The 57,111-nt window shown below is 34.3% G+C and carries 62 protein-coding genes (1 of these 62 only partly in view); 32 read left to right on the top strand and 30 right to left on the bottom strand.

Annotated features, from left to right (window positions below):
- Together MV052_RS02185 and MV052_RS02180 are read right to left on the bottom strand one after the other, a co-directional pair.
- Positions 1-516 carry the 5' portion of a polysaccharide biosynthesis/export family protein gene (locus MV052_RS02185; protein ID WP_297440541.1) on the bottom strand. Its footprint begins 228 nt before the window's first position, so the window shows 516 of its 744 coding nt (coding positions 1-516); its start codon is at positions 514-516; its stop codon lies off the left edge, out of view.
- A gap of 29 nt (positions 517-545) precedes the next feature.
- Positions 546-1,526 (bottom strand): MraY family glycosyltransferase, encoded by a 981-nt coding sequence (locus MV052_RS02180; protein WP_297440539.1) that lies wholly within the window; start codon positions 1,524-1,526, stop codon positions 546-548.
- A 216-nt stretch (positions 1,527-1,742) separates the two neighbouring features.
- On the opposite strand from MV052_RS02180, the gene dapA reads away from it, so the two are divergent.
- The 6 genes from dapA (at position 1,743) to MV052_RS02150 (ending at position 6,477) form a co-directional block, all read left to right on the top strand.
- Positions 1,743-2,636: a 4-hydroxy-tetrahydrodipicolinate synthase gene (gene dapA / locus MV052_RS02175; RefSeq protein ID WP_297440537.1), complete on the top strand. Its 894-nt coding sequence runs from the start codon at positions 1,743-1,745 to the stop codon at positions 2,634-2,636.
- A 1-nt stretch (position 2,637) separates the two neighbouring features.
- Positions 2,638-3,420 (top strand): enoyl-ACP reductase, encoded by a 783-nt coding sequence (locus tag MV052_RS02170; protein ID WP_297440535.1) that lies wholly within the window; start codon positions 2,638-2,640, stop codon positions 3,418-3,420.
- A 63-nt stretch (positions 3,421-3,483) separates the two neighbouring features.
- Positions 3,484-4,038 carry a CDP-diacylglycerol--glycerol-3-phosphate 3-phosphatidyltransferase gene (gene pgsA, locus MV052_RS02165; RefSeq protein WP_297440533.1) on the top strand — a complete coding sequence of 185 codons (555 nt, stop codon included), beginning with the start codon at positions 3,484-3,486 and terminating at the stop codon, positions 4,036-4,038.
- Entirely contained in the window at positions 4,035-5,087 is a 1,053-nt protein-coding gene (gene rseP / locus MV052_RS02160; RefSeq protein WP_297440531.1) for an RIP metalloprotease RseP, read from the top strand. The genes pgsA and rseP overlap by 4 nt, the downstream gene beginning before the upstream one ends.
- A 2-nt stretch (positions 5,088-5,089) precedes the next feature.
- A complete protein-coding gene (locus tag MV052_RS02155; protein ID WP_297440528.1) occupies positions 5,090-5,764 on the top strand; it encodes a YggS family pyridoxal phosphate-dependent enzyme in 675 nt (224 codons plus the stop codon).
- A 320-nt stretch (positions 5,765-6,084) separates the two neighbouring features.
- On the top strand, positions 6,085-6,477 hold the full coding sequence (locus MV052_RS02150; RefSeq protein ID WP_297440526.1) for a DUF6858 family protein: 393 nt from the start codon (positions 6,085-6,087) through the stop codon (positions 6,475-6,477).
- Between the two features lie 147 nt (positions 6,478-6,624).
- On the opposite strand, the gene MV052_RS02145 is transcribed toward MV052_RS02150, so the two are convergent.
- Positions 6,625-7,299, bottom strand: coding sequence for a tRNA-uridine aminocarboxypropyltransferase (locus tag MV052_RS02145; protein ID WP_297440524.1), 675 nt, complete (start codon positions 7,297-7,299; stop codon positions 6,625-6,627).
- 26 nt (positions 7,300-7,325) lie between these two features.
- On the opposite strand from MV052_RS02145, the gene MV052_RS02140 reads away from it, so the two are divergent.
- Positions 7,326-8,564 carry an NAD(P)/FAD-dependent oxidoreductase gene (locus tag MV052_RS02140; protein WP_297440523.1) on the top strand — a complete coding sequence of 413 codons (1,239 nt, stop codon included), beginning with the start codon at positions 7,326-7,328 and terminating at the stop codon, positions 8,562-8,564.
- Here MV052_RS02140 and MV052_RS02135 read toward each other — a convergent pair.
- Positions 8,559-9,074, bottom strand: coding sequence for a thiamine phosphate synthase (locus MV052_RS02135; protein ID WP_297440521.1), 516 nt, complete (start codon positions 9,072-9,074; stop codon positions 8,559-8,561). The genes MV052_RS02140 and MV052_RS02135 overlap by 6 nt on opposite strands.
- Positions 9,074-9,571 carry a hypothetical protein gene (locus MV052_RS02130; protein ID WP_297440519.1) on the bottom strand — a complete coding sequence of 166 codons (498 nt, stop codon included), beginning with the start codon at positions 9,569-9,571 and terminating at the stop codon, positions 9,074-9,076. The genes MV052_RS02135 and MV052_RS02130 overlap by 1 nt, the downstream gene beginning before the upstream one ends.
- A 251-nt stretch (positions 9,572-9,822) precedes the next feature.
- On the opposite strand from MV052_RS02130, the gene MV052_RS02125 reads away from it, so the two are divergent.
- The 3 genes from MV052_RS02125 (at position 9,823) to MV052_RS02115 (ending at position 12,840) form a co-directional block, all read left to right on the top strand.
- Positions 9,823-10,722 (top strand): flagellar hook-length control protein FliK, encoded by a 900-nt coding sequence (locus tag MV052_RS02125; protein ID WP_297440518.1) that lies wholly within the window; start codon positions 9,823-9,825, stop codon positions 10,720-10,722.
- Positions 10,719-10,976 carry an EscU/YscU/HrcU family type III secretion system export apparatus switch protein gene (locus MV052_RS02120; RefSeq protein WP_297440516.1) on the top strand — a complete coding sequence of 86 codons (258 nt, stop codon included), beginning with the start codon at positions 10,719-10,721 and terminating at the stop codon, positions 10,974-10,976. The genes MV052_RS02125 and MV052_RS02120 overlap by 4 nt, the downstream gene beginning before the upstream one ends.
- Before the next feature lie 67 nt (positions 10,977-11,043).
- Entirely contained in the window at positions 11,044-12,840 is a 1,797-nt protein-coding gene (locus MV052_RS02115) for a sensor domain-containing phosphodiesterase (protein ID WP_297440514.1), read from the top strand.
- Between the two features lie 6 nt (positions 12,841-12,846).
- Here the strand turns inward: MV052_RS02115 and MV052_RS02110 are convergent, their stop codons facing one another.
- From MV052_RS02110 to MV052_RS02100, 3 genes are read right to left on the bottom strand one after another with little or no spacing between them, the layout of a single operon-like run.
- Positions 12,847-13,866, bottom strand: coding sequence for an aldo/keto reductase (locus MV052_RS02110; protein WP_297440512.1), 1,020 nt, complete (start codon positions 13,864-13,866; stop codon positions 12,847-12,849).
- A 19-nt stretch (positions 13,867-13,885) separates the two neighbouring features.
- Positions 13,886-16,609: a DNA polymerase I gene (gene polA / locus MV052_RS02105; RefSeq protein WP_297440510.1), complete on the bottom strand. Its 2,724-nt coding sequence runs from the start codon at positions 16,607-16,609 to the stop codon at positions 13,886-13,888.
- On the bottom strand, positions 16,609-17,427 hold the full coding sequence (locus MV052_RS02100; protein ID WP_297440508.1) for an HDOD domain-containing protein: 819 nt from the start codon (positions 17,425-17,427) through the stop codon (positions 16,609-16,611). The genes polA and MV052_RS02100 overlap by 1 nt, the downstream gene beginning before the upstream one ends.
- A gap of 236 nt (positions 17,428-17,663) precedes the next feature.
- Here MV052_RS02100 and MV052_RS02095 point away from each other — a divergent pair, with 236 nt between their 5' ends.
- Both MV052_RS02095 and MV052_RS02090 read left to right on the top strand, forming a co-directional pair.
- Positions 17,664-18,182, top strand: coding sequence for a hypothetical protein (locus MV052_RS02095; RefSeq protein ID WP_297440506.1), 519 nt, complete (start codon positions 17,664-17,666; stop codon positions 18,180-18,182).
- A 66-nt stretch (positions 18,183-18,248) separates the two neighbouring features.
- Positions 18,249-18,482 (top strand): hypothetical protein, encoded by a 234-nt coding sequence (locus MV052_RS02090; RefSeq protein WP_297440504.1) that lies wholly within the window; start codon positions 18,249-18,251, stop codon positions 18,480-18,482.
- Between the two features lie 186 nt (positions 18,483-18,668).
- Here MV052_RS02090 and MV052_RS02085 read toward each other — a convergent pair whose 3' ends face one another.
- On the bottom strand, positions 18,669-19,742 hold the full coding sequence (locus MV052_RS02085) for a glycosyltransferase family 9 protein (RefSeq protein ID WP_297440503.1): 1,074 nt from the start codon (positions 19,740-19,742) through the stop codon (positions 18,669-18,671).
- A gap of 89 nt (positions 19,743-19,831) precedes the next feature.
- Here MV052_RS02085 and MV052_RS02080 point away from each other — a divergent pair, with 89 nt between their 5' ends.
- Positions 19,832-21,541 carry an ABC transporter ATP-binding protein gene (locus MV052_RS02080; RefSeq protein ID WP_297440502.1) on the top strand — a complete coding sequence of 570 codons (1,710 nt, stop codon included), beginning with the start codon at positions 19,832-19,834 and terminating at the stop codon, positions 21,539-21,541.
- Position 21,542: 1 nt separating this feature from the next.
- On the opposite strand, the gene MV052_RS02075 is transcribed toward MV052_RS02080, so the two are convergent.
- Genes MV052_RS02075 through MV052_RS02050 form a run of 6 tightly spaced genes read right to left on the bottom strand, consistent with a single transcriptional unit; the run spans position 21,543 to position 25,649 of the window.
- On the bottom strand, positions 21,543-22,256 hold the full coding sequence (locus MV052_RS02075; RefSeq protein WP_297440501.1) for a sulfite exporter TauE/SafE family protein: 714 nt from the start codon (positions 22,254-22,256) through the stop codon (positions 21,543-21,545).
- A 3-nt stretch (positions 22,257-22,259) separates the two neighbouring features.
- The gene (locus MV052_RS02070; RefSeq protein ID WP_297440500.1) at positions 22,260-22,763 is read right to left on the bottom strand and encodes a hypothetical protein; all 504 of its coding nucleotides are present in this window, start codon (positions 22,761-22,763) and stop codon (positions 22,260-22,262) included.
- The gene (locus MV052_RS02065; RefSeq protein WP_297440499.1) at positions 22,760-23,233 is read right to left on the bottom strand and encodes an HD domain-containing protein; all 474 of its coding nucleotides are present in this window, start codon (positions 23,231-23,233) and stop codon (positions 22,760-22,762) included. The genes MV052_RS02070 and MV052_RS02065 overlap by 4 nt, the downstream gene beginning before the upstream one ends.
- Positions 23,230-24,057 carry a tyrosine-type recombinase/integrase gene (locus MV052_RS02060; RefSeq protein WP_297440497.1) on the bottom strand — a complete coding sequence of 276 codons (828 nt, stop codon included), beginning with the start codon at positions 24,055-24,057 and terminating at the stop codon, positions 23,230-23,232. The genes MV052_RS02065 and MV052_RS02060 overlap by 4 nt, the downstream gene beginning before the upstream one ends.
- Positions 24,058-25,050 carry a hypothetical protein gene (locus MV052_RS02055; RefSeq protein WP_297440495.1) on the bottom strand — a complete coding sequence of 331 codons (993 nt, stop codon included), beginning with the start codon at positions 25,048-25,050 and terminating at the stop codon, positions 24,058-24,060.
- Between the two features lie 2 nt (positions 25,051-25,052).
- Positions 25,053-25,649: a hypothetical protein gene (locus tag MV052_RS02050; RefSeq protein WP_297440494.1), complete on the bottom strand. Its 597-nt coding sequence runs from the start codon at positions 25,647-25,649 to the stop codon at positions 25,053-25,055.
- Between the two features lie 130 nt (positions 25,650-25,779).
- Between MV052_RS02050 and gatC the strand changes: the two genes are divergently transcribed.
- Genes gatC through MV052_RS02035 form a run of 3 tightly spaced genes read left to right on the top strand, consistent with a single transcriptional unit; the run spans position 25,780 to position 27,509 of the window.
- Complete coding sequence (gene gatC / locus MV052_RS02045; RefSeq protein WP_297440493.1) at positions 25,780-26,070, top strand: Asp-tRNA(Asn)/Glu-tRNA(Gln) amidotransferase subunit GatC; 291 nt, start codon at positions 25,780-25,782, stop codon at positions 26,068-26,070.
- Positions 26,071-26,073: 3 nt separating this feature from the next.
- Entirely contained in the window at positions 26,074-26,415 is a 342-nt protein-coding gene (locus tag MV052_RS02040; RefSeq protein WP_297440491.1) for a Spx/MgsR family RNA polymerase-binding regulatory protein, read from the top strand.
- Positions 26,412-27,509 (top strand): type IV pilus twitching motility protein PilT, encoded by a 1,098-nt coding sequence (locus MV052_RS02035; RefSeq protein WP_297440489.1) that lies wholly within the window; start codon positions 26,412-26,414, stop codon positions 27,507-27,509. Before MV052_RS02040 ends, MV052_RS02035 begins: the two co-directional genes overlap by 4 nt.
- Here the strand turns inward: MV052_RS02035 and MV052_RS02030 are convergent.
- Genes MV052_RS02030 through MV052_RS02010 form a run of 5 tightly spaced genes read right to left on the bottom strand, consistent with a single transcriptional unit; the run spans position 27,506 to position 33,458 of the window.
- Positions 27,506-28,513: an SAM-dependent methyltransferase gene (locus tag MV052_RS02030; protein ID WP_297440488.1), complete on the bottom strand. Its 1,008-nt coding sequence runs from the start codon at positions 28,511-28,513 to the stop codon at positions 27,506-27,508. The genes MV052_RS02035 and MV052_RS02030 overlap by 4 nt on opposite strands.
- A 14-nt stretch (positions 28,514-28,527) precedes the next feature.
- A complete protein-coding gene (locus tag MV052_RS02025; RefSeq protein WP_297440487.1) occupies positions 28,528-29,763 on the bottom strand; it encodes a TolC family protein in 1,236 nt (411 codons plus the stop codon).
- A complete protein-coding gene (locus MV052_RS02020) occupies positions 29,720-30,901 on the bottom strand; it encodes an aminotransferase class III-fold pyridoxal phosphate-dependent enzyme (RefSeq protein ID WP_297440486.1) in 1,182 nt (393 codons plus the stop codon). Before MV052_RS02020 ends, MV052_RS02025 begins: the two co-directional genes overlap by 44 nt.
- A gap of 15 nt (positions 30,902-30,916) precedes the next feature.
- Entirely contained in the window at positions 30,917-32,659 is a 1,743-nt protein-coding gene (locus MV052_RS02015; RefSeq protein WP_297440485.1) for a molybdopterin-dependent oxidoreductase, read from the bottom strand.
- Positions 32,649-33,458 (bottom strand): HlyD family secretion protein, encoded by an 810-nt coding sequence (locus tag MV052_RS02010; protein WP_297440484.1) that lies wholly within the window; start codon positions 33,456-33,458, stop codon positions 32,649-32,651. Before MV052_RS02010 ends, MV052_RS02015 begins: the two co-directional genes overlap by 11 nt.
- A gap of 169 nt (positions 33,459-33,627) precedes the next feature.
- Here MV052_RS02010 and MV052_RS02005 point away from each other — a divergent pair, with 169 nt between their 5' ends.
- The gene (locus MV052_RS02005; protein ID WP_297440483.1) at positions 33,628-34,578 is read left to right on the top strand and encodes a chemotaxis protein; all 951 of its coding nucleotides are present in this window, start codon (positions 33,628-33,630) and stop codon (positions 34,576-34,578) included.
- A gap of 70 nt (positions 34,579-34,648) precedes the next feature.
- Here MV052_RS02005 and MV052_RS02000 read toward each other — a convergent pair whose 3' ends face one another.
- From MV052_RS02000 to MV052_RS01990, 3 genes are read right to left on the bottom strand one after another with little or no spacing between them, the layout of a single operon-like run.
- Complete coding sequence (locus tag MV052_RS02000) at positions 34,649-35,977, bottom strand: sodium ion-translocating decarboxylase subunit beta (protein WP_297440482.1); 1,329 nt, start codon at positions 35,975-35,977, stop codon at positions 34,649-34,651.
- A 4-nt stretch (positions 35,978-35,981) separates the two neighbouring features.
- The gene (locus MV052_RS01995; protein WP_297440480.1) at positions 35,982-37,784 is read right to left on the bottom strand and encodes a biotin/lipoyl-containing protein; all 1,803 of its coding nucleotides are present in this window, start codon (positions 37,782-37,784) and stop codon (positions 35,982-35,984) included.
- An 8-nt stretch (positions 37,785-37,792) separates the two neighbouring features.
- Positions 37,793-38,029, bottom strand: coding sequence for an OadG family transporter subunit (locus tag MV052_RS01990; protein ID WP_297440478.1), 237 nt, complete (start codon positions 38,027-38,029; stop codon positions 37,793-37,795).
- Positions 38,030-38,209: 180 nt separating this feature from the next.
- Between MV052_RS01990 and MV052_RS01985 the strand changes: the two genes are divergently transcribed.
- On the top strand, positions 38,210-38,515 hold the full coding sequence (locus tag MV052_RS01985; RefSeq protein ID WP_297440476.1) for a hypothetical protein: 306 nt from the start codon (positions 38,210-38,212) through the stop codon (positions 38,513-38,515).
- Positions 38,493-38,684, top strand: coding sequence for a hypothetical protein (locus tag MV052_RS01980; protein ID WP_297440474.1), 192 nt, complete (start codon positions 38,493-38,495; stop codon positions 38,682-38,684). The genes MV052_RS01985 and MV052_RS01980 overlap by 23 nt, the downstream gene beginning before the upstream one ends.
- Before the next feature lie 6 nt (positions 38,685-38,690).
- Here the strand turns inward: MV052_RS01980 and MV052_RS01975 are convergent, their stop codons facing one another.
- Together MV052_RS01975 and htpG are read right to left on the bottom strand one after the other, a co-directional pair.
- Positions 38,691-39,143: a hypothetical protein gene (locus MV052_RS01975; RefSeq protein ID WP_297440472.1), complete on the bottom strand. Its 453-nt coding sequence runs from the start codon at positions 39,141-39,143 to the stop codon at positions 38,691-38,693.
- Between the two features lie 158 nt (positions 39,144-39,301).
- A complete protein-coding gene (gene htpG / locus MV052_RS01970; RefSeq protein WP_297440470.1) occupies positions 39,302-41,194 on the bottom strand; it encodes a molecular chaperone HtpG in 1,893 nt (630 codons plus the stop codon).
- A gap of 130 nt (positions 41,195-41,324) precedes the next feature.
- Between htpG and MV052_RS01965 the strand changes: the two genes are divergently transcribed.
- On the top strand, positions 41,325-41,681 hold the full coding sequence (locus MV052_RS01965; protein WP_297440468.1) for a hypothetical protein: 357 nt from the start codon (positions 41,325-41,327) through the stop codon (positions 41,679-41,681).
- Here the strand turns inward: MV052_RS01965 and MV052_RS01960 are convergent.
- Positions 41,632-42,078 (bottom strand): hypothetical protein, encoded by a 447-nt coding sequence (locus MV052_RS01960; protein ID WP_297440466.1) that lies wholly within the window; start codon positions 42,076-42,078, stop codon positions 41,632-41,634. The two genes, MV052_RS01965 and MV052_RS01960, sit on opposite strands and share 50 nt — an antisense overlap.
- Before the next feature lie 182 nt (positions 42,079-42,260).
- On the opposite strand from MV052_RS01960, the gene abc-f reads away from it, so the two are divergent.
- Genes abc-f through MV052_RS01945 form a run of 3 tightly spaced genes read left to right on the top strand, consistent with a single transcriptional unit; the run spans position 42,261 to position 45,060 of the window.
- Positions 42,261-44,207 carry a ribosomal protection-like ABC-F family protein gene (abc-f, locus tag MV052_RS01955; RefSeq protein WP_297440464.1) on the top strand — a complete coding sequence of 649 codons (1,947 nt, stop codon included), beginning with the start codon at positions 42,261-42,263 and terminating at the stop codon, positions 44,205-44,207.
- Positions 44,200-44,697: a preQ(1) synthase gene (queF, locus tag MV052_RS01950; RefSeq protein WP_297440462.1), complete on the top strand. Its 498-nt coding sequence runs from the start codon at positions 44,200-44,202 to the stop codon at positions 44,695-44,697. The genes abc-f and queF overlap by 8 nt, the downstream gene beginning before the upstream one ends.
- A 3-nt stretch (positions 44,698-44,700) precedes the next feature.
- Positions 44,701-45,060: a hypothetical protein gene (locus MV052_RS01945; protein ID WP_297440460.1), complete on the top strand. Its 360-nt coding sequence runs from the start codon at positions 44,701-44,703 to the stop codon at positions 45,058-45,060.
- Positions 45,061-45,062: 2 nt separating this feature from the next.
- Here the strand turns inward: MV052_RS01945 and MV052_RS01940 are convergent, their stop codons facing one another.
- Positions 45,063-46,412, bottom strand: a complete 1,350-nt coding sequence (locus tag MV052_RS01940) for a class II 3-deoxy-7-phosphoheptulonate synthase (RefSeq protein ID WP_297440458.1) — start codon at positions 46,410-46,412, stop codon at positions 45,063-45,065.
- Positions 46,413-46,536: 124 nt separating this feature from the next.
- On the opposite strand from MV052_RS01940, the gene MV052_RS01935 reads away from it, so the two are divergent.
- Genes MV052_RS01935 through lysS form a run of 4 tightly spaced genes read left to right on the top strand, consistent with a single transcriptional unit; the run spans position 46,537 to position 50,112 of the window.
- Positions 46,537-47,454, top strand: a complete 918-nt coding sequence (locus MV052_RS01935) for a GGDEF domain-containing protein (protein ID WP_297440457.1) — start codon at positions 46,537-46,539, stop codon at positions 47,452-47,454.
- Positions 47,444-48,085, top strand: a complete 642-nt coding sequence (locus MV052_RS01930) for a CvpA family protein (RefSeq protein WP_297440455.1) — start codon at positions 47,444-47,446, stop codon at positions 48,083-48,085. Before MV052_RS01935 ends, MV052_RS01930 begins: the two co-directional genes overlap by 11 nt.
- A gap of 1 nt (position 48,086) precedes the next feature.
- The gene (locus MV052_RS01925; protein ID WP_297440453.1) at positions 48,087-48,566 is read left to right on the top strand and encodes a Fur family transcriptional regulator; all 480 of its coding nucleotides are present in this window, start codon (positions 48,087-48,089) and stop codon (positions 48,564-48,566) included.
- Positions 48,567-48,591: 25 nt separating this feature from the next.
- Positions 48,592-50,112 (top strand): lysine--tRNA ligase, encoded by a 1,521-nt coding sequence (lysS, locus tag MV052_RS01920; protein ID WP_297440451.1) that lies wholly within the window; start codon positions 48,592-48,594, stop codon positions 50,110-50,112.
- Between the two features lie 12 nt (positions 50,113-50,124).
- Here lysS and MV052_RS01915 read toward each other — a convergent pair whose 3' ends face one another.
- A complete protein-coding gene (locus tag MV052_RS01915; RefSeq protein WP_297440449.1) occupies positions 50,125-50,781 on the bottom strand; it encodes a ferritin family protein in 657 nt (218 codons plus the stop codon).
- Positions 50,782-50,934: 153 nt separating this feature from the next.
- On the opposite strand from MV052_RS01915, the gene MV052_RS01910 reads away from it, so the two are divergent.
- From MV052_RS01910 to MV052_RS01890, 5 genes are read left to right on the top strand one after another with little or no spacing between them, the layout of a single operon-like run.
- The gene (locus MV052_RS01910; RefSeq protein WP_297440447.1) at positions 50,935-52,182 is read left to right on the top strand and encodes a serine hydroxymethyltransferase; all 1,248 of its coding nucleotides are present in this window, start codon (positions 50,935-50,937) and stop codon (positions 52,180-52,182) included.
- Positions 52,183-52,191: 9 nt separating this feature from the next.
- Entirely contained in the window at positions 52,192-52,734 is a 543-nt protein-coding gene (locus MV052_RS01905; RefSeq protein ID WP_297440445.1) for a DUF1882 domain-containing protein, read from the top strand.
- 25 nt (positions 52,735-52,759) lie between these two features.
- A complete protein-coding gene (locus MV052_RS01900) occupies positions 52,760-53,419 on the top strand; it encodes an SPOR domain-containing protein (RefSeq protein WP_297440444.1) in 660 nt (219 codons plus the stop codon).
- Between the two features lie 14 nt (positions 53,420-53,433).
- Positions 53,434-54,843, top strand: a complete 1,410-nt coding sequence (locus MV052_RS01895) for a chorismate-binding protein (protein WP_297440442.1) — start codon at positions 53,434-53,436, stop codon at positions 54,841-54,843.
- Positions 54,843-55,634 carry a shikimate dehydrogenase gene (locus tag MV052_RS01890; RefSeq protein ID WP_297440440.1) on the top strand — a complete coding sequence of 264 codons (792 nt, stop codon included), beginning with the start codon at positions 54,843-54,845 and terminating at the stop codon, positions 55,632-55,634. The genes MV052_RS01895 and MV052_RS01890 overlap by 1 nt, the downstream gene beginning before the upstream one ends.
- A 5-nt stretch (positions 55,635-55,639) precedes the next feature.
- Here MV052_RS01890 and MV052_RS01885 read toward each other — a convergent pair whose 3' ends face one another.
- Positions 55,640-56,533, bottom strand: a complete 894-nt coding sequence (locus MV052_RS01885) for a phospholipase A (RefSeq protein ID WP_297440438.1) — start codon at positions 56,531-56,533, stop codon at positions 55,640-55,642.
- Entirely contained in the window at positions 56,534-57,103 is a 570-nt protein-coding gene (gene recR, locus MV052_RS01880; protein ID WP_297440436.1) for a recombination mediator RecR, read from the bottom strand.
- Between the last annotated feature and the right edge of the window lie 8 nt (positions 57,104-57,111).

The raw sequence follows: 57,111 nt of genomic DNA, 5'->3' as shown, positions 1-57,111 counted from the left end.
GCGTTTACCTATTCTAGAAATTCCACCACGTTTTGCAATTACTTCAAACAAACTCATTGTTTCATTTGTGATTTCAACAACTCCGGGATTTTTAACTTCACCCAAAACAACAACTCTTTTGTTTATAACATTTAAATTAATTTTTGGATTTATAATATATTCTGAATAGAGTTTTTCTACGCGTTTTGCTAAATCTTCTTCATAATAACCAGATACTTTAATAGAGCCTATGATTGGAAATTTAGCGTATCCTTTTGAATCCACCAATATACCATATACATCTTTATTTAAATCCCCTATTGACCTCGTACTTAATTCCGGATGATCGTAAAATAATATTGACAGACGATCATTAACACGAACTTTGTATCGATAAGGTTCTGACGTATTATTATCTTTATATTGCACATGCTGTTCGTCATAATTTTTTGCAAAAAGAACATAATCAGCCTTACTACAACCTACTAATGTAAATATGACTGACAATATCACTGCTAAACTATACATATTTTTCATATGAGTCCCTAATTTTAAATTCACTTCGTTTAGGCATCTCTTCTATCCATCCTTTTCTTCCTTTTTTGTGTTTTTGGTCTATATCTATATCTTTGATCAAAAAGATTAAAAAAGATATAGACTATCATGACAAATAAAACTACAGATAAAAACTGATCTGTAGATTTTATTTGGAAGCCAATGATTGACAAAGCAAGTTGTATGTACAACAACATCATCACTGAAAATCTTACGTGTAACTTTGTTTTGTATAAAAAATGGTGAATATGGTTTTTATCTGCAATAAATGGAGATTGACCTCTTTGTAATCTTCTACGTACTACGATGAAAGTATCTATAAGAGGAAGCCCTATGATAAACAACACAGCAGCAGGTGAAATATATGCTAAAGATTTAATAGCTAGTACTGAGATAACAAAGCCTAAGGTCAATGAACCACTATCTCCCATAAAGATCTTAGCTGGATGCCAGTTGAAGATCATAAATGCTCCGACTGCAACTATAAAACTAGCAGAGAGTGAAACTAAAAAATAGTCACCATGTGTTAAGCCTATTGCAAAGAACATCGTAAGCATGATGAGGGAGAGTCCACCGGCTAAGCCATCAAGTCCATCCATGAGATTTAAAGCATTTGTAAATCCTACAATTGCAAAGACACTAAACAGAGCTGCGATAAACCAAGGAAGATGTAATTCATAACCAAAATACGTGCCGAGTGAGTCTATACGTATATCGTAAAAGACTACTATAGATGCCGCCAAAATAATAAAGATAAATTTAACACGAGCCTTTATGTCATATTTGTCATCATACAAGCCTATAAGCATAACTATAAGAATAGAAAAATACATGAAAAAATAATCTATAAAATAATCAAAATTAAATATAAATTGACCCAAAATTACTGCACTAACGAAACCAAGTCCCGCACTTTTTGGTATAGTGCTTTTATGTGCACTTCTTTCATTTGGCACATCTTGTAAGCCAAGCTTAGCTGCATACTTAATCAAAAGACTTATCAACACTAGGGACAATATAAATATTATTATTAAAGCAAATTTCATGTGAGAATTATACAACATATTATAATTATTTACTACACAAATTTTAAAATTTATATTTTATTGTTATTTAATGTTTTTGTTATTTTTTAATTTTTACTCATATTAGCCTAAATTTAAAACTTTTAGATATAATTACACTTATTAATCTAAAGGTAATATTTAATGAATTTAGTCACAGGTTCTTCAACCGCAATTATCACTCCGTTTAAAAATGGAAAACTTGATGAGCAAACGTATGCTGCGTTAATTCAACGCCAGATAAACAACGGGATCGATGCCGTGTGTCCTGTGGGTACAACAGGAGAGAGTGCTACTCTATCTTATGATGAAGATAAAAGATGTATGGAGATAGCAGTAGAAGTTTGTAAAGGTACGAGTACAAAAGTTCTTGCCGGTGCAGGAAGCAACTCTACTTCAGAAGCTATCTTAGCTGCAAAAAATGCTCAAGAGTGTGGTGTAGATGCTATCTTCTCTGTAGCGCCATACTATGTAAAACCATCTCAAGAAGGACTCTATCAACACTATAAAGCAATCGCTTCATCAGTGCCTGAGCTTCCTTTTATGCTTTACAATGTTCCAGGTCGTACTGTAGTAGACATTAGTGCAGATACTGTCATCAGACTTTTTGATGACATTCCTAACATATATGGTATCAAAGAAGCAACTGGTTCACTTGAACGTACAGTAGAACTTCTTTCTCGTCGTCCTGAGTTGAAAGTATTTTCTGGTGATGATGCTATAGATTATCCTATCCTTGCAAATGGTGGCGCTGGTATCACTTCTGTCACCTCAAACTTGATGCCTGACTTAAAATCAGAATTAGTCAGACTTGCACACGCTGGTGATTTTGCCAAAGCAAAAGCTCTCAATGACAAACTTTACCCTTTAAACAAGGTGCTTTTTTGTGAAGCGAACCCTATTCCCATCAAAGCAGCTATGTATATAGCAGGGCTTATAGACACGCTAGAGTATCGTCTTCCTTTAACCCCTCCGAGTGTTGAGAGTATGAAAAAGATAGAAGAAGTTATGAAAAATTATGAAATAAAAGGACTTTAATATGAGCGAAAAAACAATGACAGGTAAGACTTTATTTGTAAGTGGTGGTACACGTGGTATCGGAAAAGCTATAGTGTATGCATTTGCCAAAAAAGGTTGTGATGTTGCATTTACTTATGCTTCTAGTGCAGATACTGCAAATGAGATCATCGCTGATGTTGAATCTCAGTTTGGCATTAAAGCAAAAGCTTACAAACTCAATATCTTAGAACCTTTAACATATAAAGATGTATACAAAGAGTTCGATGAAGATTTTGATAGACTTGATTTTTTTATCTCAAATGCCATTATCTCTGGTCGTGCTGTTGTTGGTGGATTTGCTCCATTTATGAGACTCAAACCAAAAGGACTTTGTAACATCTATACTGCGACTGTTGAAGCGTTTGTCGTTGGTGCGCAAGAAGCAGCCAAACGTATGGAAAAAGTTGGTGGTGGTTCTATCATCTCTATGAGCTCAACTGGTAATCTTGTCTACACTCCAAACTATGCTGGTCATGGAACAAACAAAGCTGCAGTTGAGACTATGGTCAAATACGCTGCTGCTGAACTTGGTGAGAAAAACATCAGAGTAAACGCAGTAAGTGGTGGTCCAATCGACACAGACGCACTCAAAGCTTTCCCGAACTATGAAGAGGTAAAAGCAGAAGTTGTAAAACGCTCTCCACTCAACCGTATGGGTGATGCTACAGACTTAACTGGTGCTTGTCTTTTCCTTTGTAGTAATGAGGCTTCATGGTTAACTGGTCAAGCTATCGTTATCGATGGTGGAACATCTTTTCAGTAAATAATCCAAAGGCTAATGCGAATTAGCCTTTTTTCTACACTCTAATCTTAATCAGGAAATTCTTTGCTCAATTTACCAAATTTTTTAGCATCCATCCGTATACTTCTAGCACCATTAATGTTCTGGATTATACTCAATCCTCAAGTTTTTACCGACAACGGTTTTGACATCACTTGGAACTATTACTTTGCTTCTTTGCTTTTTGTTCTTGCATCAATTACCGACTTTTTTGATGGCTACATTGCAAGACAATGGAATCAGATGACAATGCTCGGTGCCATCCTTGACCCTCTAGCAGACAAGATGCTTACTTTAGCTGCATTTTTAGGTCTTATGATGATAGGTGAAGCTTCTGCTTGGGCTATTTACATCATCATCGTTCGTGAGCTTTTTATCACTGGTATCCGTACTGTTGCTGTGAGTGAGGGTATCAGCGTCAAAGCTTCATGGGCTGGGAAAGTAAAAACAGTAGCTCAAATGATAGCTATCGGCTTTTTACTCATGCACTGGCCATTTGGTACTGCCCTGCTCTGGTTTGCAGTATTTTTAACTGTTTACTCTGGGCTTGAGTATCTTTGGGGATTTAAAAATGCACTTACAAAGGAGCAACAATCATGAGCTGGTTAGTTTCACTTTTAGTTCTTTCAGGACTTATATTTTTTCATGAGCTTGGTCACTTTAGCGCCGCACGTTTTTTTGGCGTTTATGTCGAAGTCTTCAGCATAGGTTTTGGAAAAAGACTTTTTACTTTTCATGCATTTGGTACACAGTGGAGTATCTCGGCTATTCCCCTTGGCGGCTATGTCAAAATGAAAGGTCAAGATGATGCAGACCCCACAAAAAAAAGTTATGATGCAGATAGCTATAATGCTAAAACTCCTTTACAAAAAATCATCATCCTTTTAGCTGGACCATTTGCAAACTTTTTACTTGCATTTTTGCTCTACTTTACCATCGCACTTGGCAACCCACAAGTACTTTCCCCTGTTGTAGGAACAGTCTTAAAAGATTCTCCTGCCTTTGTAGCAGGACTTGAATCAAACGACACAATTTTGAGCATAAATAATCAAAAAGTTACAAGCTGGAAAGAGATGGCGGAGTTAATCACATCAGCAAAAGGTGCCATAGCTTTAGAGGTGGATAGAAAAGGATACCTCAAACTCATCACACTAGAACCAAAACTTCGTGATGCTAAAAATATGTACGGAGAAGATGTCAAACGCAAGATGATAGGTATCTCCGCAGCAGGTGTTATGCATGAGCAAAAGCTAGATTTTATAGGCAAAATCAAGTATGCAACTGATCAGACTGTTTTTGCTTCTACGCTGATATTTACAGGTGTTAAAAAGTTACTTTTTGGTGAAGTTCCTGCTTCTGAGATGGGCGGAGTTATAAGTATAGTTAAGCTCACTTCTGATGCAACTGCTGTTGGCTGGATGAGCGTCCTTTTCTTTGCGGCACTTATCTCGGTCAATCTCGGTGTACTCAACCTCCTTCCTATTCCGGCACTTGATGGCGGACATATCATGTTTAATCTTTATGAGATGATATTTAGAAGAGAAGCAAGCGAACAGGTCGTCATAAACTTAACCATAACAGGATGGGTCATCCTCTTTGGACTTATGGGACTTGGAATCTATAACGATATAAATAGACTAATAGGATAAACATGAATGAGATAGAATATAAACTATATATAGATGACGTTATACGTCGTGTTGAGACAGCTCGACTTACAGTGAGTGAGCATCATATTGTAAAAATTGTTGCTGTGAGTAAGTACTCTACTGCAGAGGATATTGAAAAACTCTACAAAATTGGACAACGTGCTTTTGGTGAAAATAAAGTTCAAGATTTACAAGCAAAAGCACAAGAGCTTGAAGATCTACCTTTAGAGTGGCACTTTATCGGGAACTTGCAAAAAAATAAGATAAATAAGCTGCTGGATATCAACCCTAGTTTATTTCAGGCACTTGATTCCCTTGAACTTGCACATGAACTGCAAAAGAAACTTCTCGCAAGAGATATGACACTTGATTGTTTACTTCATGTAAACGCAGCAAAAGAGGAATCTAAACATGGTGTGATGCCTGAGGACGCCCTAGAGATTTATACAACAATTCAAAATGAATGCCCAAATATCAAACTCAAAGGTATCATGAGCATCGGTGCACACAGTGATGACAAAGAAGTAGTAAGAAAAAGTTTTGAAGTAACACATGAAATATACCAACAACTCCCAAATGCAACGATCTGCTCTATGGGTATGAGTGGAGATTTTGAACTTGCCATAGAGTGTGGTTCAAATATGGTTCGCCTTGGTTCTATTGTGTTTAATAAATAATTTTAAAAGCAACTAAAAGCTTAACTGTCCACTCTAAAGTTAATACTTTAGAGTTACACTTGTTTAATAAATAAACCCCAAGCTTATTTTGACGGCTTAATAGCTTAAATTTTAATATCAAAACTAAGATAACTTCAAAACTAAAGTCACCCTGAACTTGATTCAGGGTCTAGTTTATATGAGATTATAAGCTAGATTCCCAGTCAAGCTGAGAATGACTTGAGTTTTGATTTACCGTAATTCGTCATTTTTTCTAAAATATTGTAAAATTATAATAATTATAAGATATAATTACATTTAAAATTTTACTAGGAATAAACATGACAAAAACAATCTTTATGGATAAATATCCAGTATTTTCACTTAACATCAAAAAAACTGAAACAAACTACGAAAATGTATCCCAAATTATAGAACATTTTAACAATCTCATTGAAGAACACCCAATAGCTAAATTTATCGCAATTTTTGATCATTACGAGCATACTTCTTCGATACAAGATAGCGTCATAGCTGATGAAATAAAAGATGCTAAAAACATAATCTTCTGCTTTGGAAAACAACTCCCTACTTCTAAAATGTTAGCAGTTCGTCCAAGGAGCATTGGAGTATGTGAATTTGAAGATAGTTTTGAGATTAGTTTTTTAGAAGTTCCAAATGAGCAACTTCACACAGTAACAGAAGGCTGGGCACGCTCAGTTGTAAATAAGTAAAAAACGATATTTATACTTGAAGGCTTTACACTTTAGTATGTACGGTAAATCAAAACTCAAGTCATTCTCAGCTTGACTGGGAATCTAGCTTATAATTTCATATAAACTAGACCCTGAATCAAGTTCAGGGTGACTTGAGTTTTGAAGTTATCTTAGTTTTGATTTACCGTGTTTAGTATGTCGTTTAAATCTCACTGCATTGTTAGTGGGATTTGCAATTAACCTCTTTTGATATCTTATCATCTCATAAAATGGATTTAAAAAGTTCTCAAGATTTTCTTTTTTTATCGACTCGATTGTATGCGCAGCCAACAATTCCAAAACCACTAAAGTAGACTCCATTGTTGAGAGATAGTTTTCATCTGGCTGTACTTTTATCTCATAGTCTGATTGTTTGGTGGTGGTAAAGCTCATATATTGCAACATTTGTAGGTTTTTACTTTGTGTAAACATCTTTTTTGAGCATGCCCAAGTTGAGTCTATAAGAAAAATCGCTAAGGGTTTTTTACTGCGTTTAGGATTTGTTTCACTGAGGTTGAGTGCATCGCTTGATGGGTAAAGAATATAACTCTCATGTGTTGCTATGATTTCATTGATTTTTTTGTTTTGTGAGAAATCTATACCTATAAAAAGTTCAGAATTAGGCAGTGACTTATGCGTAAAATGTCCAGTATTGTTTTTGACCTTTTTAAACTCTTTTGGATGCATCAAAATCACAAACTTTGTGTCCGTTTCTATATGCTCAAAATACCCACACATACAAGAGCTTTTAGGTCTATAACACTCATAACATTTTTCTCTATCGCCATAATAAGTTTTCATTAAAGCAATTATACTAAAATATCATTATGAATAAAGATAATTATGACCTTATTGTCATTGGAAGTGGTGCGGCGGGGATTATTGCTGCTATTGTTGCGGCAAGAGAGGGTAAAAAAGTCCTTCTTTTAGAAAAACTCTCAAAAATTGCATCCAAGTTAAAAGCAACAGGTGGCGGGAGATGTAATCTCACCAACACACTCTCAAATGAAGAGTTTATGGCTCGATTTGGTCGTGATGGACGTTTTATGCAAGATGCTTTGGCTGCCTTTGACAACAAAGCTTTAGTCACATTTATGGATGAAATCGGTGTTGCAACACATGCACCAGATGGTTTTCGTATCTTTCCCACTTCTCACTCCTCTGCAACTATTATCTCAGGTCTTGAAAATGAAATGCTGCGTTTAGGCATCACAATAAAATGCAAGCAAAGAGCAGAACGTCTTTTAGTCGTTGGAGAGCGCATCAGTGGGGTAAAAACCCAAGATAGTATGCTTAAGGCTGAAAATGTCATAGTGGCAACTGGTGGGCTTGGTTATCCTGTCTTAGGTGCTGAGGGTGACGGATACAATCTTGCAAATGAGCTTGGACATAAAGTCACAGATCTCTTTCCAGCTATGATGCCCCTACGAACAAAAGAGGAATGGGTCAAAAACTGTCGCGCGGATACAATGGCAAAAGTAGAACTCCGAGTTGATCTCAAAAAGCATAAAAAACTACGAGCCAAAGGAGATCTTATCTTTACAAACCACGGTATTCGAGGTCCTGTCGTACTCGACTTTTCCAGAGAAGTCACACCACTTTTAAAAAAGTACCAAGAGGTACCACTCTTACTTAATCTCACAAAAGGAATGAATGAAGAACAAATTCAAAATCATTTCAAAAAAGAGCTAGAGAAAAATCCCAAACAAAACATAGAAGAACTACTCTCTACCCTCCTCCCTCATCCATTGAGTAGAGAACTTTGCAAAATGGCAGAAATCGACATAGATGAAAAGTATAAAAAGATAGAAGGTGCAAAAAGAGCGAAGCTTGTCTCTTTACTTGCATGGACACCACTCACAGTGATAGGACATGATGGCTTTAAATTAGCGATGATTACACGAGGTGGCATAAGCTTAAAAGAGATAGACCCAAAAACGATGCAAAGTAAACGCATCAAAGGTCTCTACTTTTGTGGGGAGATTATGAATCTTGATGGCCCATGTGGCGGTTATAACCTCCAATGGAGCTTTGCAAGTGGACACCTTGCAGGTAAATTACTATAAAAAGTAGCGAATAGATGCAAAGCCATAGGCATTTGCTTCTTCTATTTGTTTGATTTGTTCTGCATCTATGATGCCTCCAAGAGCAAAAACTTTTATGTCACTCTTTTGTAGGAGTGCTTTTAAATCTTCTATCCCTTTTGGTTCACCTTTATTTGGTGTAGCAAATATAGGGCTATAAGTCACATAATCTACTCCAAGTTTTTGCGCTTGTAGCACTTCTTCGTGCGTGTGTGTACTGATGATGACTTCAAGCCCCACTTTTTTGGCTTTTTGTATTTCGTCAAACTGAGTCGAGGTAAGATGCACGCCTACTGCGTTTAGCTTATGAGCCAAGAGATAATCTTGATGCAAAAAGGATTTTAAGCCTTTGATAGGCTTGCACATTTGTACAAACTCTTCAGCTTTTTGTGCATAGTTTTGCGTCTCTTTATCTCTATAGAGTGCAAACTCTGGCATGTATTTGCGTAGTTGAAAATAAGATGGTGACGCAGTAATACAGTACTTTTTCATCACTTTCTCAGTAATGGATTTTCAAAATCAATTCTCTGGACATCTACATTTTTTGCATAACGCTCAGCCATTGCACCAACATGATACGCAAGACGATTTAAGAGATAAAGTTCTGCTTGTGTATACTTTTGTTGTGCTTCGTTTATATACTCTTGTAAAAATTTTAAAGACTCTTCTTCGGTATCAAATTTTATCTCAGCTATCATCTCTTTAATGTGCTCATATTCATCCCCACATGAAGACAAAAAGTCATAACTCAAATCTATAGTTTTAAGATTATCAAGTGCTTTTGAAAAAGCAAAATGGTTGTACAGCATACAACCAACGAAATACTCTATATCTGAGGGTTCAAATTCTGAATATTGATTCTCTTCATCATTAAAATGTTTATGCCAAATTTCTAGTATATTTTCTATTTTTGCATCCATAGGTTCTCTTTCAAGTGCCTGACAAGAATAAATGACATATTCAACAATTTTTAAAAGGTTTAGTTTCAAGGCGAACTTTTGTTGACGATGCTAGCATCGTTAGCAGAAGTTCAACGAAGAAAATGAGCCTTTTAAAAACTTGCCCTACGGGTGAAGAGAGAAACTACAATCTGCTTCGTTAAAAACCCTTAAAGCTACTAGTAGCTCCTGCGGATTTTTGCCTCACAGCTCATAGTTTCTCTCTTCATTGAATTATGTCATTTATTCTGGTCAGCACTTAATTTTTTGCGTATTATACTGAAGTATGATAAACTACTCCTATGATACATGCAACAAGTCAAGCTGATAAGCACTTAAAAATCATCTTTGCCAACACAAACAAAGCACTAGCACAAGTTTTAAAGGATGCAAGTCCAACAGAGATACAAGCACTCTCTCAAGCAAAAGATTTGAGTTCACTCCTCAATACGCTTCTTAAACGCAGTGCGAGTGATACAGGTCAAGATAAGCTGCTTTTAGAACTTCTCAAAAATAATCCTACGCTAAAGAGTTTAGGAAATATCACCCAAACTCTCAAAGAGTTACTGCGTTTAGACAAAAGCTTTGAGCATAAATTTACTTCCATAAAAGAGATAAATCCAAAAGAGTTAGAGCAAAAGCTCAAAAATTCTGGGTTATTTTTAGAAGCAAATCTTAAAAATACACAAAATCCAAAAGAGCTTTTTTCAAATGATATAAAAGCTCTCTTACTTAAGTCACATGAAGAGCTTAACCAATCCACCCAAACAAATAAACAAGAAATTTTAAAACAGGTTGATAAACTCTTGCTACAGATAGATTATCATCAACTACTTTCACATCTCTCTCATGCTTCATCACTCTATTTACCATATACTTGGGATGATCTGCAAGATGGACAACTCACGATAAAAAAAGTAAAAGACGATAAATATTTTTGCGATATTCATCTTACACTCAAGCAATATGGTGAGCTTGATTTGCGTCTGGCTCTCTTTGAGAAAAATCAACTCAGTATCAACATTGCAACACAAAATGAATCTCTTCAAACCCTACTCAAAGAAAATATGCAAGAACTCAAAAAGCAACTCTTTCGTGTCGGCTTAGTGCCAAAAGATATACGTTTTATAAACGCAGTAACAAACAAATATACAAAAGATTTTCATGATGATTTAGCAATGGGATTTGAGGTAAAAGCATGATAAAAAAAGCTATAGCACTCAAGTATGAAAAAGATACAAATCAAGCACCAGAAGTAAAAGCAAAGGGTGAGAGAAAAACTGCCCAAAAAATCATCCAAATTGCCAAAGAAAATGGCATACCTATAAAACAAGATGAGGATTTAGTTGAGCTGCTCTCTTGCGTAGAACTTGACAATGAAATCCCACCAGAGATGTACAAAGCCATTGCCGAAGTTTTTAGTTTTATCTATAAAAACACTAGAAAAAAATCATAACAATAAAATTTAAGAGCAGCAGAACTAATTATATGTTAGAATAAGACAAACTTTAAAAGGATGTGTTTTGGACTCAACCATTGCTTGTAGTAATCTCAATGAAACACAACTCCAAGAGATAGATATAACGCCAAAAAAGTATGAAAAAATACTTAACATTCAAGCAAATATCCTTCAAAAACTCTCACTCAATGATAATTATGAAGACACTTTACAACATTTATGTCTTTTAACAGAAGCACTGCTTCCAAACGCAGTAGCTTCTATCATGATATACAATAAAGAAACAGGACTGATGAATGTACTCTCTGCTCCATCAATTCCACAAGCAGGAAAAGAAGCCCTAGAAAATCTTAAACCTGGACCAGGGGCTGGTTCATGTGGAAGTGCAATGTTTCATCAAAAACCTCAATATGTTTTAAATACATATGAAGATGAAAGATGGGTAGACTTACGCAATGTTGCTTATGATTTCAATCTTTGTTCATGCTGGTCTATGCCTATAAAAAATGAAAAAAATGAGCTTATAGGTACATTTGCTCTTTCATCGTTTGAGCATCGTCTTCCTGCTCCTTTTCATAAAAAGCTACTAGAAACTGCAGCTTTTATCGTAAATATAATCCTCAAAAATATGGCGGTCGAAAAGAAGCTTCATACTATGGTCTATTATGACTCTCTCACAGGACTTTTCAACAAAGTACACTTAGATGAGACCTTAAGCAATGAGGGAGAAAAGACACTTTTACTTCTTGATACAAATAATTTTAGTTATATCAACAGTACCTATGGTTTTCAAACAGCTGATGAAATACTCATAAAAATTGCAAATATCTTTAAAAACAATCTCATATTTCATGAAGTCTCTAGAGTTGGAGCTGATGAGTTTGCTATTGTTTTTACAGGAAAAATCAACATCACTGATGTAGTCAATGAGATTAAAGAGTATTTTTATCAACACGAACTCCATATTGATGAAATAAGACTTAACATATCTTTTACATATGGAGCTGCGTTTGGAGAGGAAGGTCTCTATAAAGATGCTGTTATTGCTTTAAAAGAAGCGAAAAATATCGGTAAAAATTCTGTCCATATTTTTAATAAAGAAGAAGAAAGTATCTCTTTTGGACAAAGAAAGTCTTTTATTGAGGCAAACAATATTTTACACCATGCTCTACATGAAAATACTCTTGTTCCTTACTTTCAAGGCATACGAGACAATAAAACCGGTGCGATAGCGAAGTTTGAAGTATTGGCTAGAATTGAAAAAGGTGCAGAGATTATCTCCCCTTACCTCTTTTTAGAACCAGCAAGACTTTCGGGTCTTTTACCTGAAATCACAAAGACTATCATAGACAAAAGTTTTAAAATAATGGCAACAAATGAGTATACTTTTTCGCTTAATATCACTGAAGATGACTTGGCACGGCATTATATAGTTGATTATTTACATCAAAAGACAAAAGAGTATGCTATCAATCCAAAAAGAGTCATACTAGAGATACTTGAAGGTATCAGTGCTAATGGTAAGAAAAATCATATCCTGCAACTTACAAGCTTAAAAGAGCAAGGCTACTCTATCGCCATAGATGATTTTGGTACTGAATATTCCAACTTTGAACGTGTACTTGATCTTGAAATTGACTTTTTGAAAATAGATGCAAAATATATCAAAGATATTGATACAAATCCTAAAAGCTACGAAATTACCAAAGCCATTGTCTTCTTTGCAAAAAATGCTAACATCCCTTGTATAGCAGAATTTGTTCACTCGAAAGAGGTCCAAGATATCATGCTTGATTTAGGAATACAATACTCTCAAGGATACCTCTTTAGTGAGCCTGCAAGCACACCAATATCTTCATAAAACGCATCAACCCATAGGATATAAAATATCTCTATGCACTGCATCACATGCATCAAGTACCTCTTTTGAGAGTTTCAAATCCATCGCAGCAAGTGTAGCATCAAGTTGCTCGGGTGTTGTTGCCCCAATGATAGTAGAAGCAACAAAATCAAACTGTTTTGACCATGCGGTAGCCATCGTAACAGGGTCAAGTCCTGCATCTGCAGCTATCTTCAAATAAGCTTGTGTAGATGCAAGTGTTTTGTCATTGACAAAACGCTCAACCATCAGCCTTTGACGTCTGTCATTCGCATTGATATAGGCAGTAAATCTACCTACTGCGTTTGAGGCTTGATTATACTTTCCACTTAAAACTCCACCACCTAAAGGTGAATATGGCAATAAAGAAACTTGTTCTTTTTTCGCTAGTGTTGCAAGCTCATCTAAAAATCGTCTATTTAAAAGTGAAAAATTGTTTTGAATGGATTCAAATCTTGCAAAACCTTTAAATTCACTGATCATAAGGGCTTTTGATGTACCATAAGCAGTGTCATTTGACGTTCCAATATAACGCACTTTTCCGCTTTGAACAAGTCTATCAAAAGCTTTTAAACTCTCCTCGATGGGAACTACCGTATCAGGCCAATGCATTTGATATAGGTCAATATAGTCCGTTTGTAAACGCTTCAGGCTTCCTTCTATCGCACGTTCGATGTGAAAACTATCAATAGCTGTTAATCCATGGCGAATAGGTGGAACAAACCAACCATTAGCAGCACCTGCAACCTTTGAAGCTAGTATGACACTCTCTCGCGGTTTTGTTTTAAGCCATCGTCCAACTATCTCTTCGGTGAGACCCGCTAGCTTTGCTAATGGTGGTACAGGATAAAGCTCCGCAGTATCAAAAAAGTTAACCCCATTATCATAGGCTTTATCCATAATTTCAAAAGCAACTCTCTCATCAGGCGTTTGTGTTCCAAATGTCATAGTCCCCAAACAAATAGGACTCACACGAAGCCCACTTTTACCAATATATCTATAATCCATTTGTAACCCTCCCTTGAGCCTACTTTAATTCGCTCCAGTTATCTCCGATATTTAATGAAGCTTTGAGTGGAACACCTAACTCCATAATACTTTCCATAATTTCTCGGAACTTATCGCCAAAAGCCTCGGCTTCTTTGGCATCAACTTCAAAAATGAGTTCATCATGAATCTGCAGTAACATCACTGCGTTTAGCTTTTCATCTTCTATGACTTGATGTACTTTATTCATACTTAGTTTGATCAAATCAGCCGCACTTCCTTGAAAAACAGAGTTTACAGACTCTCTCTCAAACGCAGCACGAAACATAGGTGTCGCATTTTCATAATCAAAATATCTTCTGCGTTTGAGCAGTGTTTCTACGTAACCATGTTCTTTAGAACTCTCTACAATAGAGCGAAAATAGCTTTTTACAGTAGGAAAAGATTCAAAATACTTTTCTATAATCTCTTTTGCTTCTTTTGTAGTAATGCCCAAAGTATCTGAGAGTTTTTTCTGTCCCATTCCATATAAAAGTCCAAAGTTTACCGTCTTTGCTATGTTTCTTTTTGCTTTTGCTTCTTCTTCGCCAAAAAGTATGATAGCGGTTTGCAAGTGAATATCTTTGTCATGCATAAAGGCATCCACTAAAACAGGGTCTTGTGAAAAATGCGCAAGTAAACGCAGCTCTATTTGAGAATAATCAATCCCAATGAGTTTTTTGCCTTTTCCTGCTACAAAAGCTCGACGAATTGTTGCACCAAGTGGTGTTCTTGTAGGAATGTTTTGCAAGTTTGGATTTTTAGAGCTTAGTCGTCCAGTTGCCGTTCCTGTTTGAACAAATGAGGTATGGATTCTATGTTTTTCATCTGCATCAGCAAGTTTTAAGAGTGGTTCAATGTAAGTTGAGTAGAGTTTATGTACCTCACGATACTCTAAAAGTTTAGGAATTATCGCATGTTTATCTTTTAAAGAACTCAGTACTTTTTCATCTGTAGAGTATCCAGTTTTTGTCTTTTTACCTACGGGGAGTCCGAGTGTTTCAAAAAGTACAACGCCAAGCTGTTTGGTTGAGTTGATGTTAAACTCACTGCCAGCAAGTGCATAGATGCTTTTTGTTAAATTCTCTAGCGTTGCTTTTACCTCAACTAAAAAATCTTCCAAAAACTTCGTATCGACTTCTATTCCCTCTTTCTCCATTTTTAAGAGTGTTTTAATAAAAGGGATTTCAACTGTTTTTGCCTCTTCTATCAGGTATGTCGCATTTTGAAGCTCTAGTTTTTGTAAAAAGAGTTTATAAAGTTTAAAAGTTATAAGCGCATCTTCAGCAGCATAGTTACAGGCATCTTCAAGATTCACACTTGCAAATGTTTCACCTTTTTTGACAGTATCTTTAAACGCAACCATCTTATGACCTAAGAGCTTGTCTGAGAGTTTATCTAAACTTAGCGCAGACTCCGAATTTATCAACCATGCTAAAACCATACTATCACTATAAATCTCTAAAGAATCATCTTCTAAAAATCGTGTAACAAAATGTAAATCAAACTTAATATTGTGCCCAACAACACGAGAGTTAAATATACGTCGCATGGCACTTTTTGCCACTTCTGGACTCACTTGGTCTGTTACACCAAGATAAAAATGAGCAAAAGGAACATAATACGCTTCAGCCTCATCCACACAAAAGCTAAAACCGACAAGCTTATCATTTGCATAATCAAGCCCGGTTGTTTCAGTATCAAAGGCGACAAGTGTCTCTTTATCAAACTTCTCAAGCACTGCGTTTAAGGCTTTTTCATCTGTGATAAGTGTTGCTTTATAGGCTAATGTTGCAGTTTTTTCTTCATTTTCTGTTTGTGTTTTTTGTGCACTCTCTTGACGCTCTTTACTCACCATGTTTTTGGCATGGAGTGTTCTTAAAATCGCATTTTGCTCATACTTTACAAGTTCATCATAAATATTTAAAAATGGATTTTCCACATCCATTTTATACTCTTCAAAATCAAACTCACTACACGGAAAAATATCTGGATGCAAGGTTACAAGCTCTTTTGACATATAGGCTTGTTCTTTTGACTCTATAAGCTTTTTTTGTGTTGCCCCTTTGATTTCATCTGTGTGTGCATAAATATTATCAAGCGTACCATACTCTTTTAAAAGTTTTTCAGCGCCCACCTTCCCTATACCTTTGACACCAGGAACATTATCCGCACTATCACCTAAAATTGACTGATAATCAATAAACTGTTGTGGCGTCACACCATACTTATCATAACAAGCTTTTTCATTAATATATTTGCGTTTAATAGCATCAACGATCACAACTTTCTCATCATCTATCAGTTGATACAGGTCTTTATCATGAGAAACAACTCTTACCTTATAGCCTTTCTCTTTTGCACACTTCACTACTGTAGCTATAATATCATCTGCTTCAAACCCACTCTTCCCAAGTGTTTTGTAGCCCATCTTATTTATCCACTCGATCGCTACTGGGAGTTGCTGTGTTAATTCCGGCGGTGGTGCACTACGATTTGCTTTATAATTTTCATCTATCTCATTTCTAAAGGTGTCACCCTTTGTATCTATAGCAAAAATAATATAGTCACTGTCGTGATCTTTTTGTAGTGTAGAGATAAAGTTCGTAAAACCTGTTAAAAGACCAGTAGGAAAACCCTCTTTGTTTCTCAAGTGTTGAGGCAGGGCGTAAAAGCTTCTAAAAAAGAAACCAAAAGTATCAATAACGGTAACTGTTTTACTCATTAGTTCTCCTCAATTATATCAAGCATATCATCAATGGCATCTTCAAGAATTTCATGATCATACCCAGCATCTCTTGCTTGTCTAAGTCCAAAGTTTATAGACTGTTCTGAAAAAGGTTTATTTATTGGTAAAATTGTTTTTACAATATGCAGCGCAGTAGCATATTCTCTAAGCTCTTCTGGCGCAGCAGCAGGATTGTCTGCGTACTTAATCATATCAACAAATTCTTTATCAAAATCCCAATGTTGAAATATCTCAGCTGTTACTTCAGAACTCGTAACATTGACATAAGATCTTTCAACTTCAGCAATATTGTTTGAAAATTCCAACTCTGATTTGAAACTTAAATCTTCATCTTCTTGAATAAGATAACTTGCTATCAAGATTTTTCCTGTCTCTTGTAAAAATGCTGCTAAATATAAGTCTTCAGCTTTGTGTCTATCGACCTTGTTATACCATTTAAGGATTAGTGTTGCCTGCATTGATGAAATCTCAGCGAACTGTTCACTTGTTACATTGTAAGGTTGCATATCAACATTCAGTAACTTTCTAACAGAATTACCAAGTGCTATTGAACGTGTCATGCTCATACCAAAAAGTGACACCGCCTGTGCTACATTTTTTATCTCTTTTCCAAATCCATAGAGCGGTGAGTTTGCATTTTTTAAAAGATTTGCCACTATCATTGGGTCATGTTGAATAACCTTTGCAAGTTCCCCTACTCCAGCTTCTTCATCAGCATAAACCCTGTTAATATCCATAATAGTTTTTGAAAGAGGAGGAAGGGATTTTATACTTTCTGTAATTGAGCTTTGCATCATAAGCCTTTATATTTTTTTTCTTATTATATCACAGAAAATTCTCTTCAGCTTTGTGAGTTATAACTATTTACGGTAAATCAAAACTCAAGTCATTCTCAGCTTGACTGGGAATCTAGCTTATAATTTCATATAGTTTTGAAGTTATCTTAGTTTTGATTTACCACGATAACTATTAAAATAACTTATGCTATAATGACACCAATAAAGTAAACAGTAATTTAATGGAGTAAGACATGAAAAGTATTATGCTTAAAAGTACATTTGCACTTCTTCTAGCAGCTTCACTCACTGCTCAAACAACAACCTGTGAAACGCTTGATGCCAGTATTGAAAATCTTGGAACAACTGTTACAAACCAACAAACACTTGTCTCAAAACTTTCTGATGACATAGGTGTAATGTCTGAGAGAATTCTCACAATGGCTAATAAAATAGTAGCAACTGAAAAACTACTCTCAGACACACTTTTAGCACTCACAGGCAATGCTGCTCTTAGCTCGCTGGCAAATAGTGTCATCCTAACAACACCAACAGACAGCTCTATCGCTTCAAAAACCACAGCACCAACGATAACAATCACAACAGCCCCGAGTGAATATCTTTTGTATGTTTCAACTACACCACTTTTTGAGGCAGGAAAAACTATAACACTCTACATAGACTCTACAGCAACACTCAACAGTGCATGGCTTCGAGTTGCTGACTTTGCGGCAAGCAACTCTGATGTAATCTATATAGCTGTTAAGGTATAAACAACAATGTAATATCATCACTCTCAAATGGTGTCAAACTTACCCTAGAATAAGGAGACAATCAAAATGAAAAGGATAATTCAAAAATCATTTTTGCTTGTTTCTTTAGTTGTATTTAATGGCTGTGATGAGACAAAACAAGACACAACAACCTATCTTTGTCCAACTGAGAATGCACTTGAAGTCAATGCTCTCACGCTCAATGTTCATGACAACACTTTTGATACAACAACAAAACTCTTAGAAGATATGAATAAAACACTCCTTTCTTTTGACAAAGTAAATAATGGGAACCTCTAAAAAACAAATATTTACTTGTTTCATCCCAGAGTAGACTATTTCCTGATGATCAAAGTATAAAAACACTTTTCTCAGATCCTATAACACTTACAAAAGCTTGGGATAGAGCCATCTCAAACACTGACAATAGTAAAGACCTCTACGTAACTATCTTAGAAGTAGATGAAAATGCAAGTATAACAAATCTTACAAATGGTCTTTTAGTAAAAAGTTCTCAGTTAAACTAGCTACTTCTTTGGCTGAGAGTCCATTGATATCTACTGTTTTACTTTTACTTCCGAGTGTTCCATATACTGCTGCGTTTGTTTTGTTAAACAGCGCAAGCACTCTTGCACCTGAAGCAGAAGCTAAATGCAGAGGACCCGTATCTGCACTAACATAGATATCACAAGCACGAAAAAATGCACCAAGTGCTCGAAGATTTTTGTTTGAGTATTCTAAAACATCATCATTCAATTTTGTTACAATATCTGGCGAAAGTATATCTACTACAACAACACTCTTATCAAGTTTCTTGAGTGAGTCAAACCACTCTTGCCACCATGCATCTGGGATTTTTTTATCAAATCTTGCATTTCTAAAAAGTGCTATCACTTTTGTATTTTTGGCAATACTATTTTCTTGTAGAAGTCTTTGAAGTTCCTCTTTTGCATTATCTATTTCTTCATCACTCAGTTGTATATCTAAGAGCGTTTCTTTTGAAGGAAGAGCAATATCAAAGAGCTTTAAAAGCTCAAGTGTTTGATGCCCTGAATGTTGATAAAGTTTTTCTTTTTTCACGGCATGTGTTAAGGTTGTGAAATTTTTCGTCTCAAATCCAGCTTTGTATTTTGCATTCACCAAAGAGGTAACAATCTCTGAACTTAGAGATCCTGATGAGATATTGATTGCTACATCATACTCTTCTTTTCGTGCATCTTTGATAAATCTATAAAGCTCGATGGGATGTAGTAGTAAAGCACGTGGGATACTTTGCACATTTTCTACGTTTGGCATTCCTTGGAGTATCTCACCTGCAAGCTTCATGCCTACTATGACATCTACTTTCGCCTGAGGCATGGCTTTTTTTATTTCATTTATCAAAGGTGTTAAAAAGATAATATTACCTATACGGTAATTGGGACGGATGATAACAATCTTATTGATTTTACTTTTATCCAAAGAACTTTGTACTTCACCAACGTGAACAATTTTTGAAATGATTGCATAAAGATATCCTCGAAAGGCTCTTCTTAATTTTGTATGTAAAGGAATTTTCATATAAAATTATACAAATTTTTTCTTTAACTTTAGGCTTTTTAGAAGTGCTAATAGTGTAGAATATCACTATTATAATATCTGGAGAAAACTTGAAAGAAATAATCAAACGATTTTGGCCCTACATCAAAGAGTATAAACTTTACTATATGCTTGTTATTTTTGGTGGACTACTTATAGTTATATCTACTGCTGGAACAGCTCAGATCATGAAACCTATGATGGATGAGATGTTTATCCAAAAAAAAGAGGAAATGCTTTATCTTATTCCTTTTGGACTTATTGCTATTTATCTTACAAAGGCAGTGGGAAAATACATACAAACCGTATTTATGGAGTATATCGGACAGAGTATTGTTACTCGATTTCGAGAAATTTTACTCCATAAAATGATAACTCTTGATATGGCATTTTTATATACAAACAGAAGTGGAGAGCTTATTTCTCGTATCACAAATGATATTGGTCGTATTCAGTATTTTGTATCCAATATGCTTCCTGATATGTTTCGAGATATCATAACTGTCATTACTCTTATTGGCTATATAATATATCTCAACCCTCTTCTCTCTTTTTATACGCTTATTGTTGTTCCCTTAGTTATCTATCCACTTATGATGATTGCAAAAAAACTTAAAAAGTATTCACACCGCTCTCAAAGCAAAAATGCTGATTTAGTTTCAAGACTTACAGAAGTATTTAACAATAGTGAAATTATAAAAGCAAATAATACAGAAAAGTTTGAGATTGAACGTTATAGCGTTGAAAACTGGAAATTTTTTAAAATAAATATGAAAGCTATCTATGTAGGTGCCTTAGTATCACCTATGTTGGAAACCATAGCGGTTTCTGGTCTTGCTATAGTTGTTTATATAGGTGGTAGAGAAGTATTTGACGGGAAAATGACTGTTGGTGAATTCACTGCGTTTCTAACTGCTGTTGGACTCGTTTTTGAGCCTATTCGTAAAATCGGTGGCGTCTATTCAAAAATTCAAGACGCAATCGCTGCGAGCGAAAGAGTTTTTGAGATTATAGATACAAAAAACAAAATTATAGATGGTGATAAAGAGCTTAAAGAAGACATTAAAACTATAGAGTACAAAGATATCACACTTAAATATGAAAATACAAATCTCCTAGATGGCATTAATTTAAAAATATCTAGTTCACAAAACATCGCTCTTGTTGGAGATAGTGGTGGCGGAAAATCAACATTTATGAATATGTTACTGCGTTTCTATGACCCAAGCAGTGGAGAAATCCTCATCAATGGTACCAACATCAAAGAGTTTACACAAAAGTCTTTAAAACATCACATAGCATTGGTAACACAACGTATCTATATCTTTCAAGATACCCTCGCAGCTAACGTTGCATATGGAGAAGATGTGATAGATGAAGCTAAAGTAATTGAGGCTTTAAAACTCGCAGATGCTTATGACTTTGTACAAAATCTTGATGATGGCATCCATACAATGATGGATGAGGCAGGTGCAAACCTCTCAGGAGGACAAAGACAACGTATAGCAATCGCACGTGCGATATACAAGCATGCCTCTCTTTTACTCTTTGATGAGGCGACATCAGCACTTGATAATGAAACAGAGAAGAGAATACAACATGCACTACAAGAGTACACAAAAGATAAAATCACCATTACAATCGCGCACAGACTCTCAACGATTGAACATGCTGATAAAATCTTAGTACTACAAAAAGGGAAAATCGTCGCAAGTGGCACACATACTGAACTGCTAGAGAGTTCAGATGTTTACAAAAAACTAGCTGGTCATTTTAAATAATTTATGATTTATGACAATCGAGTATAGTTTTTTGAGGATTGGCTATATATGTGTAGCCATTGTAAATAGTAAACGTTCCATATAAAATAACTGCAACTGAAGAGAGACTCATCATCATATTTCTAAAGCTAGTTGCTGAAGCAAGTGATGAAAGAAAGCCTAGAGAAAACATCGCAGGCATTGTACTCACACCAAAGATAAACATCACTAAAGCCCCATATAGAGGACTTGCTGTACTCGCAGCAGTGATAGCAAAGAAGTAAACAAATCCGCATGGTAGCAGACCATTTAGCATCCCTAAAATAAAAAAACTTGCATTTGATTTTGAGTGTAAAATTTCTTGAAAAGATTTTTTATAAAAGCTTGAAGAAGAGATGGAATGTTCTATGATAGTCAAAAATTTAATTTTTCCCATCAAAGAGAGTCCTGCTAAAATCATCGCAATACCAGCAATGATAAGCAGTATGCCATTAGCATTATTACTAAATACGACTACTCCCCCAACCCAGCCAAACAGTAAGCCTAAAATCGTGTAGGTAAAAACACGCCCAAAGTTATAAAGAAGATGAGCAACTGTTTTAGATACTTTTGAGCTTTTTGGTTCTATTTTTATAGTCGAATAAGCCACAACAATACCACCACACATACCTATACAGTGTCCAAATGAACCTAAAAAAGCGATACTGATAATCGTCAATAAACTAATACTATCCATACTTTATTTTCCTAATATCTGTTTTCGTATCTTGGGGTTTTTCAGCGTTTCACCACGAAGCACTTTTAAACGCATTGTGTCAAAATCAATCATACCATCTTTTTTCTGTGCGTACGCTCCAAAGCCAAATCCCATCGGTGTTGTTTCATTCAGTGAATAGTACGCTTTTTTTGCATCTATCCATTTGTGCGTATCTCTACTCGTTACCCAGATGATGGCACTATCTTTAAACTCTTTATCTTCTAGCCACTGTACAAAATCTCCATGATCATGAAAAAACCATGTTCTTCCATCAGGAGCTATCACCTGAGAAGCATAATCAAGGTCATCTATAACCATACCACAAAAGCTGTCTTGAAATTTATGTACTTGCATTGTAAGTGGTAGTTTTTTAAGATTGCCTTCTTTAATGACTACCATATGCTGTACTTTTGCTAGAGAAAGAAACACAGTCACTATAACTAAAACTAAAATGGCTATAACAATATAAGGCATTATTTTTTTCATCTTCTTCTTTTACCTTTTCCTTGGTCATCATATTGTAAAAATTTTTTTAAATCTTCTTGCATTTTATCATCTAAACTATCCCAAATAGCTTTTTTTTCAAGATATCTTGGATAATTTTCTGTTTTTGATTTTTTAATGTCACGAATTAGATAATGATATCTTACTATTTTTTTCGTATATTCACTTATAAAAGGCCAATTTTTTATGATTTGGTAGCTTCTTTCTTCATGGTCTGTAAAACTCCACTCATTAAACTCATAATCCTCTTTATCTTTTTTAAACGCAGTAAAAGGCTTTCCTACATCATGGAGTAATCCTGCTGCAAAAAATTTCATACCGCCACCTTTTAGCGCATAATACGTGACACGAAGTGTATGCAAAAAAACGCCATGCTGATGATAATTGTTTTGTGTAAAAAACAATGAGTCTAAAAATGGCTTTGAAAATATTTTATTGTTTGTTGTATTCATAAATACTCCTTTGCCATCGGATGACAGATTGCAACAGTATCTTTTAGATCCTGCCTTTGTATATGTGTATAAATTTGCGTAGTCATCAAAGATGCATGCCCTAAAAGCTCCTGCACTACACGTAAATCTGCTCCGCCACGTATCAGAGAAGTCGCATAAGAGTGACGTAAAACATGAGGGGAGACCCCAAGGTATTTTTGTGTAATTTTATAAGCCGAAATTCTACTGAGTTTTCCACCTTGATAATTACACCAAATATACTCTTTATTAAAAGTACAGGCTTCTAAGTAAGTATCTATGGCCTCTTTGGCAACTCTAGCCAAGGGAACAATACGCTCTTTTTCACCCTTGGCATGACGAATGTGCAACCACTCTCCTTCTATATCACGCAAAGATAGTTCAAGACATTCGCTAATGCGTGCTCCACTTGCATACAAAAAAAGTATCAAAGCGTAGTCACGTTTACCTATCCATGTACTTTTATCTATTAGATCTAAAGCATTTAAAATAGCTTCATAAGATAAAAATTTAGGAAGCAGTTTTGGTATTTTAGCAAATTTAAGTTTTGTTTTTTCCTCACTAAACTGCTCCTTATAACAAAAATCAAAAAAGGCATTCACTGAAGAGAGTTTTCTATTGAGTGTACGCTTATTTGAATAAATTGCTAAAAAGGAAAGAAGATTTTGTGTATTAAGTTGTATAAGTGGCTTGTTAAAATGTTCTTCAATAAGAACTAAATCATTCTGATATGCTTGAACACTCTTTTTACTTAAAGCCTTTGTTACAGTAATATACTCTAAAAAGGCTTCTAATTCGTTTGACATCTATTCTACTAAAATTTTCTCGTCATTAACATAAAAAACTTTTCCTGCAGTAAACACAAAACCATCGTGAATATCTACGTCTTCTACAGTGTAATCAAAAGTTTTTTTATCTATCGTGATTATATAACCCTCTTTTTCCAGTGCATAGAGTTTATCTTCACTACTTATAAGCCCTAAAAAGTGTGCAAAAGGAAACTTTACTTTTTGCTCAACTTGTAAGTCTGGTGTCAATGCTATAACTTCGCCCTGCTTTGTTGTGATATATATTGTTTTATCATCATAAGCAATATTTCTTATCTCATACTTTTGACGTAGCTCTTTTTTCGTTAAAGAGAGCATTTTAGAATTACTTAGTGCAATAATTTTATTGTCAACAATTTTAAAGTTAATGATATTGTTAAAATAATCTTGAGATGATACGATTACTGTTCGGAGACGTTTTTTGAGTTTTGTATTTACAATGACTACTTTTCCATCAAGCGTTGAAAAAATGAGTAAATCATTCATAAAATAAGGATTGACTATTCGCATATCTGAAGCAACAGACTTACCACCTTGCTCTTTAAACAAAAGTGCTTTACTTGGAATATCATAGAGTGCCATCTCATCATCAGCAAACATCACAGCAAGCATATCATTATCTACACTAGCACTTGCAATAGTTTTTTTAAGTTCAAACTCTTTTGTTTTGTTTTGATCATCTTGAGATCTCAGTGTCAAGTTTCCATCAATAGTTGCACTCAAAATCCAACCATCACTTTGAGAGATAATTCTTTGTTCTTTATCTATTTTGACATTTATAATGCCATTTTTACTCAGAACTCTTCCATCTTTGAGTAAAGCTACATTAGAAGATCTATCAACAATCTTTGATTTTAAAGGAGCATATTTTTTCCACTCCCCAGAGACTACTTTAGGCTCATACACCTCTTTTGTACTACAAGCAGAAAAAAGTAGCATAAATAAAGGAAGAAAAAGAAGATTTTTTTTCAATGCTATTTCACTCCGTAATGCATTAAAGCTTTTGCTACAGTTGCAAGTGGAGAATCAATACTTATCATTTTTAGTTTTGAATGTGCCTCTTTGATTTTACCTTCATTCATTAATATAATGGCAACTTGTATCTGTGCTAAGTCTTTATATATCGCACCTTGTTTCTCAGCATAGGCTTGCAATTTTTCTTTATCTTGTAAGTTTTGAGCCTCTTCATACGTTGCAAGATCATTAATCAAAAGTGCCTTAGAAGCTTCAAGCTTTTGTAAATCTTTTACATTTTTACTGACAACAGCTTGTGAATAAAGCCACACATCATGCAACTCAGGACTTAACGATTGCAGGTTTTTCAGTGCTGCTGTATCTTGAGGGTTTGTTTTCAAAGTTAATAGAGCTGCGTTTGCTTCTTGCAATGTATGCTCTTTATTCACATCATAAATGATATTTCCAGCTACAAAAAGAGCAATAACAACTACTGAACCTATCATTGCATTCTTATATTTTTTTACAAACTTTTCAGTCACTACTGCTTTTTCGAAAAACTTCTCTTCTGAAGTAAGTTCCTCTTTAACCATCCCAATATTATCTTTTAAGCTCAAAAACTGTTCCTTTATTTTTTTAAAAGTTCATAATATTACCCATAACTAAGTTAAAGTTTCATCAAATCCATGTGCAATACTAAGTTTTATATGATAAAATTTAATAAATAAAATATTTATAGGATATCAAATGCAAGTAGATGACGCACTCTTAACTAGATTGGAAAAATTATCTTTTTTAAAAGTTAATGATGACAAACGTGAAGAAATAATCGCACAATTATCTGAAATTGTAAGTTTTGTGGATAATTTAAGTGAACTTGACACCCAAAATGTTGATGGAACTTTTGCTATGAGTGAGAGAGCTACTCCACTCAGAGAAGACATTCCACAAAACAATCCAACAATTAGTAAAGATGTTTTAAAACATGCACCAAAAAGTGCTGATGATTTTTTCATCGTTCCTAAAATTATAGAGTAAAAAATGCTAAAAGTTTATGGCATCAAAAATTGCGACAGTGTAAAAAAAGCCCTGTCGTTTTTTAAAAAACATGCGATTGAGTATGAACTGTTTGATTTTAAAACAGAAAAACTACCTTGTGAGAAGATCTCTTATTGGAGTTCAAAAGTTGATATGAAAACGCTATTTAACACGAGAAGTACTACATATAGAAATCTAAAGCTTAAAGAGTTAAACCTCGATGAAGAGGGACAAAAAGAGTGGCTTTGCAAGGAAAACCTTTTGATTAAACGCCCAGTAGTGGAGTTTAATGATCAAGTTATCGTAGGCTTTAATGAAGAAATATACCAAAGGAGTTTCTTATGAGTGAAGAAGTAGAGAACCAAAGTTCAAACAAAACTTTAGATATCAAAAAACTGTTAAAAAGTGTCCTAGCTTTTAAATCATCTGATTTACATCTTGTTGTAGGAAGTGAACCTCAGATTAGAATTGACAAAGAGATCCGCGCTTTAAATCTTCCCGTACTTAGTGCTAAAGATGTTGAAGAGATGGCTTACTCACTTATAGAAGACAAACAAAAGAAAGAGTTTGAAGAACATAACGAACTTGATTTTTCATTTGAGCTTAAAGAGATTGGACGTTTTCGTGCTAACTATTACCGTACTATTCACGGAATTGCCTGTGCATTTCGTATGATTCCTCTTGAAATTCCAACACTTGATGAGTATGGAAATCCTCCAATATTTAAAGAACTTGTAAAAAAGGAAAAGGGTCTCATTCTTGTTACTGGTCCAACCGGAAGTGGTAAATCAACAACCCTTGCTTCCATGCTACACGAAATCAACATGACAGAAAGACGACACATTATCACCATCGAAGACCCAGTTGAGTTTGTTCATAAAAATATAAAATCTCTCTTTTCCCAACGTGATGTAGGGAGCAATACCAAGTCTTTTGCGGCAGCTTTAAAGTATGCACTTCGTCAAGATCCTGATATTATACTTATTGGGGAAATGAGGGATGCTGAAACTATTGGTGCGGCTCTAACTGCTGCTGAGACAGGACACCTTGTTTTTGGTACACTGCACACAAACTCAGCTCCAGGAACGATTAACCGTATCATCGATGTTTTTGCAGGTGAAGAACAAGCACAAATTCGTGCACAACTTGCATCTTCTCTTGTTGCTGTTATTTCTCAGACACTTATTCCTCGTATTGGAAGTGGTAAGGTTGCAACACAAGAGATTCTCATTACCAACCCTGCTGTTCAAAATCAGATTCGAGAAGATAAAGTCCATCAAATATACTCACAAATGCAATTAAATCAGCAAGAAACGAATATGACAACACAAGCACAGCAACTCATCGAACTCCTTCAAAAAAGAGTTATTTCAAGAGAAAATGCTTTAAAAAACTCTAACCGCCCAGAAGAGTTAATGAAAATGCTAGAAGGACTCTAAAGAGTCTTTCGAAACTTTATCATCTTAAACCTTTCACCTAAAAAATTTGGCATAATCAACATTTTTGCTTTCTCAAGTTCTTGTTTATATATCTTTTCATCAGCATTATCTTTTAAGATCTCTAAAAGATCTAGTATTCCCATATCAACAAGAGCAACCATCTGAGCTTTTAGCTCGATATATGTGGTACCTGCAGCCTCGTAGGCATCTTTAACATGCGCAAAGGTTACGTCATACGTGATATCGCTCTTTGCAAAAAGCTCCTCACGTGGAATATACTCTTCATTCTCTTTGGGAGTAAAAAATGGTATCACTGTATGTTTGGCATAAATTCTAAGTGAGAAGTCAGGACGTGCTTGCATCTCTCCATAATCAAAACTCATAAATTCAAAACTTTTTGCTGCGTTTACCATCTCTTGTGCAAATTCTTCATAGCCTACAGCTATCTCGCCTCTATCTTTATGATACTTTTTAGCTTGAGCCCTCACCCATTCATCTTCTACATCAAACTCTACATTATGATTTTGTACACTTGCAGTTTTACCTTTATAATAAAGCTCACAAGGGAAAGCATCAAATATTTCATTTGCAATAAAAAAAGCATTATCGCATTGTAATTCACTCAAGCTTTTATAATGTGTCAACTGCACCGCGTCGCCAAAACTTTCTTCAAAATATCGTGTTTGATGTGCTTGTAGGTCATCAAATTTCTCAATAATCACAAACTTAAAACTAGAAAGGAGTTCAGGTCTGAGTGTATAAATAAATTCACACACATCAGCCAAAAAGTAACCATGATGCGCCCCTATCTCGCATATTACTGCGTTTGACTTTAAAAAACCTTCATCTATCAAAGAGATAATATGTTTAGCAATTGTTCCACCAAAGAATTTACTTGTACTTACTGCTGTATAAAAGTCTCCACTTTTTCCTATATTTTTATATGTGGCATAGTAACCATTTTCGCCATACAGCCATTGTGTCATATACTCGCTAAATCGCATTTTTATCCTTGCTTTTACTTTTTATCATGGAGATACATTTCATATAAGTTAAGAAGTTCTAACTGTTTATCCATCTCATATATTTTGGTATCAAGTGTTTGAATTTTTAATGAATTTGAGAGAGTATCAACATCATACTTTGTTTTATAGCCTGCTGCATACAGTTTGTTCGTATCTTTAAGCAGTTTTGCGTAAAGTTTTTTATTTTCTTTTGAGAGTTTTATCTTTTTGTTAAAGTTCTCTATATTTTGCATCACCTGATTATAGAGTGCTCTTAGCTCTCTCTCTTTATCTGTTCTAACTACTTGGGATTTAAGATAGTCCACTTTGGCAGATTCTATATCTTTAAAAGTATTTAAATCTATAGGTAGTGAAGCTTTAAAACCATAATCATAGAAATTAAGTTCATTTGAATTATTAACAAAATTTTGTCCAACCTGAAAGACTTGATTGGATGTTTTTTGCCAATTATATCCCGCTGTTAGATTGATACTTGGGAGATATTTTGCTACTCGTATCTCTTTTGCATATCTATTTTTCTCTATCTCTGCATCGCTTTTTTGCAGTACAATATTGTGTCCTAAAAATTCTTCTCTTGTGATAGAATCTAAATGTAAGACATTGGCCTTTTTGTAATCCACATCACTTAAAGCTTTCAGTCTGTTAATAAGTCTCTCTTTATTTGTTTGTATATCATATAATGCTTCTGTGACGATATTTTTTTGAATAATAGCATTATCTAAAAAGCCCGAATCCAACTGTCCATTTAAATATTGCTCTTTTTTTTGTGCTAAATTAATCTCAGAGTTTTTTATCTGTAATTTTTGCTTTTTTTCTCTGTACCCTGTCTGTTTTATCTGCATTAAAATAGCAATGGCATCTTTTATCATTTTACGTTTTGCAACATCAATAGATACATCATTGTACAACTTGCTTGCATTTGCAAATTTAATACCGTAGTAGATTCCACCACTTTGAAAAATAGGCTGATCCATACGTATAGACGCATTTTCATTGAGTTGCTCTGAGGAAAATGGGTTACTCTTAGAGTAACTATAATTCAAACGCAGTGGTGCTATCCACGAATCTCGTAGTTTTGAACCCTCTGCTTCACTCTTTTCATAATCATATTCAAACTGTTTATTCTTATAATCTGAGATAAACTTATCTAATGAAGCATTATTTTCATTTGCAAAAATGAAACTACTAGAGCTGAGACATAGCAGTACTAAGAGCTTGAAAGCCTTCATCTATTTCCTCTTTTGTTATTGTAAGTGGTGGTAAGAAACGTAGTGTATTTCTCCCTGCTTTTAAGACCATCACACCATTTTGACGTGCTAAGTCTATAATCTTTGCCAAGGTATCAGCATCTTTTGCTCGAAGTCCACACATCATGCCAATACCTACTTTTTGAGTAAATACATCACTGTTTGCTTGATAAAAATCCTCCAAAGCTTTGTTAAACACTCTTGAAGTATTTTCTAAATCACCACTCTTTTTGAGCTCGTCTAAAATATCTACAACTTCACACACTGCTCGTGCACTTAAAAAGTTTCCACCAAAAGTAGAACCATGATCACCCGCACTGAGTACTTCTTTGAGTGTTGTCATTACAATTCCTACAGGTACACCACCACCCACACCTTTTGCTAAAGTAATGATCTCAGGTTCAATTCCATAAGCTTGTGAAGCTGTAAACTCACCAATACGATAAGCTCCAGTTTGTACTTCATCAATGATAAGTGGAATCTCTTTTTCTTTCAAAAGTTTCGCTAAAGCCTGTACTTTTTCTTTATCCTGTGGCTCTACACCACCCTCACCTTGAATGAGTTCTATCATGACGCCAGCCGTATGATCATCAAGTAAAGAGGCAATTTCATCTATACCATCAGCATAAACAAAACCATCAGGAAAAGGACCAAAATAGTTATGCATGGACTCTTGACCTGTCGCTTTTACTGTTGTTATCGTACGACCATGAAAAGAGTGGTTTAGCGTAATAATTTTATATCTTTTTATCTCTCCATCACGCTCTCCATGTTTTCTTGCTATCTTAATAGCCCCTTCATTTGCTTCAGCACCAGAGTTTCCAAAAAAACACTGCATATCATAAGCACTTGCTTCTACAACTTTTTGTGCAGCAAGAGCTTGAGGTGCTATATAGTATAGATTTGATGTATGTGTCAATGATGCAACCTGCTCACATAAAGCCTTTGCAACTCTTTTATTTCCATGTCCAACACTAACCACACCGATACCTGAAGTAAAATCTATATATTTTTTTCCCTCATCATCTTCGAGTGTTGCATTATCACCTTTTACAAACGCAACATCAGCACGTCCATATGTTGGCAGTACATATTTTTTATCTAATTCTTTTATATTCATAATTTATTATGCCTTTTACTTTTTACTTATTTTAACTTTATTTTCTTGAAAAACAGCAGATTTTCCTTCATAAGAATGTTTTGAAGAGGTTAAATTATTTACACCTTCAGTGCCACTGTAAATAAGTACTGAATCTTCTCGTAAATCTTCACTATTTTTAACTTTTAAAACAAGGCTGCCATTCTCTGAACTAATTGTAATCTCTTCTTCATCAAGAAAACCTTGTGATGGATTCAAATATACATATTGTTCTCTTTGAAACTGAGAGTTTAAGCTTTTTGAACTTTTTGGCGTAAGTAAATACAACTCATCCTCTTTTTCTTCTTGGGGAGAATCAAACTCCTCTAAAAATATAAACTCTTTATCTTTAGTATCAAAACCATTTTTATAGGCAACCGTATCTCTATTTTCAACTTCTACACAGCCGTTTATCTTTAAAACACCAAAATTTTTAAAATGTTCGAGATATTCACTTTCATCTTTTATCTCTATAGCAAATTTTTCACACATTCTTTTTGCCAAATCATATTCACTTATGCCTATCTCGCTTTCAATCTGTTTATTCATCAACATCAATCCATTATGAGAGTAAGAAGTTCGCAGGTCATCTTTTTCTAAAAATGTTTTTGCAGGTATAATTAAGTCTGCAATTTGAGATGTTTCATTTTCATACAATCCAAAATAGACAACATTTTCTACTCTTTGCATAGCATTTTTCACTCTTTGGGTATCAGGCATTTGCCCAAGCGGGTTTGCTCCTTGAATAAACACAGTTTTAAAATCATCAAACGCAGTATTTACTTTTGAGACTTTTTTTGATTTTGTATTAAATGGAGACTCTATCCCCTCTTTTGAGTTACCAAGATATGCAACCCCACAACCTTCTTTACCAAACATCCCAAGTGATACGGCAAATGCATCTATAGCACGCATGACATCTGCACCATCAAGATATTTTTGAATACCAACACCACAAACAATAGCAACTTTTTTGTCAATACACATACTTAATATATCACCTATATCACCGAGAGTGATGCCGATATTTTCAAGTGTTGTTTTAATACGTACACCTTGTGTAAGTTCATAATATTCATCAAATTCACTTGCATATTTTTCAATAAATTCTTCATCAAGAGTATCATTTATATGAACAAAACGTGCTAAAAGTAAAGCAAGAAAAATATCTGTATGTGGTTTGATTTGAACAAACAGATCAGCCATCTTCGCCACTTTTGTTTTTACTGGGTCGATAACGATAACTTTTTTCTCTTTAAGAATTGGAAGAAGATGAGAAGAAGTCGTATGCGGATTTCTTCCCCAAAATATTACAACATCAGATTTTTCAATCTCTGAAAATGGCATATTTTTATTGCTTCCACGACCTGCAATGATGCCTGCTTCACCCGCACCATCACATAAGGTTCCATCAGTTAGTACTGCCCCAAGTCCTGCAAAGAAATGGTCTGTTACTTCCTGCATTAAGGCAAAGTTTCCACTCCCTCTATAATGCAATATCTCGCTTTTCAATGTAGAGGAGAGTATCTCTTGTAATTTTTCAAGAGCCTCATCCATACTTATCTCAGCACCTTTATATCGCGCTTTTTCTATTCTTTCATATTTATCATAATGATTGATATGTGGACATAAAAACCCATTTGTATGACCATCTTTAAAAGGCATCAATTTACCATCATCATAAACAATGCCACAAGCATCATAACAATCTAGGGGACATGCTGTAATACTACTTTTCATTTTTACTCTCTCTTAATTCTACTTTTACTAATTTTGAAAACAGATTCGGAGCATTAACAATAATCTGTGCTTTATATTTTGATATATTTTTACTGTCTGCTATAGTAAAAATTCTTGAGACTCTATATTTTGTTTTTTGCCCATTGATATAAATAATCTTATTTACTGCGTTTAGCGCGTCATCTTCATTCAAATAAATGCTTAACAAACCTTTTGATGTGTCTGCAACTGTAGCCAATGGGGTAGCTACAGTGACCACTTTCCCTGCTTTAACTTTTAAATCATAAAGAACAAAGCCTTTCAATGAAATACTTTTATCGTGAATATTTTTGAGTAACTGCGCTTTTCTTAATTTCAGATCTGCTATATTTGCCTTTAAAGAATTCACCTCTTTTTGTATCGCCAAAAAACTGTTTTCATTGTTAATAAGGTCATAAAACTCTCTATCTTTTTCAACTCGTGATTTTATACTTAATTTAGCAATATTCTCATAATTTTCACGTTTTCTTTTTAAAGATTCCCTCAAGTTCGACAGGACTTTTTCATTTACCTCTAAAGTATCTTGAAAATAACTCAGTTTATTATTTACTGCGTTTAGCTCATCTTTATCTAACTCAGCATCTATGAGTATAAATGGCTTTGAAGAGAGTTTCTTACCAAGCATATTTTCATCTGCATACAAAACAGCTCCAGTTACATTTGAGGAAATGTCTCGCACTTCATAAGGTTCCACTTTTGAATAATAAACCTTAGAAAAAGCAAATGTAGTTAATAGAAATAGAATTATGAAAATTTTCACGGAAGCACCTTTGAATTTAATGCCTTTATTTTAACATTTCAATACTAACATTCAAGCATATTTCATTTTATTTCTGCTAATATTAAGAGATAAGTGCCTGACAAGAATAAATATCATAATTCAATGACATTTATTCTTGTCAGGCACTTGTTTAATGAAAAGGATTTTTATGGCTTTACTAGATAATGTGGATGCGGCTACAAACTTAGCAAAAAACAATGAACTTCAATTACTTGTATTTAGAGTAAGCGAAAGAGAAGACTCAGCTTACTATGCGATAAATGTTTTTAAAACACGAGAAGTAGTAGAATCAAAGAACCATTATCTCACACAAATTCCATCGGCACACCTTTTTTTAGAAGGGACTATTATCTTACGTGATTTACAAATTCCTATCTTAAATTTACCTGCATGGTTAGATGTGACATTGACTAAAGAAGAGATTAAACGCTCAAACATTTTAGTATGTGACTTTAATGGGGTCATAATTGGATTAAGAATAATGTCTGCATATCGAGTTATTAAAAAGAACTGGGGAGAAATGCATGCACCTGATAGTTATAGACTTAAAGATGATGGTGTCATCATAAACGACACAAGACTCGAAGATGGTAGCCTTTGTCTTATCCTTGACTATGAAAAACTTCTTGCAGATGTACTACCTCAAGCGCTTGTTGATGTGGAGAGAGATACAGAAGCACTAAAAGACATTGCCCTACCTGAAAAACTCATCAAGGGTACGGTGTTGATTGCTGAAGATTCAAAAACTGCTCAAAAGCATTTAACCCTTCTTTTTCAAAAAGCAAATATTAATATGAAACTGTTCAATAATGGAAAAAAACTTGTTGAGTATATAGATTCTCTTGGAGATAGTGCCAATGCTATTGTGCCAGCTATCATTACAGATATTGAAATGCCTGAAATGTCAGGTTTTACAGTCATCCAAACGCTCAAAGCAAATCCTGTTAGCAAAAATATTCCTATCATTGTAAACAGTTCTATGACGGGAGATAACAACAAAAGAGAAGCAGAAGATTTAGGTGCTGACGGATTTATTGATAAAACAAAAAGTCACAATGTTATACCACTTATCGTAGAAGCAATGGCAAGATATCAATAATTATAAAAATAGATATTTAGAAAATTGTAGTGCAAGAAATGCACTACTGAGTAAAACTTTACTAATCTCTCTATTGAAATAGAGAAATTAATACACCAGCTGCAACAGCTGAACCAATAACACCCGCAACATTTGGACCCATTGCATGCATTAAAAGCATATTTGTACGGTCATATTCCATACCAACTTTATTTGATACACGTGCTGCCATAGGCACAGCAGATACACCAGCTGAACCGATTAATGGATTGATTTTATGACCTGGGAACAAGTTCATAAGTTTTGCCATTAACACACCAGCAGCAGTTCCTACTGAGAATGCAATAATACCAAGAATCATAATAAACATAGTATCAGGAACTAAGAATTGATCAGCTGCAAGTTTTGAACCAACACCCAAACCTAAGAAAATAGTTGTAATGTTAATAAGCGCATTTTGCAATGTATCATTTAAACGTTCAACAACACCTGATTCTTTTAAGAAGTTACCAAACATAAAGGCACCAATAAGTGGTGTAGACTCTGGTAAAACCATAATAGCTAATGAAAGAACTAAAATAGGAAAAACAAGTTTTTCTAAACGTGTTACGTGACGAAGTGTCGTCATTTTAATTTTTCGCTCCGCATCTGTTGTTAAAGCTTTCATAATCGGAGGTTGAATAATAGGAACCATCGCCATATATGAATATGATGCAACCGCAATAGCACCTAATAATTCAGGAGCAAGTTTCGTTGCAATAAAAATTGATGTTGGACCATCTGCCCCACCAATAATAGAAATTGCAGAAGCTTGTTGCAATGTAAAATCAACAAAACCATAGTGTGAAAGGGCTACAGCACCAACCAAAGTTCCGAAGATACCAAATTGTGCAGCCCCACCAAGAAGCGCTGTTTTAGGGTTTGATAAAAGCGGACCAAAGTCAGTCATAGCACCAACACCCATAAAGATTATGATAGGGAACATCTCATTTGAGAGCCCCATATTATAAATCACCCCCAAGAAACCATGCGCTCCTGCAATATTCGCAACAGGAATGTTTGCTAAAAATCCACCAAACGCAATAGGGAGAAGTAAAAGCGGCTCAAATCCTTTAGCTATGGCTAACCAAAATAAGAAAAATGTAATCAAGATCATAATCACACGACCAAGACCTTGATGAAAGCTACTCATATGCTCACCATTAGCACTTAATTCATTTGGATCTGGATTTACAAGAGCTACCACACCTGTATCTTTTAAAAAGCCCATAATCATTTCACTAAAAGGTTTAGAAACATATGTTTCTTCTTTATGGGTAGAAGCTTTGGCAACTGCTTCATGCTCTGAAGCACCTGCAGTCGTATTTGCAAATGCAAGAAGCATGAAAAGAGCAAGAAATTTAATTACAATATTTTTCATCCAATTATCCTAATACGGCTACTACTTGACCTTCTACAACTTTATCATTTGTAGCTACATTGATACTTTTTAATACTCCGCCTCTTGTTGCCACTACATCTATCTCCATTTTCATAGATTCAAGAATCATAATAACATCACCTTCATTCACGCTTTGACCTGGATTAGCAACTATTTTCCAAACACTACCCGGAAGTAATGCTTTAATTTCTGTATCATTACCGGATGCTGCAGGAGCTGGTGTTGATGCAGCTGGCGCTGCACTTTCTCCATTTACTGCTGTTACTTGAATATCTGCGTCACCTTCTGCAACTTGAACACTAAACTTTTGTCCGTCTACTACTACTGTATAATTTCCACTACCCATATTTGAACTTCCTTCACAATCATTTTTCATTTGAGATATTTTACGAACGTTTAATTCGCCTTCGCCTTTAAGGAATGCGATACCTTTTTCTTGACATGCTGCTGCAATAAAGATATTTTCTTCCGTGATTTCAATATCTTCTTCTTTTAGTTTAGTTATCCAACTCTCTAAAGATTTTGCAGGGTCTGCATCAGCCAAATCAAGTGCTTTTTCCGTTGTAGGTTCAAGTCCTAATTTTTCTGAAGCAATTTTTACAATTTCAGGATCTGGTGCAACAGGAGTTTTACCAAAATATCCGAGTACCATTCTTCCATAACCTGGAGCGATAGCTTCCCATGGCCCTTGCATTACATTGTTTAATGCTTGTTGAAAGTAAAACTGAGAAACTGGTGTTACAGAAGTACCATAACCACCTTTTTCTACTACCTCTTGCATAGCAGCTATCACATCTGGAAATTTATCTAAGATGTCATTATCACGCATCATTTGTGTATTTGCAGTTAATGCACCACCTGGCATTGGAGAAAATGGTATTATTGGTGAAACCATTGTTGCTTCTGGTGGCATAAAATAATCACTTAAGCATGATTGTAACTCTTTTTCATATGTCAGTATTTTTCCTAGTTCTAAACCACCAAGGTCATAATTCATGCCCTTTGTTGCATGAAGCATAGTTAAAATATCTGGTTGCGCTGTACCACCACTCACAGGAGCAGCAGCCATGTCAATACCATCTATCCCAGCTTCAAGAGCTGCCATATAAGCTGCTACAGAAACACCTGCTGTTTCATGTGTATGAAGACGAAGATGTGTATCCTCTCCAACCATTTTTCTAGCCATTTTGATTGTTTCAAAAACTTTCTGAGGATTCGACGTACCACTAGCATCTTTAAAACAAATACTATCATACGGAATACCACTATCTAAGATTCTGCGAAGTGTTTTTTCGTAGTATTTTACATCGTGAGCACCATGACATCCTGGTGGTAAATCCATCATTGTTACTACAATTTCATGTTTTAAGCCATGATGTACAATTCTTTGACCTGAATACTCGAGATTGTCAATATCATTGAGAGCATCAAAGTTACGAATAGTTGTCGTTCCATGTTTTTTAAACATTTTTGCATGAAGGTCTATCAACTCTTTTGAACCAGTATCTAACATAACTGTATTTACACCACGAGCAAGTGTTTGAAGGTTTGCATCAGGTCCTACAATTTTACGAAACTTATCCATCATTTCAAAAGCATCTTCTCTTAAATAAAAGTAAAGAGATTGAAATCTTGCTCCACCACCAAATTCAAAGTGATTTATTCCTGCAATTTTTGCGGCTTCGACTGCTGGAAGAAAATCATCCATCAATACACGACCACCAAAAACTGACTGAAAACCATCTCTGAAAGTTGTATCCATTACATCTATAAATTTTTTAGCCATTTTAATCCTTACCCTTGTCTATGATGTGCTATCGCAGCAGTAATTGCTGCAACTATCTTGTTTTTATCTTGCTGCTCATTTGCCGTATTCACTGCTATGTCAGCTGCTTTAGGCTCAGGGAAAAATCTATGAATGATATATGACATCAAATTTATAGCCATTATCATTATGATTAGGAATGCGAACACTGTTCCCATTCCTAAAAACATAAACTTCACTCCTTCCATTACGAGATTAGTTTCCATTAAATTACCTTTTTTCATAATTTGTGAGTTTAGTATAGTATAAAGATGTTTAAAAAAAGTTTTTTTTCTTTAATTAAATCGCTAATGTTACCTTTTGATTGTATCTTTGAAGAAGTTAAACTTAAAAATAATTCTTTTTTGCTAAAATATAAAAAATACAATATACAGGAATTTTCAATTATGATAGCTGGAATGTACGAACAAGATTTTATGGCATATATGCTTTTTGGATTAATACTCAATTTCACTTTTTCAATTCTCTTTGGAATATATCTAAGTAAAAATATTGGGATACAGGAGATGATAGAATCAAAAGGTAGCAAACAACAATCTTTATTTGTAACCTTAAGTCTTTTTATTCCCTATGCAAAGATGTTGATTACATTATATAGGGTAACTGTTCTACAAATGTTTTTTCTTAACAAAGGTTATTCTCATAAAGAGTTTTGGATATATATAACAAATGAGAAAAAAGAAAACTCATAAGATGAGCGATTTCAAATTAAAGGTTATATTAAGCTTACTTGCAGGTATTGTATTTTCTTTTGTCTTTATTTTACTTGCTTTTGCTCTACCTTTAAATACTACTGAAAAAAAAACTTTCGTAAAACCAAAAGGAAAACTTGAACAAATTTCTCATTCACTTAAAAATTAACTGAACTTAAAAAAAATTTTTAATTTTAATAAGTCTTAGCGTGTTATAGGCACATTGAGGGTTTAACTTAATTATTGCTACTTTCAAAGCTTCAATACATAAGAGTAGATATTTTAAATCATCTTTTTTTATGAGTTCATAAAGGAGTATTTCAGAATCTTTAATGCGAAGGTTTCTAGCAACACCCAAATTTTTATGTGCAAGTTCTCGAAAGAGTTTGTAATCAAGTTCCATCTTATTACTTTTAGAGTTTTCTAACTCTTTGAGATAAACTTCAAACTGTACAAGTGACTTTATCATTTGCCCTACATAATCTTCTACTAGTTCATTAATGAGCTCCTCATCAAGCCCAAGTTCATCCATCGCCTGCATAGGGCTATACGTATATCTTTCTAAATGAAGATTTTTTAGGTCTGTAGTGATCAATGATTCAAAAATTTCATCTGCTTCTTTTTTCATAGCAGAAAAATCCTCAGCTTCTATTGATTTATTTAATAATTCGAAGTTTTTTAACATGGCGATAGAATATCATATTTTTGTATGAAAACAAAGTGTTTTAGAAGTTTTATAAGAAGAATATCATGAGTACCAAATTCTTTGGCACTCATTCAAAAAAATTATAAGGCTTTAGAAATTATTCTATTAAGACGAACAACAAAATCAGCTGTATCATCAAGCTCTTGACCATCAAATAGTTTTGCTTGATCGAGTAAAACATGTGCAGCATCTTCTATAAGATTTCTGTCAGAAGTATCTTTTAATTTTGCAATTAATTCATGTTTTGGATTAATTTGTAAAATAGGTGCTGGTTCTGGTGCATCAGTTGCTTGACCCATTTGTTTCATCATTTGTGCCATCATATAAGAAGGGTCTTCTTTGTCTATTTTGATTGCAACAGGAGAGTCTGTAAGCTCTGTTGTAACTGCAACACTTTTTACACTCTCACCTAAAATCTCTTTTATCTCTTTGGTGAAGCCTTCGTAAGATTTTGCTAACTCTTCTTGCTCTTTTTTCTCTTCTTCACTCTCTTCAAATTTCGCATCAGCAGCAGGAATAAGTTTGTACTCTTTATACTCTGTTACCATTGGAAAGATTATCGTATCAACTTCTTCATTTAAAAGAAGTACATCAATACCACGAGCTTTAAATTTTTCTAAAACCGGAGAATATTTTAACATATCTATTGATGTTTTAGCTGTTAAATAATATATCTCTTTTTTCTCTTCATCTACACCTTTTACAAACTCTTCTATTGTTGTCATTTCATCAGAGTTTAATGTATGGAATTTTAAGAGTTCTAGAATTTTCTCTCTGTTTCCAAAGTCACTATAAAGACCCTCTTTGAGTACATTTCCAAACTCTTTATAAAAAATATCATACTTATCAGAGTCTTTTTTCATCATTTTTGAAAGCTCAGAAAGAACTTTTTTTACTGAAGTATTTCTAATTTTACTCATGATAGGATTTGACTGTAAAATTTCACGACTTACATTTAATGGTAAATCTTTAGAGTCTATCACACCACGTAAGAAACGTAAATATGTTGGCATAAGCTCTTTTTCATCATCTGTAATAAATACACGATTGATGTATAGTTTAATACCCGGTTTATAATCGACTCTGTATATATCCATCGGTGCTTTACTTGGAATATAAAAAAGTGTAGTGTATTCAATAGCACCTTCAGTTTTATTGTGCATCCAAGTTAAAGGTTCTTCGCTTGAGTGTGCAATAGTTTCATAAAATGAGATATAATCCTCATCTTTTAAATCACTTTTTGGAATTGTCCACAATGCACTTGCACTGTTTATTTGTTCATTTACTATTTCTGTACGAGCTGGTTCTGTCTCTTTGCCATCATCATCTGTTAGCGCAGGTATTGTTTTTTCTTTATCCATAAAAATTGGAAAAGGAATATGATTTGAATATTTTTTTACAATACTTTCAACACGGTATTCCTCTAAAAATTCTTCTTCTCCCTCGTTAAGGTACATAATGATTTCAGTTCCGTGAGAATCTTTTTCAGCAGGTTCTATTTCAAATTCGCCAGCCCCTTCACTTATCCATTTGTAAGCTTGTTCTTCTCCGGCTTTTTTAGTGATAACTTCAACTTTATTTGCGACCATAAATGAGGCATAAAAACCTACACCGAACTGTCCAATAAGGTTAGAGTCTTCTTTTTGATCTCCCGTAAGATTTTCTAAAAATGCTTTTGTACCACTTTTTGCAATAGTACCAAGATTATTCATCAAATCTTCTTCATTCATTCCTATACCAGTATCTTTGATAGTTAACGTTTTAAGTTCTTTATTTATAACTATATCAATACGTGGTGCGAACGTGACATCTTTATATTTTTCATCAGTTAACACTAACATATTTAGTTTATCAAGTGCATCTGATGCATTTGATACTAACTCACGTAAAAATATCTCCTTGTTAGAGTATAGTGAATGTATCATTAGTTGTAATATTTGATTTGCTTCTGTTTGAAATTGATGTTTAGCCATAATTTAAATCCTTTTTTTAAAATTTGATAGTATTTTAGCAAAAAAAGTTAATGGTTGCAAGTTTTATCAATATTATTTAGTCGTATTGACTCAAGTTTATCAAGTTTTTCTTTTTCGCTATAATGAAGTTATGAAAAAAGAAACACTAGAACTCATAGAGCCAACACCTATTTTGCATTCTAAAAAATGTAAAATCACTGCGTTTAGCATAAAAACACTCTTACAATTTGCTACACCTATAGTAGCATTAATAGCTTGGTATTTATATGATTACTTTATAGCAGGTGCAACTTTACTTATCACTTTCATTGTCGTAGGCATTATCCGCGCCAAAATAAGAAATGCAGTCATACCTCTACACCAAAGAGAGTACCAGTATGATGATGCAAGCATTGCCGCATGGTACACAGCAAAAGAGTTATGTATAGATACAAATCCTATAACATCGAACGAATCATTATTGCATAATGCAGAACAAAAAGATTGAGAAAAAATATAATTAAAGAAGAACCACGAGAGATAAAGTTTTGAAGTTTCGTTCGCTCTTTTGTGTTTGTTTTAAATGCAATGATAAAATGCACAATCGTCGCAAGAATCATAATACCAACAATTATAAGCTTTTTACATAATGTTTCAACTATAAGAGAGTTGTCACTTGAAAAAAGTAATTCATAGAGTCCGTCATTTACAATCATAACAACACCAGTACTAAGTAAAACTAAAAGAGAAACAATTTCAAAATAGCCAAAAATTGGCCCTATATGAGGATAAACCATTTTTTGTTTTTCTTTATCTAATAAAGTAACACCCAAAACAAACATGAAGATAGATCCGCCTATCCAAGCAATAGCAGCAATAAGATGAATATGTATAAAAATACCCAAAAAAAATCCTTGATTTATAATTGAGCGTATAATATTACATTAGAGGTTACATTTCATTGATTTAGCGCAAGAAATAACTCTTATATTGAAAATTTTTTATCTTAAAGCTAAATCTCAAGACTAAAGCCCCTATTAACTCCCAAACTGCTATTATTACAAAAACCAAAACAAGTAAAGAATTTATGGCACTTATAGACCTACAAAAAATTTCAAAACACTATTCAGCTCAAAAAATTCTCACTGAAATCGACTTCCATGTTGACGAAGGTGAGCGTATCGTTATCATCGGAAAAAATGGAAGTGGAAAATCTACTCTTATGAAGATAGTCAATGGTTCACTAGAACCTGATGGCGGTAGACGTATCATAAAAAGTGACTTAGAAGTCAAAATGCTCGATCAACGTCCCGAATTTGAAGAAGGGCATAATGTTAGAGAAGCTGTAGAAGCAGGATTAAAAGAACTAAACGCAGCAAAACAAAGGTACAATGAGCTCTCACTGCGTTTAGCAGAAGATTTTGAGAACAAAACTTTACTTGATGAGCATGAACAACTCTCACGTTATATAGAACATCATAAAGCTTGGAATTTAGATGATAAGATTGAGCGTATTTTGCAGCATTTTGATCTTAAACGTTATGAGCATAAACCTATTGCACTTTTAAGCGGAGGTGAGCAACGTCGTGTTGCCCTTGCCTCTTTACTTCTACAAAAACCAGATGTTTTACTCCTCGATGAACCAACCAATCATCTTGATGTATATATGGTAGAGTTTCTAGAAGAGTTGATTTTAAAAGAAAAGTTCACTTTGGTATTTATCTCACATGATCGTTATTTCATCGACCGCATTGCTACAAAAAGCGTCGAAGTAGAAGATTGTCAGATTCGTGAGTATAAAGGTGGCTATAATGACTATCTTATACAAAAAGCTGAGTATCTCAGAACCTTGCAAAAACAACATGACAACCTTCTTGGAACCCTCAAAAGAGAAAATGAATGGTTTGCAAGAGGAGTCCGTGCAAGACTCAAGCGCAACGAAGGAAGAAAAGAGCGTTTAATGCAGCTTCGAGAAGAAGCAAAAACTAATCCTGCCAAGATTAGAAAAATGTCTGTAGAACTTCAAAGGGAAGCTAAACACTTTAACCGTGACAAAAGTGTTAACCAACAAAAAATGCTCTTTGAAGTAGAAAATGTTAGTCTTAAACTTGGGGATAAAGAGCTATTACACGACTTTAGTACACGCATACTACAAAAAGATGTCATCGCCATCGTTGGACCAAATGGCAGTGGGAAATCCACCCTTTTAAAAGCACTACTTGGACGAATTGAGCCAACAAGTGGAAAGATAAAACGTGGTGAATTTAAAGTAGGTTATTTTGACCAACATAGAGAGATGCTTGATGATGACAAAAATCTCATAGAAACCTTTTGTCCGCATGGAGGTGACCGTGTTAATGTACGAGGAAGTGATTTACATGTTTATGGATATCTTAAAAATTTTCTTTTCCCTAGAGAGTTTCTAGAAAAAAAAGTTGGGGTATTAAGTGGTGGCGAAAAAAATCGTGTTGCTCTTGCCTTACTTTTTACACAAGATGTAGATATACTCATACTTGATGAACCTACAAATGATTTGGATATTCCTACTATCAATATTCTTGAAGAGCAGCTCACAAACTTTTCTGGTGCTGTCATAATTGTTAGTCATGATAGATATTTTGTAGATAAGATAGCAAAAAAACTCTTCATCTTTCAACCTGATAAAACCATAGAAGAATCATACCAACAATACAGTGAGTATCTTGAACTTGAAAAAGAAGTCAAAGAACTCTCAAATATGGAGAATGAAGCACGCAAAGAAGAAAAAATAAAAGAGCCTACACGAGAAAAACAAAAAACACTTAAACTGACATTTAAAGAAAAAATTGCTTTAGAAAAACTACCCCTTGAGATAGAAGAGCTTGAAATAAAGCTAGAAGAAAAAAACAACTGCTTAAGTGATCCTCAATGCTATGAAGCCATAGGTCTTAGTGCCCTAGCAAAAGAACTCTCCGATATTGAAACACTGTATGAGCAAAAAATTGAAGAACTTCTAACAATCCAAGAAAAAGAAGAAGAGATAAACAATGCCTAAACCATCATATAAAGAAAAAAGAGCCCAAGAAGTAACACAACTAGGCTCAGAACATACAGAGTACAAGTATGAGTATGCTCCTGAAGTTTTGGAAACTTTTGAAAATGTCCATCCAGAGATGGACTACTGGGTCACACTCAATGCAGATGAATTTACTTCACTCTGTCCTAAAACAAATCAACCTGACTTTGGAACACTTATCATCAACTATATTCCTAATATTAAAATGGTTGAGAGCAAATCTCTTAAACTCTATCTCTTTAGTTTTATGAATAGTGGTGAATTTCATGAAGATGTTGTAAATAAAATTGGTAAAGATTTAGTCAAACTTATGGAGCCGAAATATCTTGAAGTTATCGGTCTTTTTTATCCTAGAGGAAATATCAGTATCCATCCTACATTTAGTTATGCTAATGAAGAAGAAAAGTACAAAACAATAGAAAACTACAGATTTTTAAACCGAAATCTCAACCCTCAAAGAGTAGGATAGAATATGAAACTTTCTAAACGCAGTATAGTCAAAAATACACGCATACAATATATGTCGCATGAACTTCTTTTTTTGGCAAAGAGTGGACAACCTTATCGTGGAACACTCTATGTAAATTTCACAAGCCTAGGTGAAACTTTTGAATTACCTGACTTTAAAAAGTATATCACAACATTACGAGACAAAAAGCTAAATGCAGAAGATATTGCCTATGAAATATTTCATACAATCGAGGAAAGTATAAAGACAAATGATTTAAGTGTGATAGTTGATTTAACAGCTCGTGGAGGGATTCAGCAAAGAATCTGCTTCGGAGCGCAATTCGATACCAAAGAAAAACAAAACATCTTTCAAGTAAGATAAACTTACTTGTGTGCTTCTTTTAAAGAGTCTGCGATTAAAAATGCAAGCTCTAAAGATTGATCTGCATTCAGACGTGGATCACAATGCGTATGGTAACGAGAGCTTAAATCTTCCTCAGTTACTGTAAATGAACCACCAATACACTCAGTAACATTTTTACCAGTCATCTCAAGATGAACACCACCAGCGACAGTTCCCTCTGCTTTATGCACTTGGAAAAATTGTTTCATCTCAGTTAAAATATCTTCAACAGGACGAGTTTTATAGTTGTTTGATGATTTAATAGTATTTCCATGCATTGGGTCACATGACCAAACTACATCTAAACCTTCTCTCTCAACTGCACGAATAAGAGCCGGCATATGCTCACCAACTTTATTTGCACCCATTCTCACGATGATATTCAGACGACCTGCTTCATTCTCAGGATTTACTGCTTTTGCAAGTTTTACTAAGTCATCAGGGTCCATAGTTGGTCCAGCTTTAATACCGATAGGGTTTTTAATTCCTTTCATATACTCAACATGTGCACCATCAAGTTGACGCGTTCTATCACCTATCCAAACCATATGTGCAGCTGTATTATACCAATCACCAGTAATGGAATCTTTACGTGTAAATGCTTCTTCGTATGGTAACAATAGTGCTTCATGAGAAGTATAAAAGTCTGTCTCTCTTAAAGTTCTATATGTTTTAGAGTTCACACCACATGCTTCCATAAACTGTAATGATTTTTCTATATCTTCTGCAATAACTTGATACTTCTCACCCACTTCACTACTGTGTGCAAAGTCAAGATTCCATTTGCTGACTTTATGTAAATCCGCCAAACCACCAGAAGCAAAAGCACGAAGTAAATTTTGTGTAGCAGTTGCTTGATTATACGCTTTTATCATACGTTCTGGATCTGGCACACGAGATTTTGCATCAAAATCAATTCCATTGATGATATCCCCACGATATGAATCTAAAGTAATATCGCCTATAGTTTCATAATCTGATGAACGAGGTTTTGCAAACTGACCGCCCAGACGACCAACTTTAACAACAGGAACACCACCTGCATATGTCATAACAACCGCCATTTGCATTAATGCCTTAAAAGTATCACGGATATTATCTGCATGAAACTCACTAAAACTCTCAGCACAATCTCCACCTTGAAGTAAAAAAGCTTTCCCTTTAGAAACATTTGCTAATTGTTCTTTAAGTGAACGAGCTTCTCCAGCAAAAACGAGAGGAGGATAGTTTTTCAACTCTTTTAATACAGCTTCTAATTTAGCTTGATCAGGATAAGTCGGTTGTTGTAAAATTGGTTTTGCTCTCCAGCTTGATGGGCTCCAAGTACTCATAGTTTAGACCTTATATATTATTATTTTTGTAATATTAGCTAAATATAGTTAAAATTCATATGAGAAAAGCTATTTTTATGCTTAAAAAAGTATAATTAGTAATATTTTTAAATTGGGAGTGCCATTGAAAAAAAATGACCTGAAGTCACTTGTAAAACAAATGTATAATGATTTGCTTACTACAATTGAATCCCAAGAGCAACCTAATAAAGATGAAATCATTCACTATCTTGAGGATGCAGTCTTAACAATTCAGAGTTTAAACCCTGATAGACTTGACTCTGCTGAGCATACCAAGCTTGCTTTTCGAGATGCCCATGAAGAGATAGCAAAAAGTAGTATCGCAGCATACAAATCAACAAATAAAAGATTTGAAGAGATTACGTCAATGCAAGAAAAGACACTGCATGAAAGTGCTTTTATAGATACTGATAATATTAAAGATAAGTTTGAAAATATTCAAACTTTTATGGCACAAGAAGTCCAAAAAGCTAATGATATTATTGCGGAGTTAACTGAGAAAGTCAGCAAACTTGAAAAAACTTCAAATCTTGATGGGCTTACACAGGTCTTTAACCGTAGAGCCTTGGATCATTTTATTTCCAATCTTTGTAAAAAGAAAAATTTACAGCATGACTTGCATCTTTTACTCTTAGACATTGATAATTTTAAAAGTATCAATGACAAATATGGACATATTACAGGTGATAAAATTTTAATTTTTATATCAAATATTTTGAAAAAAACACTTAGAGACGGAGATAAACTTTTTCGGTATGGTGGAGAAGAGTTTATCATCATACTAAATAGAATTGACACTCAAACTGCGAAACTTGTAGCAAGAAGAATTTTAAATCTCATCAGCAATAATCAACTTATTTACAAAGGAAATACTCTTAAAGTTACAATGAGTATCGGTCTTACGAAATATGTTACAGGTGATACTCCTGATGAGTTTATTACAAGAGCAGACAATGCACTTTATGAATCAAAACATAAAGGAAAAAATCAATTTAATGTGGAGTTATTCAATGGAGTTTAATTATTTTGACCTAGTAGCGTCAATAATTATTTTATTACTTGGGTTAAAAGGTATTTTAAATGGCTTTTTTAAAGAAATATTTGGTCTGATTGGTATAATCGGTGGTATATTTGTAGCTTCACGTGTAGGTGATCAGGTGGGTACTTATCTTAATGATAGTATTTTTAATTTTTCAAGTGAAGCGGCTGTAAGTTTTACAGGTTTTCTTGTCACCTTGGCGCTTTTTTGGCTTGTTATGGTCATCGTTGGAGTTGCATTTAAGAAACTTAGTTCTTTAAGTGGTCTAGGTCCGGTAGACAAAATCCTTGGTTTTGTTGTTGGTTCTGGAAAATTCTTTCTTATTGCAGCTGTGATTTCTTTTGCTATTTACAACATTAAAGCTGTACGCTCTAGCTTAGATTCTGCACTCAAGGGAAGTGTTCTTTTTCCTGTTCTTGTTGAAACGGGTGGATATATCATGAAGATAGACCCTGTAGCTGCAAGTGATGAATTAAACGCTAGTATTGACAAGGCTACACAGAGTGTCAAAGAAACTGTTCAAGAAAATATACAAAGTACTTTACAAGAGGAAGCAAATATGCAAATCAAAGAAATTAACAACACTATAAATAATTTAGTTACAGAGAAATAGAATGCCTGATATTACAACTGACTTTCATGATAAAACTGTTAAATACGAAGAGTTACTCAATGATTTTAAACAACTGTTAAAGAAGAATAATTTCAAGTTCACTATTCAACGTGAAGTTATTTTAGAAACTTTGTATAATTCTGACGAACATCTAACACCTGAGGCACTGCATAATCTTATTCAAAGTAAATATCCTGACTTAAAAACCGGTATTGCCACTGTATATAGAACGCTTTCTCTTCTTGAAGAATCAAACATAGTCACATCCCTGTCTTTTGGGGCACAAGGTAAAAAGTATGAACTTGGCGCAAAAGAACATCATGATCATCTTATCTGTACAGAGTGTGGACAAATTACTGAGTTTGTTGACTCAGAGATTGAAAAACGTCAACATGCCATAACAGAAAAACTCAATTTTAAAATGCTCGACCACTCTATGCAGATCTATGGTATCTGTAAAGAGTGTCAAGAAAAAAAATAATAAACTTATAAAGAAGGAAAAATTATTGTTATTTGATAATAAATATATACAACAAAGAATCGAAAAAGCACAAGTTCTAAAAGATGCAGGATATAATCCTTATTCAAATGATTCAAAAAGAAATACGACGATAGAAAAATTTTTAAATGTAAATTCTGATATTGTTGACCTAGAAGATAAAAGAGATGAAAAGCGTCACTACATTGTTAGTGGACGTATAAAGTTTTTACGTATCATGGGAAAAGCGAGTTTTGTTAAGATAGAAGATGAAAGCGGTATGTTACAAATTTATGTTGCCCGCGACAACCTTCCTGAAAATTTTTACAATACTATATTTAAAAAAAATATTGAAGTTGGTGATATTATTGAGATTGGTGGTTATCCTTTTGTAACAGGAAAAGGCGAACTTTCACTTCATGCTGACACTCTTAAGATTTTAACAAAATCTATCAATCCACTTCCTGAAAAATTTCATGGAATTACTGACAAAGAGATACGCTATAGAAAACGATATCTTGATTTGATCATGAACTCAGAAGTAAGAAAAACATTTCAAATCCGCTCTCGCGTCATTTCATTAACACGCCATTTCTTTGAAGAGAAAGGTTTCTTAGAAGTTGAAACACCAATGATGCATCCTATCGCTGGTGGAGCAAATGCAAAACCTTTTGTAACACATCATAATGCACTTGGAGTTGATAGATATCTAAGAATTGCACCTGAGCTTTACTTAAAAAGATTGATTGTCGGTGGATTTGAGGCTGTTTTTGAAATTAATCGTAATTTTAGAAATGAGGGAATGGATGCAACACATAATCCTGAATTTACTTCTATAGAATTTTACTGGGCATATAAAACATATAAAGATTTAATCGAAATTACAAAAGAGTATTTTAGATACCTTTTTGATCATTTAAATCTGCCTACACTTCTTCCATATGGAGATATGGAAGTAAACTTTGATAATTTTCAAGAAATTCCACTCATAGAGTCTTTAACTACTATCGGAGGTGTTCCTGCAGATGTTACGCAAAATAAAGAAAAAATCATCACGTATCTAAAAGAAAAAGGCTTAACAGTGAAACCAGGAATGAATCTTGGACAACTGCAAGGGGAACTCTTTGATGAGTTTGTTGAAGAAAAACTTATTGACCCTACTTTTATTACAGAGTACCCAGTTGAGATTTCTCCGCTTGCAAGAAGAAATGATGAAAATTCTGAAATAACAGAACGATTCGAATTATTTATCGCAGGTCGAGAAATTGCCAATGCTTTTAGTGAGTTAAATGATCCTATTGATCAACTTTCACGTTTTGAAGGTCAAATGGCAGCAAAAGATAGTGGAGATGATGAAGCACATGAGATGGATAGTGATTTCGTTGAAGCACTTAGCTATGGTATGGCACCAACAGCTGGACAAGGTATTGGAATTGACAGACTTGTAATGCTACTCACAAATGAAGCTAGCATTCGCGATGTTATCTTATTTCCAGCCATGAAACCAGTACTAAATACTGCTAATGAATCAGAAGAGGAAGAAGCTTAAAAAGCTTTTTCCTTATTTACTTTCAATAAGTCTTGAAAAATATTCCTGAGGATGTTTACAAACAGGACATTTTTTCGGCGGTTTTTTCCCATAATGAACATGCCCACACACTTCACAAATCCAAGCTTCTTCTAGTTCACCCTCAAATTCATGTCCTGTAGTTAATCGCTCTAGTAACATTCTATACATTTTTTCATGCTCAATTTCTACTTTACCTATGGCAGTAAAGAGTGCCGCAGCCTCTTTATCCCCCTCAGCTTTTGCTATCGCTGCAAAATCAGGATACATACTTTGATTTTCATAATGCTCTCCATTTATAGCATCTTGAAGATTTTCTTCTGTTGAGCCAAAATTATTTTCTCTTTCATATTTTATTCGATTATGAAGTGCCAACTGCAGTTTTGCATGCGTTTTTTCATTATTAGCAGCTCTTTGAAAATGTGCGGCAATATCACGATACCCTTCTTTTTGCGCTACTTTTGCATAAAATTCATATTTATTTCTTGCTTGTGACTCTCCTGCAAAAGCCTTCATCAAATTAACCAAGGTAAGATTTTCAGTATCCATTTTCATAGCTTGACCACAACAATAAAGCTCCCCACCACCCACGTTTTGTACTTCAACTACATTCCCACATATCTCACACGTATACGTTTCATACTGTCTCATTTCATATCCTTTATTTGACGATTATTTCAATCATTATTACATAAGTAAACTTAAAGGAAAATTATTATCCATTATATTGTTTTTATTCAGAACAATATTATTATATTTTTAGTACAATGATAATATTTTTAATTTTATAAGGATTTTTATACCATGAGTTTTTTAAAAGAGTACGATGAAGAAGTTTATAACTTATGCGAAAAAGAGCTAGAGAGACAAACTGACCACTTAGAGATGATTGCATCTGAGAACTTTACTCTTCCCGCAGTAATGGAAGCAATGGGTTCTGTGTTTACGAACAAATATGCAGAGGGTTATCCTGCAAAACGCTACTACGGTGGTTGTGAACATGCAGATAGTGTTGAGCAGCTAGCAATAGATAGAGCATGTGAGCTTTTTGGATGCAAATATGCAAATGTACAACCACACTCAGGAAGTCAAGCCAATGGTGCAGTTTATGCAGCACTTTTAAAGGCTGGTGACAAACTCTTAGGTATGGATTTAAGTCACGGTGGTCACTTAACTCATGGTTCAAAGCCCAGTTTTTCAGGTAAAAATTACTCTAGTTTCACTTATGGAGTTGAGCTAGATGGTCGTATCAACTACGATAGAGTTTTAGATATTGCAAAAATAGTACAACCAAAGATTATCGTTTGTGGTGCTTCTGCTTATGCAAGGGAAATTGACTTTGCAAAATTTCGTGAGATAGCTGATGAAGTTGGCGCAATTTTATTTGCTGATATTGCACATATCGCTGGACTTGTAGCAGCAGGAGAACACCCTAGCCCATTTCCTCATGCGCACGTTGTAACAACAACAACACACAAAACACTTGCAGGCCCTCGTGGTGGTATGATAATGACAAATGATGAAGATATTGCAAAGAAAATAAATTCTGCAATTTTCCCAGCTCTACAAGGTGGACCACTTGTTCATGTTATTGCAGCAAAAGCGGTTGGTTTTAAATACAACCTTTCTCCTGCATGGAAGGATTATGCTAAACAAGTAAAAGCAAACGCAGCAGTTTTAGCTGATGTACTTATGAAACGTGGGTATGATGTAGTATCGGGCGGAACTGATAATCATCTTGTGCTTGTTTCATTTGTAGGTACTGAAATTTCTGGGAAGGAAGCTGATGCAGCACTTGGAAATGCAGGTATTACAGTAAACAAAAACACTGTACCTGGTGAGACAAGAAGTCCATTTGTTACCTCAGGAATACGTGTAGGTTCTCCAGCACTTACATCTAGAGGGATGAAAGAGCCTGAATTTGAGTTAATTGCAAATAAAATGGCTGATGTTCTTGATGATATCAATAACACTGAACTACAAGCAAAGATAAAACTTGAGCTCAGAGATTTAGCGCATAAATTCGTAATCTATAACCAAGCAACATACTAAGGTTTTTTTATGACTGCAATGGATTTAAAACTTATTAAAATGACAAGTGATCACTACTGGATTAAAAGAGATTCAGTAGTAAATAAGATAACCTTTAAAGGGCGAACTTTTTATAATAAGTTTGAAAAGATAAATGAACCTTTAAATCAATCCCTCATTAATAAGCATATTAAAGGTGAAGTAACAATCGCTCACTCAGTAGTTGATAAAAAAGGTATTGTAGAAAATATCGTGATCGACTACAATGGTCGAGATCCTGAAAGGTTTTATCATAAGGCACAACTCTTGCTTCGTGAAGAGGGATATATAAACTTTACGGCTTATGAGACAAAAACAAAAGGTCACTTGCATCTTTATATCCATAAAGGTCATACAACACTTCAAGAGGCTATTCAGCTTGGTAAAATGATTAGTATGAAGTTAGCTGCGAAACAACCAAAACAATGGAGAATGTTTCCAAACAATGATATGCCGGATGAGTACAATATATTAACTCTTCCCTATGAAGTCTATGCTAAAGAGCGTGGTGCTTCATGGTCAAAGCATATGTAACTAAATCTAAATTTGAGGATAAATTATGGAAGATAAAAACGAACTAAGTGATATTGTATTAAACAAAAGCGGCTCATCTAATTCTAATAAAAAAATTATTTTAGCAATCGCTACACTAGGAGTTGTTCTCATCGTAGTCGTTATGCTTATGAATTCTATCAATTCAAATGGAACAAATAATTTACCTCAAGCTGTCATTCCTCCTGAGCCTAAAGCACAACAAACTGCTAACACAGAGCTTGAAAAAGAGCCTCTATTTGAAGAAGTTGAAGTTATTCAAGACAATGAAACACCATCTCAAGAATTGGATAAAGTCGTTCAAAAACTCAAAGAGCAAAGTAGTGATAATACAGAAGTTACACAAACAGTAATGACTCCTGTAAAAAAAGTACATAAAAAAGAAGTAGCCGTAACTCATACAGCTACAAAACCTATGAAAAAAGCAAAAACTCCTACACAAAAAAGTGGAGTCTATTTTATCCAAGTTGGGTCATTCTCAAAATACACACCTAATAAAAAGTTTTTAAATTCAATATCTAATCTAGGGTATAAATATAGTTATCATAAAGTAAAAAATGTAAACAAAGTTTTAGTGGGTCCATTTAATTCACTAAAAGATGCAAATAATGCTAAAAAAGTACTTCGTTCAAAAGTTGAACCTGGTGCATTTTTAGTAAAACTCTAATAATAGGCTTAGATTTGATATATTCAGACCAATTTACATTAGATCAGCTTGCGCCTATTGCTGTCTACTCAAAAATGAAAGAGTTATTTCCTAATGAAATAAGTTATCTCTTTGAAAGTGCTGGACAAAGTGAAGGGAATTATAGTTTTATCTGTATTGGTGCAAGAGAAAGACTACAGTATAAAGATGATAAAACTATTTATACGGATAAAGAAGGAACAACTTTTAAAATAGAAAAAAATCCTTTTGACTTTTTAAAAGAATACTATGCTCAAATCAATACTTCTGCTTACAAACAAGCTACAAAAGATTTGAACGTAGGCTATGTTGATGGTTTTATAGGTTATATCGGATACGATATGGTGAAAGTGTTTGAACCAAAACTTCAAACATTTATGAATAGTTTAGAAGATGAACTACACACACCAGACTTAGATTTAATACTTCCAAAAATAGTCCTTGTTTATTCACATAAAAATCATCAAATCACTCTTATCTCCACACTTAAAGAGTACAGTGAAAAATTTGATTTTCTTGAGACAAATCTTAAAGGTACCTATACTTATAAAGAACATATATACAACATTGGTACCGACAAAGGAACTTTTGCACACTCCAAGAAAAAGTTTTTTGAGATGATAGATAAATCAAAAGAGATGATAAAAAGTGGTGATGTTTTTCAAATACTGATGACAAATCGTTTTACACGTCATATAAAAGTTGATCCTTTTAGTTTCTACCGTATTTTACGCACCAAAAACCCTTCTCCTTATATGTTCTTGATGGAGTATGAAGCTTTTAGTATAGTTGGTTCTTCTCCTGAAGTAATGGTAAGACTTACTGAGGGTGAGATTCTTCTTCGTCCAATTGCGGGTACAAGAAAACGTGGAGACACTAAACAAAGAGATATGGAGCTTGAAGCTGAACTTTTAGCTGATCCTAAAGAGTTAGCAGAGCATTTAATGCTTATTGACCTAGGTCGTAATGATGTTGGACGTGTAGCTAAAACAGGTAGTGTCCAAGTCCAAGATATGATGCATATCGAAAGATTTTCTCATGTTATGCATATCGTTTCTGATGTTGTTGCTAACCTTCAAGAAGATAAAGATATGTTTGATCTTTTTATGGCAACCTTTACAGCTGGAACAATGACCGGTGCACCAAAAATTCGCGCTATGGAGCTTATCGCTGAGTATGAAGGTATTAAGCGTGGTTTTTACAGCGGAAGTATTGGATACTTTGGATTTGATGGTAATATGGACAGTGCTATCACTATCCGAACTGCAATGGTTAAAGAGGATAAAGTTATATTACAAGCTGGTGCTGGTGTAGTAGCAGATAGTGTAAAAGAACTTGAGTACCTTGAAGTAAATAATAAACTCGGTGCTCTTATCCATTCGTTAGAAGATTTGGATAAAATTTAATGCAACTTTTTTCAATCTTTGGAAACCCTGTTTCGCACTCAAGAAGTCCACTTATGCACAACGCTGTTTTTCAAAATCTCAACTATAAAGCTTGCTATACTCGTACATTTTTAGAAGATGCAAAGAAGTTAAAAGAGACATTTTTTGCACTTCATTTAAGTGGAGCCAATGTTACAGTACCGCATAAAGAAGCTGCGTTTGATGCCTGTGATGAAGTGAGAGGTTTTGCAAAAACAGTTGGAGTTGTTAATACTCTAGTCAATGAGAACGGAAAACTTATCGGATACAACACAGATGCAGATGGGTTTATGTATGCTATCAAAGAGTTTAAAAAAATTGAAAATATTTTGGTTATTGGTGCAGGAGGAACAGCAAGAGCGCTTGTCGCTCGATTTTTACAAGACAATATCAAAGTCTCTCTACTCAATAGAAGTGCTGCACGATTAGCAGATTTTAAACAAATGCCTTGCGAGTGTTATACTTGGGACAACTTTCAAACGCAGCAATATGACCTTGTAGTAAATACAACAAGTGCTGGTCTTAAAGACGAGAATCTTCCCGCACCAAAAGAGCTTACACAAGAGATACTAAGTAACACAAACTATGTGGCTGATGCGATTTATGGAAAAATGACACCTTTTTTACAAATGGCAAAAAAGATGAACAAAACTTATAAAGATGGTGCTGATATGCTCCTTGGTCAAGGAGTTTTAGCAAATGAGCTTTTTACCAACCATAAACTAAAAACAGAAGATATACAAAGAGAAATGAAAAAAAGTTTTCAACTTTAAAAAGCTTATCTAGAAAAACTAAAGCCTATTGAGAGTTTTGAAATATTTTTATTATAGTCTATTAAAGATTCTACATACCCACTAAAAAACTTTATATACAAATAAGATTTGTCTTTTCGTAAAGGATAAGAATATGTTGCTTCTGTCGCTCCTTTCATGGTTGCTAAGTTACCACGTGCCATTATACTAAACATATGCTTGTGATAAAAATAGGTAAACTTTGCTTCTGTATAACCTAGATAGTTCATAAGATCAGGATTATCACTTAAATTTCCACTTCCTGGAAATGGTGCTAAAAGTGTCAAATCTGTAATAAGTGTATTATGTTGTAGTCGTAATGTTGTATAAAAATAATTTATACTTTTTGAAAGATTAAATCCATTAAATTCCAACACATCTTCGGTATTTGGTTGCCCGTTTGATTTATGCGCAATCGCTAATTTTAATGAACGTATTTGAAATATTGATTTCTGATCATTAATAGGAAAAACAACAAAACCTTCAGGATTGTATAAATTTTCTCTAAACGGAGAAGATGCAACATAGATCTGCCAGAAAGCTTCTTGTGTATATGCTAAAGAATATTTTTCACCTAAACCAAAAATATCCTCAAAAACTTCAAGTTGTAAACTAACCTGAATTTCAGCTTCATACTGTTCATATTCTACAATATTTAATTTATGGTTAATATATTTTTTATTTGCAATTCCGAAGGGTAAAAGATAATTTGCTTTGTAAGGACGAAGACCAAAAGAGTTATTAAGCCATTTTTGCACATTCTCTTTGGACGTATCATTTTTAATATCAACAATATTAATTTTACTTCTTGTCGCATCAGAAATTTGTTCCGCATGCAATACTGATAACAGTAAACTTATATACAATATGAATGATTTCATTTAAATCCTAACCTTGTCTTGTAATGCTCTTGTTAATGAAAGTAAATCAATATTTTCCAAACTTACACCCGTAGGTACACCCTGCGCTATTTTAGAAAAGTTTATCTCATACTGGCTTAATTTATCCTCAATATAGAGTATCACAGCATCATTTGATATGGATGGTGTTAAAGCGAACAATACTTCGGTTACACCATTTTTTACTATATCCTCTAAATGTGAAATACTCAACTCCTCTAAAGTTTCAAGTACAAAGTACTTTCCATCAAACAAACCATTTTCTTCTAAAAGTAAGATATCTTTAGCATTTTCAACTATACAGAGCAAAGTAGTATCACGAGACTCATCACTACAAATATAACAGATTTCATCTTCACTCATTCCACCACATTCACAACACTTTTTCAAACTTCCCAAAGCATCTTCAATAGCATGGGCGATTTTCATTCCAGCATAGGTGTCATTCATTATCATATAATATGCTAATCTTGTGGCAGACTTTTTTCCTATTGTAGGGAGTTCACCCAGGGCATCAACAAGTCTGTTAAATTTTTCTAAAGAGTTATTCATTTATTTTT

Origin of the sequence: Sulfurimonas sp. (assembly GCF_026988655.1) — a bacterium.
Lineage (GTDB): Bacteria > Campylobacterota > Campylobacteria > Campylobacterales > Sulfurimonadaceae > Sulfurimonas.
The sequence above is the reverse complement of the archived record's forward strand: the minus strand, read 5'-3'. Positions and strand labels throughout refer to the sequence as shown.

Excerpts from the sequence above, each read along its gene's own strand:
- dapA (WP_297440537.1), top strand. The coding sequence starts at position 1,743 with ATGAATTTAGTCACAGGTTCTTCAACCGCAATTATCACTCCGTTTAAA.
- MV052_RS02170 (WP_297440535.1), top strand. The coding sequence starts at position 2,638 with ATGAGCGAAAAAACAATGACAGGTAAGACTTTATTTGTAAGTGGTGGT.
- rseP (WP_297440531.1), top strand. The coding sequence starts at position 4,035 with ATGAGCTGGTTAGTTTCACTTTTAGTTCTTTCAGGACTTATATTTTTT.
- MV052_RS02155 (WP_297440528.1), top strand. The coding sequence starts at position 5,090 with ATGAATGAGATAGAATATAAACTATATATAGATGACGTTATACGTCGT.
- MV052_RS02150 (WP_297440526.1), top strand. The coding sequence starts at position 6,085 with ATGACAAAAACAATCTTTATGGATAAATATCCAGTATTTTCACTTAAC.
- MV052_RS02145 (WP_297440524.1), bottom strand. The coding sequence starts at position 7,299 with ATGAAAACTTATTATGGCGATAGAGAAAAATGTTATGAGTGTTATAGA.
- MV052_RS02140 (WP_297440523.1), top strand. The coding sequence starts at position 7,326 with ATGAATAAAGATAATTATGACCTTATTGTCATTGGAAGTGGTGCGGCG.
- MV052_RS02135 (WP_297440521.1), bottom strand. The coding sequence starts at position 9,074 with ATGAAAAAGTACTGTATTACTGCGTCACCATCTTATTTTCAACTACGC.
- MV052_RS02125 (WP_297440518.1), top strand. The coding sequence starts at position 9,823 with ATGATACATGCAACAAGTCAAGCTGATAAGCACTTAAAAATCATCTTT.
- MV052_RS02120 (WP_297440516.1), top strand. The coding sequence starts at position 10,719 with ATGATAAAAAAAGCTATAGCACTCAAGTATGAAAAAGATACAAATCAA.
- MV052_RS02110 (WP_297440512.1), bottom strand. The coding sequence starts at position 13,866 with ATGGATTATAGATATATTGGTAAAAGTGGGCTTCGTGTGAGTCCTATT.
- polA (WP_297440510.1), bottom strand. The coding sequence starts at position 16,609 with ATGAGTAAAACAGTTACCGTTATTGATACTTTTGGTTTCTTTTTTAGA.
- MV052_RS02100 (WP_297440508.1), bottom strand. The coding sequence starts at position 17,427 with ATGCAAAGCTCAATTACAGAAAGTATAAAATCCCTTCCTCCTCTTTCA.
- MV052_RS02095 (WP_297440506.1), top strand. The coding sequence starts at position 17,664 with ATGAAAAGTATTATGCTTAAAAGTACATTTGCACTTCTTCTAGCAGCT.
- MV052_RS02090 (WP_297440504.1), top strand. The coding sequence starts at position 18,249 with ATGAAAAGGATAATTCAAAAATCATTTTTGCTTGTTTCTTTAGTTGTA.
- MV052_RS02085 (WP_297440503.1), bottom strand. The coding sequence starts at position 19,742 with ATGAAAATTCCTTTACATACAAAATTAAGAAGAGCCTTTCGAGGATAT.
- MV052_RS02075 (WP_297440501.1), bottom strand. The coding sequence starts at position 22,256 with ATGGATAGTATTAGTTTATTGACGATTATCAGTATCGCTTTTTTAGGT.
- MV052_RS02070 (WP_297440500.1), bottom strand. The coding sequence starts at position 22,763 with ATGAAAAAAATAATGCCTTATATTGTTATAGCCATTTTAGTTTTAGTT.
- MV052_RS02065 (WP_297440499.1), bottom strand. The coding sequence starts at position 23,233 with ATGAATACAACAAACAATAAAATATTTTCAAAGCCATTTTTAGACTCA.
- MV052_RS02060 (WP_297440497.1), bottom strand. The coding sequence starts at position 24,057 with ATGTCAAACGAATTAGAAGCCTTTTTAGAGTATATTACTGTAACAAAG.
- gatC (WP_297440493.1), top strand. The coding sequence starts at position 25,780 with ATGCAAGTAGATGACGCACTCTTAACTAGATTGGAAAAATTATCTTTT.
- MV052_RS02040 (WP_297440491.1), top strand. The coding sequence starts at position 26,074 with ATGCTAAAAGTTTATGGCATCAAAAATTGCGACAGTGTAAAAAAAGCC.
- MV052_RS02035 (WP_297440489.1), top strand. The coding sequence starts at position 26,412 with ATGAGTGAAGAAGTAGAGAACCAAAGTTCAAACAAAACTTTAGATATC.
- MV052_RS02030 (WP_297440488.1), bottom strand. The coding sequence starts at position 28,513 with ATGCGATTTAGCGAGTATATGACACAATGGCTGTATGGCGAAAATGGT.
- MV052_RS02025 (WP_297440487.1), bottom strand. The coding sequence starts at position 29,763 with ATGAAGGCTTTCAAGCTCTTAGTACTGCTATGTCTCAGCTCTAGTAGT.
- MV052_RS02020 (WP_297440486.1), bottom strand. The coding sequence starts at position 30,901 with ATGAATATAAAAGAATTAGATAAAAAATATGTACTGCCAACATATGGA.
- MV052_RS02015 (WP_297440485.1), bottom strand. The coding sequence starts at position 32,659 with ATGAAAAGTAGTATTACAGCATGTCCCCTAGATTGTTATGATGCTTGT.
- MV052_RS02005 (WP_297440483.1), top strand. The coding sequence starts at position 33,628 with ATGGCTTTACTAGATAATGTGGATGCGGCTACAAACTTAGCAAAAAAC.
- MV052_RS02000 (WP_297440482.1), bottom strand. The coding sequence starts at position 35,977 with ATGAAAAATATTGTAATTAAATTTCTTGCTCTTTTCATGCTTCTTGCA.
- MV052_RS01995 (WP_297440480.1), bottom strand. The coding sequence starts at position 37,784 with ATGGCTAAAAAATTTATAGATGTAATGGATACAACTTTCAGAGATGGT.
- MV052_RS01990 (WP_297440478.1), bottom strand. The coding sequence starts at position 38,029 with ATGGAAACTAATCTCGTAATGGAAGGAGTGAAGTTTATGTTTTTAGGA.
- MV052_RS01985 (WP_297440476.1), top strand. The coding sequence starts at position 38,210 with ATGATAGCTGGAATGTACGAACAAGATTTTATGGCATATATGCTTTTT.
- MV052_RS01980 (WP_297440474.1), top strand. The coding sequence starts at position 38,493 with ATGAGAAAAAAGAAAACTCATAAGATGAGCGATTTCAAATTAAAGGTT.
- MV052_RS01975 (WP_297440472.1), bottom strand. The coding sequence starts at position 39,143 with ATGAAAAAAGAAGCAGATGAAATTTTTGAATCATTGATCACTACAGAC.
- htpG (WP_297440470.1), bottom strand. The coding sequence starts at position 41,194 with ATGGCTAAACATCAATTTCAAACAGAAGCAAATCAAATATTACAACTA.
- MV052_RS01965 (WP_297440468.1), top strand. The coding sequence starts at position 41,325 with ATGAAAAAAGAAACACTAGAACTCATAGAGCCAACACCTATTTTGCAT.
- abc-f (WP_297440464.1), top strand. The coding sequence starts at position 42,261 with ATGGCACTTATAGACCTACAAAAAATTTCAAAACACTATTCAGCTCAA.
- queF (WP_297440462.1), top strand. The coding sequence starts at position 44,200 with ATGCCTAAACCATCATATAAAGAAAAAAGAGCCCAAGAAGTAACACAA.
- MV052_RS01945 (WP_297440460.1), top strand. The coding sequence starts at position 44,701 with ATGAAACTTTCTAAACGCAGTATAGTCAAAAATACACGCATACAATAT.
- MV052_RS01940 (WP_297440458.1), bottom strand. The coding sequence starts at position 46,412 with ATGAGTACTTGGAGCCCATCAAGCTGGAGAGCAAAACCAATTTTACAA.
- MV052_RS01930 (WP_297440455.1), top strand. The coding sequence starts at position 47,444 with ATGGAGTTTAATTATTTTGACCTAGTAGCGTCAATAATTATTTTATTA.
- MV052_RS01925 (WP_297440453.1), top strand. The coding sequence starts at position 48,087 with ATGCCTGATATTACAACTGACTTTCATGATAAAACTGTTAAATACGAA.
- MV052_RS01915 (WP_297440449.1), bottom strand. The coding sequence starts at position 50,781 with ATGAGACAGTATGAAACGTATACGTGTGAGATATGTGGGAATGTAGTT.
- MV052_RS01910 (WP_297440447.1), top strand. The coding sequence starts at position 50,935 with ATGAGTTTTTTAAAAGAGTACGATGAAGAAGTTTATAACTTATGCGAA.
- MV052_RS01905 (WP_297440445.1), top strand. The coding sequence starts at position 52,192 with ATGACTGCAATGGATTTAAAACTTATTAAAATGACAAGTGATCACTAC.
- MV052_RS01900 (WP_297440444.1), top strand. The coding sequence starts at position 52,760 with ATGGAAGATAAAAACGAACTAAGTGATATTGTATTAAACAAAAGCGGC.
- MV052_RS01890 (WP_297440440.1), top strand. The coding sequence starts at position 54,843 with ATGCAACTTTTTTCAATCTTTGGAAACCCTGTTTCGCACTCAAGAAGT.
- MV052_RS01885 (WP_297440438.1), bottom strand. The coding sequence starts at position 56,533 with ATGAAATCATTCATATTGTATATAAGTTTACTGTTATCAGTATTGCAT.
- recR (WP_297440436.1), bottom strand. The coding sequence starts at position 57,103 with ATGAATAACTCTTTAGAAAAATTTAACAGACTTGTTGATGCCCTGGGT.